This is a genomic window from Candidatus Thiodiazotropha sp. CDECU1 (genome assembly GCF_963455295.1).
In the GTDB taxonomy this organism is placed as follows: Bacteria; Pseudomonadota; Gammaproteobacteria; order Chromatiales; family Chromatiaceae; genus Thiodiazotropha.
Genome location: NZ_OY734020.1, coordinates 1,210,736 through 1,268,406, shown reverse-complemented (window position 1 = coordinate 1,268,406; position 57,671 = coordinate 1,210,736). Strand labels below are relative to the sequence as shown.

Genomic DNA, 57,671 nt, shown 5'->3' with positions numbered 1-57,671 from the left:
CCCATTTGTCGAGATGGGTCAGGTAGAGGGTCGTGCCGGCGATATCACTATTACTCAGCAACAAGCCCTGAAAGGTATTCGGCACCATGCGGATATCATCGGTGTCCGCATGGGGCGTATCCAGTTCGAAGCGACCGATACGCAGCTGGGTGTTGCCCAGTTCACCCTGTACATAGGCCTCCCCGAGGATGGAGTAACTGCCGTTTTCCGAGGAGAAGAAGTCACCGTTTTCATCGTCGAACAACTCACCGGTGGTGTAGAAGGTCGCCCCCGCGCTCAATCCCTTCCAGCTCGGACTGATATAACCCAGCTTACCGCCGATGGCGGAGCCGTCCGTTTCATCACCGGCATCATCCTCGGCATGGATAAAGCCCACCCTGAGGTTGCCGAAAACACCCTCTTCGGACTGCACTGGACTGACAAAAGCGAAAACGCATATTGCACCCAGCCATAGCCCAGCCATGCTATTTCTGTACCTGCTTGATAGCAAATATCTGCCAGTTTGCGACGCTGAACGACGATTTCTGATTGATGGCTTAACACCAACTTGAAGAGTGTGACCAGCCCTCGGCAAAGGAATAAAGTTTCTTATTGGCACACGATCGTAACCGATCACAGTCAGTCTTGAATTCTGCATATTTCATTACTCCAATACAGGATTAACATTAAGGCTGGCTGGCGTCTGCTGGCAGGCCGACACTTATCATAAAAGGGAGAAACCGCTCGCTGGTATACTATTCACCAGGTTCATACCTTTCTCATACCATGGTGGAGCAGCTACTCGACATTGTTGCAGCTGATAATATTACGAATGATTATCATTTGCAACACTAACCAGAGCTCTCCTCTGGTCGTTCGGGGTATCAATAAATGTTTCAGCTTACCTCTTCATATACTATATAACGGGTTATGACAGAACCGCCCTACCCCACCAATCCGGCAGTTCAGCGATTGAAGCGAGTTGACCGTCAGGTGTGATATCACCACTCAAATCTGAGTCCTGAAACTTCCCGGTGTGGACCAGTAATGCTCGCAGTCCGGCTTGCTGGGCTGCGGCCACATCACCGCGAATGTCATCGCCGATCATCACACTCTGCTCTGGCATACAGCCGATTATCTCAAGAGCACTATGGTAGAAGGTTGCGGAGGGCTTACCTAGAACCACGGGCTCAATCCCACAGGCATGCTGTAACGCATGGACAAAGGGAGCGACATCGAGCCGCAGGCCGTCAGGGGCGCGCCAGTAGCGTGTCATGCCAAGGGCGATTAAACGTGGCGGAGGTTGCTGCATCAGGAGGCGAAAGGCCTGATTGAGAGTGGCGAAATCCCATGCCTCTCCCAAGTCACCGATAATCACGGCGGCTACCGGTTGTTGGGTGTTACGGTACGCCAGGGTCAGATGGCTGAACTCGGCCTCGGTGGCGGCTGGAACAAAGAGAACCACAGGACCGTTCAGGTTTTGCGTAATCCATCGACAGGCAGCGACCGGTGGCGTAAGGATATGTTCCGCATCAGTGGTGAGTCCCAAACCCTCCAGCTTGGCCACCAAGGCATCTCGGGGTTTGGAGGTTGTATTGGTGAGAAAGCAGTGGGGGATCTCCTGCCGCCGAACCCAGGCCAGGGTTTCGGCACCTCCAGGGATGGCCCGGTCACCCACATAAAAGACACCATCAAGATCGAACAAAATGCCTGACATCAAATTCTGAAAAGAATGCTGTGATAATTTACCAGTATAGTTGAACAGACACCCTAAACCTCTACCTCAATAGTTCCGGCCTTAACATCCAATTGATCTGCCAGTGCGCATCGTTCATGCGCTCCAGGCAGACCACACTACCAGGCTGGTAGGCAGTGACAAGTCTACCTTCATCCTCGGCAACCAAATACGATACCAGTTGTGCCATGAACGGAAGATGGCCAACAACCAGGGTGTCTTTTTGCCCATTCTCACCCTGCAGGTCAAACGCTCTGGGATTGTCGTTTGGCTTAATACAGGTACTCGTTTCCAGCGCTATTCCATGGGCAATCTTATTGGACAGGCGCTGCGCTGTCTGAACAGCACGCAGCTTTCCACTGTGTATCACCCTGTCAGCTTGAATACCGGCCTGCTTGAGAAACGCGGCAAGCCGATCAATATCCTGCTTACCTTGTTCGGTTAGAGGTCGATCAGGATCAATCTCCTTTGTACATGCCTCAGCATGCTGTACGAGATAAAGTTTCATGTCAGGCCACCCCAAATTCATATACTGATGCACACAAGACTCACACCTGTAACTTGTACTGTTTCCTAAATCCAAATCATGACAACAATGCCACACTCTTGACCTGGGCATAAAGCTGCATTCCCTCGTGAATCCCCATACCCATGGCTGAGCGACGGGTGATGCGCGACAGCAGGGTCTGGTTATCCTCCAGTTGCAGCCGCACTAATACCTGGGTGCGGCTGATTTCCCGGGTATCGATAACCCGTACCGGAAGGATGTTGAGGATGCTGGTATCGGCGTGGGCGCGGATGGAGAGGCTCACATCCCGGGCCTGGATCTGTACCCGGGCATGCCGGCCCACCGGCAGATCCTCTCGGGGTACGGCGACCCGGTTGCCCTGCAGGGAGATCCAGGTCAGGTGGTAGCTGTGGTCATGGGAGCTGACATAGCCCTCCAGCAGTGCGGAGGCGTCGTCATAGCCGGCCAGGGGAAGGTCGAGCCGGGTCAATAGGGGTGCAGCCTCCCCCTGGGCCGCGACACGTCCCTGCTCCAACACCACCATATGGTCGGCCAACCTGGCCACCTCGTTGGGGTCGTGGGAGACATACAGGGAGGGGATGGCGAACTCGTCGTGGAGCCGTTCCAGATAGGGGAGGATTACCTGCTTGGCCGCATGGTCGAGGGCCGAGAGGGGCTCGTCCATCAGCAACAGACGCGGACTCGTGAGCAGGGCGCGGGCGATGGCGACCCGCTGGCGCTCACCACCGGATAACCGGGGGGTCGCCCTTTTTAAAAGGGCTGAAATACCGAGCAGCTCCACCACATCCTGAAAGGGAATCTGTCGCTCTGCTGCGGGGACCCGGCGCATACCGTATTCCATATTGTCCTGCACCGAGAGATGGGGAAAGAGACTCGCCTCCTGGAAAACGTAACCGATGGGACGGCGGTGAATTGGCAGGAAGTGGTCCGGGTCCTGCCATACCTCGCCATTGACCCTGATCAGTCCCTGTTGGGTACGTTCGAGACCGGCCACAGCACGCAGGACACTGGTCTTGCCCGAACCGGAGCTACCGAACAGGGCCGTGACACCCTGAGCCGGTGCGGTGAAGGCCACATCCAGCTCGAAATCACCCATGCGGTGCTTCAGCCTGACCTCGATACCGCTCAAGGTTGATGGCTCCGAGTGATGCGGCCGTTGACCAGGTAGAGGGTCATCAACACCAGGAAGGCGAAGGCAAGCATGCCGGCAGCCAGCAGGTGGGCCTGGCCATACTCCAGGGTCTCGACATGGTCGTAGATCGCCACCGACAACACCCGGGTCTCACCGGGGATATTGCCGCCGATCATCAGCACCACCCCGAATTCACCCACGGTGTGGGCGAAACAGAGCACCGCAGCGGTCAGAAATCCTGGTCGCGCCAGGGGAATCACCACGGTCATAAAGCGGTCCCAGGGTGAGGCTCGCAGGGTGGCGGCAACCTCTGCCGGGCGAGGTCCCAGAGACTCAAACGCATTCTGCAGCGGCTGCACCACAAAGGGCAGCGAGTAGAGCACAGAGGCGAAAACGAGTCCGCCGAAGGTAAAGGGCAAGGTGCCGATACCAAGGGCCTGGGTCAGCCGACCCACCGGCCCGTCCGGGGCAAGCATTATCAACAGATAGAAGCCGAGCACGGTGGGTGGCAATACCAGGGGCAGCGCGACCACCGCTGACAGGGCCTGCTTGTACCAGGCGTGAGTACGCGCCAACCACCAGGCGATGGGGGTGCCGATGATCAGCAGCACCAGGGTGGTGGTGCTGGCCAGCTTGAGGGTCAGCCAGACGGGTTGCCAGTCGAAATCCATGAAAATGCTCCGCATGTATGAGAGTTGTTTGTTTTACTCCACACCATAACCATATCGCTCGATCACTTCACGTGCGACATCGCTTTTGAGGAATTCGAGATAAGCGGTGGCCGCTGGATTTGCTTCACCCTTTTTCAACAACACCGCCGCCTGGGCGATGGGGCTGTAGTATTCCGCTGGAATCTCCCACAATGTACCCGCTTCCCCTTTCCACGTCTTGATCTGGGCCAAGGCGACAAAACCCAGCTCCGCATTGCCTGTGGCGGTGAACTGAAATGCCTGGGCAATGGATTCACCCCGTACCAGTTTGGCTGTGAGTGATGGCAGCACTCCCAGCTGATGCATCACCTGCTGGGCTGCCAGGCCATAGGGGGCGGTCTTGGGATTGGCCAGGGCAAGATGATCGAAATCACCCTGCCTGAGAAACCCCTCAGCATCATTGAAAAGACCCGGTTTTACACTCCACAACACCAGCTTGCCCTTGGCGTAGATAAATCGAGTACCGGGTACCGCCATACCCTCCTCCTCGGCCTTGATCGGCCGTTGGGTGTCCGCCGCCAGGAACAGTTCGAAGGGAGCGCCATGCTCGATCTGGGAATAGAGTTTGCCTGTGGAGCCGTAGCTGATACGGGTGGTATGACCGCTGACCCGTTCAAACAAGGGAGCGATCTCGCGGCTGGCATCGATGAAGTTGGCCGCGACGGCGATCAACACCTCTTCGGCCTCCACTCGGGGCTGGGCGAATACAATGCATGCGGCAATGATGTAGTAGTTTGTTACTTTCATGAAGCCTATCTTTATCATGAACACCATCATACAGTTAAGCTTAACAACGCTGCTAAACTCTAAGTGAAACTCATCTTATGCAATCGGAGTGCCATGAATGTTTAATTATAATTTCAATGGGTTGCACGGATCAGACAGGATGTTGTGTAGCGTGGATCACAACATTTGTCATTAGGCTCACAATGAGCTTCCCGGGGTTGTTATAGGCTTTATGAGACCAAATCCCATCCCCCGGCAGGGCCTTCAAGATTGAAGTTCGCTGGATGAAGTCAATTTACTCATACAAGGGTAGCCGTAGTGTGACCTCCAATCCCCCCTCCGGGTGATTTCTCGCTAAGGCATCACCGCCATGAATCTGCATGGCGCGTCTTGCGATGGCCAAACCAAGGCCGAAACCTCCACTATCTCGCTCTCGCGCATCGGCGGTGCGGGTGAAGGGATCGAACATGGACTCCAGTTGAGAGTCGTCGACACCGGGTCCAAAATCCCTCACTCGAATCAAGCAATCATTTTTCTCACTGGTCAACGAAACCTGGATGGCTTGGCCCGGTGGAGTATGGCGGATGGCATTCCTTACCACATTCTCCACCGCGGAGCGCAGCAGCACCGCGTCACCCTCCAGGGTCACCGCCTCGCTGCTGACACTCACCCCTTTCTGCTGCGCCTGGGCCTCGAACTCGGCATCGGTCACCACCTTCTCCAACAACCCATGGAGGTCCAGGCGTTGCCTTTCCAGCCCGGCCTGCCCCGACTCCAGGCGGGCCAGGGAGAGGAGCTCGGTGACCAGACGTTCCAGTTCGTCTGCCTCCTGTTCGATGCGGCCCAGGGCCTTTGTACGGTCCTCCTCCCTCTCCGCCAGCTCCAGGGCGACCCGCAGCCGCGCCAGGGGAGAACGCAGCTCGTGAGAGACATCCCGCACCAACTGACGCTGACTCTGCAGCAGGTCGTTGAGCCGCTCCGCCATCAGGTTGAAATCGCCCCCCAGGGCGCTGATCTCATCCCTCCCCTTGAGCTCGACCCGGCCGCTCAGATCCCCTTCGGCCATGCGTTGGGCCGCCTGCCTTAATGGGCGCACCTGTCGGGTCAACATCCTTGCAAGCAACAGGCTGACCAGGGCGAAGATAAGGATCGCCAACAGCCCGCGCGCCCATATCGGCATGCCATGAAGCCTGCCGAGATCGATAATCGTGAGCAGAAAGCGTTTTGGCGCCACCTCGGGCAATTCCACAACGAGCATCAGATGTCCCGGGCGAATGCGCTCTACCCCCGGACTGATCGCCCGCGGCAGTATCTGTTTGAGATGGGGAGGCAGCGGTCGGCGTCTCAGCGACTCGCCCCCCTCGTCGACCAGCACCAGCCGGTGCCGCTTGGGTTGACGATGCAGCCATCGATGCAGCGCCTTGTCACCCCCGTCCCGCCACAACACCGCCGCCGTCTCCGCCTGGGCCTGCATCACCGCCTCTACCTGTTCCACCACCTCGCCACCGTAGTGGCGCTGGATCAGAAAGAAGGAGAGGGCCAGCAGCAGGCTCGCCAGCCAGAAGGAGAGAAAGATACGCAGAAACAGGCTCACTCGCTCACCAGATATTGGTAGCCGGCGCCGCGCACCGTCTTGATACGCGGGGAACCGTCCGGCAGGGGGCCAAGCTTCTTGCGGATCTGGGCCATGTGGGTTTCGATGCGGCGATCGTAGGCCTGTAATGCCCGCCCCAGGCCCTGCTTGGCCAGGATCTCCTTGGAGACCAGATCACCGGCATGCTCAAGCAACAACACCAGCAGATTGAACTCGGCGCCGGTCAGTTCCACATCACGATCACCCACCCGCACCCGCCGGTTCTGCTTGTCGTAATCGAGATCGCCGACCCGCTGCTCTGTCTCCACTGTGGTTTGCTCTAGCTTGCGGCGAAACAGATTACGCAACCGCGCCACCAGCACCCGGGGGCTACAGGGTTTGGCCACATAATCATCTGCCCCCAGCTCCAACCCGAGCACGGTATCGGTATCATCACCCCGGGCGGTCAACATCAGCACCGGTACGGCACTCTCTGCCTGTATCTGCCGCAACACATCGAAGCCGTTCATGCCGGGTAGCATGACATCCAGCACGATCGCATCCCAATCATGGGCAACGGCGCGGGAAACCCCCTCCGGACCGCTATGCGCACTCTCCACGGCAAAACCCTCACCCACCAGATACTCGGTAAGCAATTCGCACAGGGCCACGTCGTCATCGATCAGCAGTATCTTTTTCATTGCACCATCTATTCTGACTTGTTTAACGCCTGGCTCCCAGCGTTTGAAAGGCCGGATTTGCACTTCTTTGCACTCGCTTGCATAACTTACCACTCCATTGACGCTTTAGCTCATATGCTTGCCGCACAGGTTATTCACCGGAGCTGAAGCATGAACTTCAAGAGACTCAAACCCACCCTTTTCAAACTTCATCGCTGGATAGGTATCGGACTGGCGCCGCTGTTTCTGCTGATTGCCCTGTCGGGTGCCGTGCTGGCGTTTAAACCGATAGTGCAGCAATCGGTACCGGACAGCTTGAATGCTGCCCCCGCAGCCCAAGTCATCAAACTCCTGGAGCGCATCGATCCCGAAGGCGATGAGGTGGATGCCATCTCCATCGACATGGCAACCAACCAGGCAGATGTACGTTCACAGGATCCGCAGATCGCAGGGCGATATGATTTGAGTAGTGGTGTATGCGCCTGTGGCAACGATGCACCAATCCGATTCAATCTCTTCGAATTCGCTGAGCATCTACACAAGGAGCTGTTGTTTGGCGCCGATATCCTGATTCAGATCGCCAGCTATCTGATGATACTGATGATGCTCATGGCACTGCTACTGCCATGGCCGCGTCTGCGCAATAACCTGATGGGTTGGCATCGAGGCGTCGGCTGGTTCTTGTTGCCGATGGTGCTGATATTACCCTTGACCGGGGTATTGATGAGCCTGCATGTGGGCATGCCTGAACTACCGAGTATGAGCCAGCCAGATAGCCGCCTGCCACTGGCCGACGTATTGAGTCGTGCACAACAAACCCAAGGGCTGGACAGCCTGAACATGGTACGACGCCTCCGAGGCGGCAGTGTGCTCGTCAGCACATATGACAAAGGGGATAAACAGCTACTGATTCTAACCGATCACTCCGTCACCCCCATAAATCCCCAGGAGAATCTTGTCAAAACCCTGCATGAGGGCACCTGGGCCGGCCCTCTGAGTGGCACCATCAATCTGTTGGGCGCTTCGGCATTGAGCCTGCTGATCCTGAGTGGGTCCATCTCCTGGCTGAGACGCCGGCGGCGCATGAGAGAGCGTGCATTGTTGACTCCTGCCTGAATGATTCAGGCACGGATAAATTCACACCCTAGGCATTAGGTCACTTTGTAATTCTTTGCCAAAGCTGACAGAACCTGACCCAACTTGATGCAAGGAAAACTTAAAATTTAAACAGCTGCCATGGTGCAGTATTCAGCAACAACATTGGAGACTAAAGATGAAACCCACATATCAACGGATTGCGATTATCAGCCTTTCCACCCTGCTTTTCACCAGCGCCGGTGCCGCCATGGCCTTTGGTGGTCCCAAAGGTCACGGTGGTTGCGATCGGGGTGGCAAACATGGACCGATGGCTGCCCTGACACAGCTTGACGACCTGAGCACAGAACAGAAGCAGGTTTTGAAGGATATTCGCAAGGCCACACGTGACGCCATGCGGGACTTACGCGATGCGATGCAGGATAACCGCACCGACCTGCGCGATGCGATGATTGACAATGCAGACATGGCCAGTATCCGTAGCCTGGCGGAAAAACAGGGTGACCAGGTTACCCGCATGATCGTGCTGCGTGCAGAGGTGCGCAACAAGATAAACAGCGTACTAACCGAGGAACAGCGTGAACAACTGCAGGATCTTCGCTGGTCAAAGAAGGGATTCGGTCCCGGCCGAAAAGGTTTCTGAGCCCATACCATAAACGGCAGGCCCGATCCGGGCCTGCTCGCTCTTTACTGGCAGGCGGGGTTATGCATCATTCAGCCGGGTAGGCCTGCTCCAACTGGCGATAGACTTCATCGCTGAAGCCCGAACTGCTGGCATCGAGGTTGGCTAGAATATCCGCCAGATGTTCGTTGTCCTCGCGCCCGTTCCAAAGCTTGATATAGCTACCCTCCTTGTAACCGTGATCCTGGCGGAAAAAGTTGAGCACATTCTTTCCCACATAGGTCTTGAAGAGCTCATCGAAACCCAGCTCGGCTGCCTGCATCACTGCGGCAAAATGGCTGATGTCGGCTGACTGGGTCTGGATACTGGCCATTGCCAGCTGTTCGATGGAGGTCCTGAAATCCACCGCTTCAGAGGGTTCACCCAATCCCTTCATAGCCAACTCAGCCGCCTCCTCGAGGGTGGTGTTATGCAGGATCAGGTCGCTCAGGGCAAAGTGCCAGATGTCGACGATCTCCAGGTGGACCTGTTGCATATCGGGTTTTTGGTGTTTCCACCACTTCCAGCCGTAGTGGTCGAGCATTTCAGCGCACTCGGTCCAGATCGCCCGATACCAGGGATAGCCCGCATCCCGCCAGTCGTCATTCACCTTACGGTTCATGGCATCCTGCAGTTCGAGCATGGTTAGGATTTTCTGTTTCATATTGATCTTCTTTTCGTTGAGCAGTTCGTCGAGCAGGATCACCGCCGTCTCCACATATAGGGGGCAGCGGGTTTTAAACAGATCCAGCGCTTTAGCCTGCCGGTACTCTTCGGGGACACTCAGATCCTTCTCCAGCAGCTCCCTGCAGCGGCTGCTGCCGTGGCGTTCGATAAAACGCTCCTGAAGCTGTCGGGTTGCCACATAGGTCGCCTCCTTGGCATCACTCTCCTCCATTCTCTCGGGACCCAGTTCCAGACCCAATACCAGCGCAGCGCCGGTGAGGGTACCACAAACATCCCCCATACGACCCACTCCGCCGCCAAGACCGGATGCGATACGCATAGCCAGCCCCTCATCGAGGGCGTAACGCTTGGCATAGGTTGTCAACACCGCCTGTGAGCAGTTGCAGCCATCACAGAAACGCTCGACGGCTGCCTGGGAGCTGGCCGCCCCCTGGCTGGGTCGATAGTGGTTTGATTGTTCCTCTGACATCATGCTGCTCGTGGTTGAAAGTGTGGTAACGCTGAACCAGATCTCAGCCAAGGTCAAGTCCAACCTGGCGAACACATTGGCATATCACAGGATCACCTCGATTTGGATGCTGGCTTGCGGCAGCAGGCTCAGTCCGGCAGGAGCAGCGTGCTGCCCCTGGTGTTACGTGACTCCAGGGCCTGGTGGGCCTGCGCTGCCTCCCTGAGCGGATATTCCTGGGCGATCTCAAGCTTGATCTCTCCCCCCAGGACCATATCGAAGAGTGCCCTTGAACTCTGCAGCAATTGCTCCCTGGTTCTGGTGTAGTCGAAGAGTGTAGGGCGGGTCAGATAGAGAGAGCCCATGGTGCTCAGCTGTGTGACATCGAAAGGCGGCACCTTACCCGAAGCCTGGCCGAAGGAGACCAGGGTGCCCAGGGGTGCGAGCACCGACAGTGAGGCCTCAAAGGTATCTTTTCCCACCGAGTCATAGACCACCGGTACACCTGCGCCAGTGGTGATTGCCTTGACTTGCTCCACGACATCCTGGTTACGGTAGTTAATGATATGGTGGCATCCGAGTGCGCGCACCACATCCGCTTTCTCCTCACTGCTGACTGTAGCGATGACTTCGGCACCGAGTGCCACCGCCCACTGACAGAGCAGCTGACCGACGCCGCCAGCCGCCGCGTGGACTAGAATGGTCTCCCCCGCCTGCACCGGGTAAGTCCGGCGGATCAGGTACTCGGCTGTCATACCCTTGAGCATCATGGCCGCGGCCTGTTTTTCACTGATACCCTCAGGCAGTTTGATCAAACGTTCCGCTGGGAAATTTCTAGACTCTGTATAGGCACCCAGGGGACCACCCGCATAGGCCACCCGATCCCCGGGTGAAAATCCCTCGACCCCCTCTCCCACTGACTCTATGGTACCGGCCGCCTCAAGGCCTGGGACAAAGGGCAGGCTCCCGCCAGGATAGAGACCGGTTCGATGATAGATATCGATGAAATTAAGCCCAACGGCACTATGTTTGATGCGCACCTCACCGGGAGTGGGCTCGACAAGTGGAAGCTCTTGCCACTGCAAAACTTCACTACCACCACAGTCGTGAACCATCAGCGCATGATTCATTGTGATCTCCTCACTTAGTCATTTCTTAGTTTAAAACAAAAACGAATTACTATTTAACAAGTAATGTTTATTGTGACCATCAAGCTACGCGCCTCCCATGCCTATGCATGCATTAGCAATAAAGTTTCTCACACACCATTTGCCATATCAGTAAAGAAATCAATAAGCAACTCTCATTTATATGGTGTTGAACTTGTGATGAGTGTCTATCTATACCGTAAAGTGAAGAGCTATGATACTGAACGCTATTGGATTGCACCTAATATTCAAAGGCGCTATTAACTGGCAATGCCAGATAACTGTTAATTTCAGGCTGGAATGTTGCAATGGAAATACTACCCAAGAGGATCTATGAGATCCTCAAAGATAAAGGCGTCTCTTCAATACTACATGCAAACAGTGTTGAAAATTCATCTCTTTTTCTTAGAAATCGATGCTTGATGTCACGCGAATATATCGAAAAACTTGGCGTACAAAAGACCACACCAAAATCGAGCCACAGCGGCAATAATTATAGTATCCGGAATGATATATTTGCCGATTCCATAGACATACATAAAAGTGCCAACAGCGCACATGAACATGGTCCTGTGCTTTTAGAACTTGATATTGAAATCATCAGAAACACATTTACAGGAAAGGTTTGGGTTACAAAAAGCAATCCCATGAAATGGGACAGTAATACCCACCATGAAAGAAAATGGTTTGTCTCAGCCAACGACTTGGCCCACAACTTCTCATACGGAAGCTTTGATCACATGGTGGTATTTCGCCATTGCGCAGGAAAATTACCACTTCTCAGTCATCTTAACAGGATTATACTCGATGACCCGAAACTACATACAGATCAACACCAGGTGGATTATTTCAGTATGGCATACGGTGCGCTAAAACTTGCGATGAGAGAAGGCGGTTTTGACGTTCCAATCGAAAAGAGAGCGTGCAACAAGGGCTGTGAATGTTTGAATAACTATAAAGAGGGGATTATAGACCCAGACAAAATGTTCAATCTGTAAGAGTGTGGGACCGGATTGGGATGCAACGACCTCTCCCTGCATCGATATACTTCACCCCCGGGCCACCCAGCACGGGTGACCAAAGCATACATCATCGATCACACGGCCGCACATTACTTACTCTTAAGGCAGGTGCCTTTTGTGCTGTAGCATTTCTGCGAAATCATCAGGTGATACAGACTTGCTAAAATACCATCCCTGCACAAAATCACAGCCTTCCTGTCTAAGAAACTCCAACTGCTCAGCCGACTCTACTCCCTCAGCCACAACCCTGACACCCAATCCCTTCGCCATACGTAAGGTTGCGATGATTAATTCGCGATCGCTTGGATCTTCTATAATATCTCGCACGAAAACACGATCGATCTTCAAAGTATCGAAATGGTAGTCTCTTAAATAACTGAGCGATGAATAGCCGGTGCCAAAATCATCCATCGAGATACTCACACCTAGTTCATGCAGTTTGGTTATGATTTGGGCCGCACCCACCTCATCACCAAGCAGCATGCCTTCGGTGATCTCCAGTTCGATTTGATTACCAGTAACACCCGCACGTTTCATGGCACGTCCAAGCAGATCGACGAAACCCACTTTTCTGAACTGACGGGGTGATACGTTCAAGGCCATGCGAAAGTCTTCATCGATCCAACGTTCCCAATGCTTCAGGTAGGTCAATGCAGTATCGATCACCCATTCACCGATTGTGATTATCATGCCAGTCTGTTCAGCAATTTCAATAAACTCGGTGGTAGATACCCGACCCAGGATTTCGTTATGCCACCTCAATAGGGCTTCAACACCAATAATCTTGTCGCTGGACAATTCAACCATCGGCTGAAACTCGATATATAACTCATTACGCTGAAGGGCCATGCGTAACTGCTCCTCCATCTGCAGACGATGGGCCACATGTCGATTCATCGATTCAGTAAAGTAATGAAAGGTATTTCCGCCCATTGCCTTCGAATGGTACATCGCCGTATCAGCATTGCGCAGCAACAGCAGCGGTTTATCTCCGTGGTCAGGGTAGATCGAGATACCCATGCTTGCGGTCAGCATTACCTGCCTATTCATGACCAAAAAAATCTCCTGGAAGGTCTCAAGGATTTTCTCGGCTACAGGACGTATCGCTTCTGCATCTGCATTTTCTTGGATCAGAACAACAAACTCATCACCCCCCAAGCGAGCAACAGTGTCCGAACTGCGAATAGTCTGTTCAAGTCGAGTCGCAGCCATTCTCAGAACCTGATCACCCACCTCGTGTCCAAGGGCATCGTTTATCTTTTTGAAATCGTCCAGATCCAGAAACAGCAGGGCTGTAGTTTCGCCTTTGCGTGCTGCCAGATTAATATTCTGTTGCAGACGATCCAACGCCAGAAAACGGTTTGGCAGACCGGTCAACGCGTCGTAATGTGCCTGGTAGAGCAGCTGCTCCTGCTGCAACCTTCGTTGGGTAATATCGGTAAACAGGGTGATCGAGCCCTTGTATCCCTGTTCTCTGCTTAAAATCGGTGATGCAGAGGCGAGCGTCCACAAATTTTTACCATCTATGCGGCGAAGCCTTCTCTCGCTGACATCGGTTTCACCATGATGTAATATCGATTCTATCTCCTGGTGACTCTCCGTATCCTCCGCAAACAGAAAATCCGACATCTTTCGGCCCAGCATTTCCTGTACGCTATAACCCAGCATCTCCGCCATAGATGAGTTGACGAATGTGGTGATGTTGTCGCTGTCGACAACCCAGACCCCCTCACTTGCCGTATCCACGATGAGCCGGTAACGCTCCTCACTGTGCCGCAACTCCTCCTCAGCCATCTTCTGATCAGTGATATCATGAGCGATGCCGATCACACTCACCACCCGGTCATGTTCATCCTTTTCGGGAATATACAGTACACTGTAGCTGCGTCTGCCTTCCCCCGTCTGCCATTCGGTCTCCAAACGGTTAGCAATCCCCTCGTCGAAGGTGCGCCTGATAATTGTTGTGAGCATGGCATTTTCCGGGTCACTACTGGGCCCGTTGGAAGTCAGTAACGTGCCAACAGCCTCTTCTGCACTCAGGTTGAAGGTTTTCAGAGACGTCTGATTTAGCAGAAGCACGCGTCCATCGCGGTCAAAACGCGCGATACAATCAGGGAGGTTATCGAACAGGGTATGAAACTGCAGTTCAGCCTCTTTGAGCTTTCCCTCGCTCTCTTTCAGATCACGAAGGATCAGCATGCTGGTCAAACCATCAGACAGGCGTAAACCGATTTCATTCAGCAGGCGCTCTTCACTGGCGCTCCATTTCCGTACCGAGGAACATTGATGGATACCGAACTGCCAGGGCTTGCCGATCTTCGGATAGATCACCATAGACATGAAGGACTTCACCTGAAACTGCGTCTCCACCTCTGGCGGGATGATCCGGATTGTTTCAGGACCAAATTGAATCGGACCATCGCTGGCAAGCATGTGTAGGAAGGAGTCTGCAACTTCAGGCGTCATCTCGATCTCGAGCCCCAGCGCCTGCGCCCCAGGGTAGGCTGGCCGGGTTCGCTCCATTGGCACCTGCCAGGTGGCGGCATCGGGATCACAGGGGTGGAGCAGAAAGGTACGGTCGCAGTTGAATATATCTAGAACCAAATCGAGCACATCGCTCATCATCTGTTTCAGATCCGACGCCTGCTGGATAGTGCGATTGATCCTGTCCATGTTCTTGAAAAAACAAAGATTCGACAGACGTTCGCCTTCGGAATCAGCCTTGTCTGTGATATCCCTGACATTTCCCATCAAACGCACAATATGACTCTCCACATCGCAAATAGGCGTTATTTGCGCCAGCAGGCTACGTCCACCAACGATGATAGGAATCCAGGAGGATAGGTTGTACGCATCGTTTTCCTGAAAATTTTCCCGGAGCTGCTGGAAAAATTGTTGCGAAGCCCCGTCTTTCCCGGCTACATCGCCAGCAGCCGAGGCCGATGGTTCACTGCACCGCTGCATCAACTGAAACCAGGCCGGATTGGCATCTAATAGATCGATACCGCCATGCGCAGTCACCTCGGCAGTAAAGGCTGGTTCTGTCTGATTACCTGGCAAATAATCCCACGGAAACTCCATTCCGTTATTGCCTATGATATTCACATGAGTCATATCTGCTGCCTGACATATTGGCATAGAAAACATGGTCCACGAGATCCATCTTGAGTGGACATTACCCTAAGGCCTGTTAACACTAATCCAATGCGCCCCGCAGGAAGTGCCCTTGGGGTGCACTCTGCTGGGACTGTTTTTGCGCCCAGCAAGGCAGAATGAGCGTGGTGTAGCCCGGCTACATGAGCGAATGATAACGCCGCTGGGCGCAAAAACAGCCCCAGCCCTTCATAATTTAACTATATGTCCGATCAATGGTTTATGAAAGAGGGCTAATATGTGATCTACCGGGTTTGATCATCTCTCGACCGGTAATCCCTCCAGCAGCCACTCCGGAAGCCCCCCTTCCAAACGGTACGCCGTCAATCCTTTCAGTCTCAGTTTGGCCACCGCATCAAAGGCCAATACACAATGGGGACCGCGACAGTAGGCGACGATTTCACGTTCTGGATCCAAACTGTCAAGATGTGCTTCAAGCTCGTTAATCGGGATGTTGATGGCTCCGGGCAGATGCCCCGATTGGTACTCCTCCCTGGGGCGAACATCCAGCACGGTTACCAGGCCCTGTTTCACACGCTCGAGCAGTTCACTGGCCGGTATGGGCTCCAGGCCGTCTTTGACCTTCAGATAGTCATCCACAAGACGGTCCACTTCCGCCAGGCGGTGTTCCGCCACTTCGCGCAATGCTGCGAGCAGGGATGAAACATCCATACCACTCAAGCGATAAATGACCTTGTGACCCTCCTTGCGGTTAACCACCAGGCCTGCCTGCCGCAACTGCTGCAGGTGTTGCGAAGTATTCGCCACCGTCAGTCCCGATACCTGCGCCAAGGCATCCACACTGCGTTCGCCCTGCGCCAGAAATTCCAACAATTCCAAACGGTAACCGTTACTCATCGCCTTAGCGACCCGGGCAAACTCATTGAACAGATCGTGTTTGAAATGCGTACTTGACATATTGGCCCCAATGAACTTCAATAATTCAAGAGATCTATTGAATTATGGATATTTAAAAAATTATAGCAGAAATGGCATTGGAGGATAGATGGTCATGAATTGGAACGACTGGGTCCTTGGCAACGAACTCCCCATCCGTTTGAGCTTCTTTTTCGGTATATTCGCCCTCATAGCCCTGTGGGAGGTCTTCTCACCCCGTCGTCAGCTGACTGATTCCAAAGGGGCTCGCTGGATTAACAATCTCGGCCTTATCGCACTCAACTCTGTGGTTCTGCGCCTACTCTTCCCAGCAGCTGCAGTGGGTATGGCGGTAGTTGCCCAGGAACAGGGTTGGGGAGTGCTCAACCACTACGCGCTACCACTTCCGCTGGCAGCGATCATGGCGGTGGTGGCAATGGATTTCGTCATCTACCTGCAGCATGTGATGGTCCATGCCGTTCCCCTGCTCTGGCGCTTGCACCGGGTCCACCATGCCGACCTTGATTACGATGTCACAACCGGTGCCCGCTTTCACACCATTGAGATCATCCTCTCCATGCTGATTAAAATGGCCACCATTACACTGCTGGGGCCGCCGGTGGTAGCAGTAGTGATTTTTGAGGTTTTGCTGAATGCCACCGCCATGTTCAATCACGGTAATATCTCGATACCGGAAAAGATCGACCGGGTGTTGCGCCTGTTTGTAGTCACACCCGACATGCACCGGGTTCACCATTCGATCCATGCCCCCTTGGCCAACTCCAACTTCGGTTTCAATCTACCCTGGTGGGATCGCCTGTTCGGTACCTATGTGGCGCAACCCCCCGAAGGACATGTGGCGATGGAGATCGGCGTGAATGAGTTTCGCGATCCACAAAAGGTGGATCGACTGCCGGGTATGCTGATGCTTCCGTTCGTACGCCAACCGGGTGAATACACCATCAACCGGCGCTGGTGAACAATATGAATATGCTCAATATATTGATCGACCCCCTAATCAGCACCTAGCGCAGCTATAATGGACCGCGCCAGGTCAAGGCACTTGGGAGCAAAGATGCCTCATCTCAAGCAGCTGTATCGGTTGCAATGCTCTGCCGTTCAAACTCCATATACTGTTTAGTCAGCTCAGCCATCACTCTATAGAAGGGTATTTCAGCCTGATCCAAGACTGCATCACAGAAAGAATTCACCCAACACAGGAGATGTTGTTCTAGAAACTTATGCTGCACTAGCTGACATTGTTCTGCACTCTCTCGGTCTTCCTGCAGCCACTTGTCGGCTTCCCACTCTGTCAGTTTCTGCATAAACTCAAGTTCAACACTGATATGATCAGGAAGACCGGTAAAGTTTTTCCCATATTCGAGACCGGTGGCCTGGATAAATTTTTTCACTTCGACAGTCTTTACACCCCATAGGCCACCCATTTCACCATCTGCCTCGTTAAAGATAGACTCATGGGCAGAGATATGTTGACCAGGACCGATGAACAGGCGGGCATACTCTATTGCCAACTCCTCAACCACCTCAGATTCACGGTCGTTATAGAACCGCTCACCTAATTCAACACCCAAGCCGGTGAAGGTACCCAACAAACTGTCACTCCTCATTCTCTTGATCAGGTCCTGACTGGGCTCGCGTCGAAAAACCGTACTCAATAGCCCATATATATCACTTCTTGATCTGGCACTATCAACCAAGTCTTTTCTGTCAATTCCCATATCAATCCTCCTGCTACAATCAACCATTCGTCGCGATTCAGCAGCCCCTCATTACGGGGCTGCCGATGCTTTCTATGAATCTATACCTTGGCGACTTTTACCACTGTATCCATCCACCGTTGTCCGCCACTAATCGGGTCGGAACTGTTCGGAATGATTGAATTGGGATGTATTCCATGCTTGTCCCACCACATATTCTTGGCATCCGGATCTGCGCTTGCACCCCCGGGTGTGGGAGAACTTTTACCCGATCCGTAGATACCTGAATGCTGACGTCCCAAGTGGTGTGAAATGGCGATGATACCGGGGATGATTCCCTCGGTAACATGGGCCGTGGTGGTTATCTCACCAAGCTCACTGGCCACCTTGATGCGGTCACCATCCTTGATGCCACGAGCAGCAGCAGTCTTGCTATTTATCCAAGCTGGATTGTCGTGCTTGATCTCAGTGAGCCACTTGCAATGCGATGTGCGAGAGTGGGTATGCACGGCCACCTTGTAGGTAGTCAAATGCAAATCATCCTTACCCATCTTCTGATGCTCGGGTATCGGCGTATAAGTTGGGAACGGCGGGAATCCCTTTGCCGCAAAGTTGTCTGAGTAGAAGTCGAGCAATCCGGACTTTACAAAAGATGTATTGGGTGGATAGGCCTTGCGTGGCGTTCCAGCAATATTCTGAGCAACATAGGCATCCTTAGCCCCCTCGACTCCCAGGAATCCTTTACTCCTGGCCTCGGCCTCGCTGACCCCCGCCTGCTTGTAATTCCAGTAGACACCTGTCTTCTCATCGAGAATCACACCATCGCCGGAGACATCAACCTTGGCTTCATAGAAACCAAAATTCGGCTTGGCGTTCTTATCGTGCCAGACACCCTGTTTCTTCATGTACTCGAAGCCACCGGCCTCCTTGACTCCCGGTGTCAATTCACAGGACTTACGCACATACTCCTCCTTGCTCGAATAGGCCAGTTCGATACCCAACCGCTTCGCCAATCCGGCGAAAATCTCACCCTGATCCCGCGCCTCACCCAGCGGCTTGATAAGGGGTTGTCGGATGTAGTACTCGGCAACTCCGGTCGGAGATACCATATCTTCAGTATCCCAGCGTTCCAGATAGGTGACATCCGGCAGGATAAGGTCGGCGTATTGTGAAGTCTCGTCATAAACGATATTTGAATTCACATAGAACGGAATCAAGCTCTCATCCTTCAAGATCGCTTCAGCCTCGTTGTTGTTTCCATTTATAAAGGCCTGATTGTTACAGCTCGACCAGTAAACCTTGGGTCTGCCATTTTGCCCATCCTTGATCATCGGAAGGTTTTGCTGGCTGCATTGGTGAGTTGGAAAAGCCGCTTCACCAGGAAAACCATTCACGATATCCAGACCTTTTTGTACTTTGGCCTTGGGTGAATGGGGTGCCTTCCAACCGGCGCCTACGCCCATTACCCGCCCACCTTTTCTATCCAGGTTATTGGTTATCGCCGACAGCAACATCGCAGCGCGCTCCTGATCCGCGCCGTGATAATGCATAACAGTGCCACGATAACCAATCAAACAAGCTGACTTGGCCTTGGCATAGCCGCGTGCAATCTGCCTGATCTTATCGGCCGGAACACCGCTTTCCTTTGCCGCAAACTCCGGCGTGAACTTTTCGACATGCTTTTTAATAGCCGCGATCTTTTCATCATCAGTGGCATGATAATCCGGCGATACACGCATATATTTAAGATGATCCCTGCGGAACAATTTTTCGTTCATTATTACGTTGACCATGGCAAGCATCACAAGACCGTCCTTGCCAACGTTGATGGGAATCCACTCGGTTGATTTGGCAGCCGTGTTGGAAAGACGCACATCAAAGGTGTAGAGGGGGACGTTGCGGTCAACCATTGCCCTAATCAGACGTTGCGAAGTTGGTATGTGGTTGGTATGGGTCTCGAACTGGTTTGAACCAAAATTCACCACGAAATCTGTATGATCGTAATCCCAGTTATCGTACATCCCGCCCCATAAGCTCTCCTGACCAACCCATTTTGGTCCTTCACAGACCGATGTATGGGTGCCAATGGTGTGCGAACCGAAGGCATCCATGAAATCGTGCATGATCGAGGACTGACTACCCTTGTGGCGGCCATACTGGTACATGAACAGTTCCGGTGTGCCGGCATCAAGCAGCGGTTTGAGCTTGGATGCCATAAGATCCAGTGCCTCATCCCAGGAGACTCTCTTCCACTTATGTTCACCACGCTTACCCACACGCAGCATTGGATAGAGAATACGATCCGGGAAATAGACATGATTGACGCCGGCCTGTCCCTTGGCGCAAAGCTTGCCAAGGGTACGAATGGAGTCAGGGTGACCCTCCAGTTTTACCACCCGTCCATCTTCAACATAGCCGATCATGGCATCACGGGTAACACACTGCCAACAGGCGGTAGGAATTGCCTGCAACTCCTTCTTGGTGGTTGGTGAGAAATCGCGGCCTCCTGCCTGCAGCTTGATCGATCCGGCCAATGCACCTTGACTGAAACCCAATCCTGCAGCCAATGCACTGCCGCCACCAGCTGCCAATTTGATAAAATTTCGACGATTTAACTTTTTCATATCAATTCCTCTCTAAAAACATGCCGCAAGGGACTAAACAATCTGATCCACAAAGTGGTCCAGTTTTCCCTTCTTCCGCTGTGTATAGAGGGTCTTTAAGATATTATCCGGATCAATATAGAACACATGCGGGTTGGTTCCCTCATCAGCAAGCAGCACATTATCGGGTGTCGCAAGATTGTGCTGTTTCACGAGTTGCGAAACCTGGCTGTTTGGATCGTTAAGATCGCCAAAGATACGCGCACGCCCTTGACAGGTATTGACACATGATGGCTCTACCCCATTGTCGACTCGATGTGCGCACATATCGCACTTGTCGGCTGCCTGCTTGGTTGGATCAGCACCAGCTTTGACAAAGGGATCAAATGAACGAACACCATACGGACAGGCATCAATACATTTGCCACAACCGATGCACTTCTCTTTATCTATCAGGATCAAGCCGTCCGGTCGTTTATAAGTAGCGCCAGTCCGATAACGTATTGTCTTCCCATCAGCAGTCTTGAACTTGACACGCTTGCCAGGGTATTCCGGACAGGCTTTCACACATGGCGGAACAGCATCCTTTTCATTTCCTTCGCAGTGATTACACATCAATGGCAGGAATGCCTTCTTAGTATTTGGATAGCTACCCATGGTCTTCTCTTGGATGACTGCCCTGAACCGGCCAAGCGATACCCTGTTCTCCGATTTACATGCCACCGTACAGGCCCTGCAGCCAATACACCGCCTGAGATCCATGACCATTGCCCAGCGAGGGGCTTTCGATTGCGCCGCCTCAAGCGAAACATTTGGTGTTGCCAGTGCTGCTGCACCAGCGGCTGCGGAACCGACGCCACCTAGAAACTTGCGGCGACTGATTTCCGGTTGTTTCTGATCACTCATACTGTTCTCTCCTCATCCTCCGCGTGTATTGGTAGCGTAATACTGCTAACGCCTCATTCAGTAGTCCTTGTTGCTTCAAGTAGTTCAATCGTGTCTTCGAAATTACCAAAGGCGCCATCAAGAATAGTGATTGCATATTTCTTGTTGTGAACGCCGTTACCGACACGCACTATATTCAACAGCTCTTTGCCCTTGCCCATCATCGACTCTGCCAGGGATAACTGCTCCTCAGTCAAGTTCGCTTCCAATTCTGCAAGCAGATCCAGTGCTTCAGTTTCAACCTCTTCTACATCAGCAACCTCACTGCCGAGCAACTCCTTCCAGTCGCTGAGCATTTGTATATGCTGATCTGTGTGACAGGCAGCGCAGGTATCACCGGATGCAGTTCTTACATCATGCCCCCTGCTCAATGTCTTCTTTAGATGACAAGCCATACAGTTGGTATTGACTTCATACATCAGATGCGGAGTACCTGAAATCTCCTCATCAACAGGCATTCCTGAAAGCAGCAGCTTTTGATATTTATGTTGATCAACGTGGCAGAGTTGGCAATCGTTGCGTACAAAATCGAGATGATCGGTTCTGTTCTTGTGTTCGATCACACTATGGCAATCAAAACAGTCCGCCTTGTCGGGCACATGCTTGTCATGCATCAGTGTCTTGTCTCCTGCAGTGGCCAGCAGGGTTTGACTTCTGTTGTGGCAGGTCAAGCATCCATTCGACACCACATTTCCGGTAACGACCTCTCCCCCGCCCTTCACCACCTCGAAATGGCAGCTCTCACAGGCCACATTCGCTTCCTGTATCGACTGATGTGTTATCGGTTTCTTGGTTGTTGCCTCATCACCGACCTGCAACTGGCTTTGCAAGGATGTTTCAGGGATCGCATGACAGATATCGCAACGGGACGCCCCCTGGTTGAAATCTATGGCTGGTCTGTTTACGAAGGTGATCTTCTGAATATCGCCACCTGTACAACACTCACTCATCTCAGCCTTATCAAGGGTGGGTTTTTCAAGCTTCAAATGGCACAGATAGCAGATCTCCGTGGGGACCTCAAAATGCTTGGCTTCTGATGTTTTAAAGTGGCAGGTATCACAAGTAATCGGGTAGCCATCGAGCGCCTGGTCACTGAAATGGACCTGGTGTTTGAAGCGAACCTTCTCTGTGTACTGTATTTCAATTTGGCCAAGCATTTCCCGATCGTGGCAACCTGCTTGCAGACAGGCGCCATCCGGGATCACCGGGCGTATGGGTAGTGGCGCATTCGGGTTATAGAGATAGGCAGCCAGATGTCGCAATCCCTCATATTTTGCCTTCAGAGAGTGTTTATCACCTGGTAGAAAGTGACAATCTACGCAATCTGCCTGCATCCCATCAGGGTTGTTGCTCTTGTGGTGGTAGTTCGATTTCCAGGCCTCATACTGTTCTGTCATGGTATGGCAACTACCGCCACAAAATGAGGATTGTGCGGTATAGTACTCAACACCACCCCAGGCAGTTAAAAAAAACAGAATTGCCGCAACAAAAAGAATTGCCGCCAATCGCCAGGTAATATTTATCCCGCCGCCACTGTTCATTGCCCAGTCTTCTCCAACTCCAAACTATGGCTAAGTTATTCGGTATGAGAAAAAATGCATTGCTGAACAAAAGGGCAAGAGTCGCGCCATATTTCTATCTACTTGAATTAACAAGATTAATATAATGCTGGTGAGATTAAGGCTAAAACTTGTTACCAGGCGGTAACAAAAACAGAAAAAAGGTAACCAGGAAAAACTAAACTATAAATTTCATACTGTTAGAGTAACTACTCGATATCATTCCGTTACCAATGGGTAACAGAGTGAAAATAGGTGACAGCAACTCACCATATTCTTATTTACCCTGCCGAAACAGTCACTACTATTTGTCATCAGAGCGGCAATAGCGCAACTACATTTATATCAAGATGACGATATCCAGATATATATAGTGGTTTTTTTGCTATCCTTTCCAGGATAGGGCTTTACAAATAGTGACAGTTATAGTCAACGAAAGCTTATGTCACCCACATAGAGTACAAGACACATACTTAATGAAAGTATGGTCGTGACATTTAATCCAAACCTGAATACTGAGTAGCAATCTTTCTTGAGGAACACCAGTGCGTCTGATCTGTTTATTAATGCTTATCTGGATCAATCCTGTTTTTGCCAGCGAAACAGAGCCGCCCATACGCTTTGGTTTAACCGCTGTGGTAGTCACTGAAAATCTCAGGTTTCTAGACCAGTGGAGCCAATATCTAGGTCAGAAGATGAATCGTAAGGTTGAATTTGTGCTGCGGAAATCTTATCAGGATGTGATGGATCTGTTGGATTCAGGTGGTATCGATTTTGCCTGGATATGCGGTTATCCATATGTCCAGATCAGAAAACCTGAATCGCTGCAACTGCTGACCGTACCGATCTACCGAGGCGCACCCCGTTATCACTCTTACATCATTGTTCACCATGACAGCCCAGACCAACACTTCAGCGACCTGAAGGGAAAAATATTTGCCTTCTCAGATCCTGATTCCAATTCAGGATTCCTCTATCCTCTTTCCTTAATGATAGAGAAAGGTGAGAAACCAGAAACATTTTTCCGCCATACTTTTTTTACTTTCAATCATGCTGAGACAGTTCAGGCTGTCTCCGAACAAGTTGCTGATGCCGGAGCCGTCGATTCCTATATATGGGAATATCTAGCCATCTTCAGACCCGACATCACTGAGAAAACCAGAATCATAAAAACTTCACCCAGCTTCGGCTTTCCACCTATTGTTTCCCGTGTAGGTGTAAACGACGCCACTGTCGGTCTGATGAAGAGTACCTTAGAGAGAATGGATGAGGATTCAGCCGGCAAGGCACTCCTGGAAAACCTGAAACTGGACGGCTTTGGTCACTTTTCTGATTCATTGTTCAACGATATCCGCGCTATGGTTTACAAAATCAAACGATCCGATCCTATCTATTCCATGTTACCAACTGACTAAGTATAGAGTTTCGATGCCGATATTCAGCCCAAAATCATGGCCATTGGCTATCAAGCTATCACTTACCATCACAACTGTTGTGGCGGCAGTAGGTTTTATGATCGGCGCAGTGATCGTGGTACAGGACCTGAAACGCTTTCAGGATGAATTAGGTGCCAAGGCCCTTCTGCTATCCGAATTTGTCGCCGTCACCACACCCAAGGTTATGCTGCGCAGTGACTACTGGCAGCTCTATCTTAGCTTGAAGAACATGGCATCCAGAAGATCAGACACAACAGGTGGTCATGAAGTAATCACTGCAATGATACTGGATGCAGATGGCAAGGTTCTGGCACATCTTCATCCCGCGGGTAATAAAATTGGCCTACCGTTTTCACCTGACAACAAGATTGAAGAGAGGCTGTTTAAACAAGCCATGAATACAAGGTCAACCATTGTGCTAAGCAGTGGGGGTTTTTCAAAGACAGGTTTTCAGGAAGGTGTCGTTCCAATCTTCTCTGATCAAAAATATATGGGTGTTGTTCGAGTTCGTTTGTCTGTCGCGCAATTATACGAAAAAGCAAAAGATACCGCGCTGATCGTTCTTGCACTTGTATTCTGCTTCGTTATTATCGGCAGCGTTTTGGGAACAATTGTGTCACGACGCATGGTCAAACCCCTTACCGCAGTCACCCAGGGACTGGAAGCGGTCGGTCGGGGTGAGATGACGGACTTCACACCTATTCCAATCAAGGAGAGGGACGAGATCGGCCGCCTCAGTGTCACCTTTAACCAAATCATGGTTGAATTGGCTGAAAAAAAGATGCTCGAAGAGGAGATCGCAATGAGTGAGAAACTGGTTGCGCTCGGACGTATAACAGCAGGTGTTGCACATGAAGTAAACAACCCCCTTGCTGGGCTTTTGAACTGTATCGATACGTTGCGCAAGCACCCAGACGATAAAAAACTGATTGACCGTTACCTACCGGTCATCGACCTAGGACTGCACAGAATCAAAGATATCGTTCACAGCCTGTTGGTAGGGCTTAAGATTGAAGAGAGTCATGAATCAATAAGCATTCAGGATATTGATAAACTTCATGATCTCATTCAGGCTGAGATTGGAGACAGGAGTATCGATGTGGTCTGGGATAATCGTGCCAACAAGGATCTCCATATTCCTGGAAAAATCGAACAGATCGTCTGCAACCTGCTGAAGAATGCAATAGAAATACTTCCACAGGGAGGAAATGTTGTTTTCTGCATGCATCAGAATGGGGCCCATCTGATCATCGAGGTCAGTGATAACGGTCCAGGAATACCGGCCAACATAAGGAATCAACTTTTTGATCCTTTTTTCACAACCAAGACAAACGGCACAGGGCTGGGGCTCTGGGTCGTGTATCGATTGGTGCAAAGTATGGAAGGTATAATTGAAGTGATGAGTGACGAGAATCAGGGTACAACATTCCACGTTTCCGTACCGATAATTGCAGTCAAGGCAGCCTGATGCAGGGTAAGCTTAACGATATGCAAGACAGGAGTGGTTTCAACGAATATCGCGTACTATTGGTTGAAGATGATGAAATCATGCGGCTGTCACTCGAAGACAGGTTGAACCTGGAACAGATTCCTGTATGTGCGGTGAGTAACATTGCCAGCGCCAGAAAAGCGCTTGAAGAAGGTGATATCGACCTTGTTGTCACGGACATTCGCCTATCCGATGGCACAGGCATTGAACTGTTTAGCGATATTACTCTCCAGTTTCCCGGCATTCCTGTAATCCTCATGACAGCCTACTGTGACGTATCGGATGCTGTTACCCTGGTCAAGGCCGGGGCACTTGATTATCTGGCCAAACCCTTTGATATCAATGACCTTATTGGCAAGATAGAACACCACCTCTCCTGTAGTGCCGACAGGCGATTGACTCACAATCACTCAGACGCCGAAAACAACTTCAAACCTGGTAGTGGATTCCTTGGCAAAAGTTCAGCCATGCGCAAAATTGAACGTCTGGTTGCCCGTCTTGGAGAGAGTGACAGTTCAGTCTTGCTCACGGGTGAATCCGGGGTTGGTAAAGAGGTGATAGCCACCCTGATACACCGCAATAGTCAACGTCGACATGGCCCTATGATCAAGGTCAACTGTGCTGCACTGTCATCCAGCCTGATTGAAAGTGAACTCTTCGGTCATGAAAAGGGGGCCTTCACCGGGGCAACACAACAACGTATCGGTCGCTTTGAACAGGCTCAAGGTGGGACAATCTTTCTCGATGAGATCGCCGAAGTATCACCCGACATACAGATCAAACTACTGCGCATTCTACAGGAACGTGAATTCGAGCGTGTCGGTGGCTCGGAAACAGTCACACTGGATGCCAGGATCATCGCCGCAACCCAGGTTGCTCTCGCTGAATCCATCAAGAGAAATGAATTCAGATCCGATCTCTACTGGCGCCTCAATGTCATTCACATAGACATCCCTCCACTGCGGGAACGCAGGGAAGATATTGTCTACCTCGCCAGGTTGTTCGCCTCTGAATTTGTCAAAAAATCGGGGAAAAGTATTAAAGGGCTTTCAAAAGAGGTGGAGTTACAGCTGCAATCCATGCCCTTTCCGGGAAATGTCCGTGAACTTAAAAATGCTATCGAAAGAGCGGTCACCTTGTGTGACGCACCCTGGATCAGCATCAATGACCTGCTGACCCAGGAAGACGATAACAAAAACATCAGCATGACAACCCTGAGGCACTCAATTGAAACAGCGGAACGCAAAGCAATCATCATGGCATTAACCGAAAATGACGGGAAAATGAGCCAGGCAGCGGATGCGCTCGGTATATCTCGCAAAAACCTTTGGGAGAAGATGAAGCGCCATGGAATCGAGAAATGAGCACAGTGGTGCGGCAAGCCGCACCCTACATATCATTTACGTTCATTTGCGGACTTCTTTTATCCAAGATAGTCAGCCAGCCCCGGATTATCCTTCACACCCACAAGTTTCGGTGTATTGATTTTCTTGATCTTCACCGTCTTCTGATCCCGCAGGTATTTCGCCACGGTGTCCCAGATCGGCTCACCGGGTGACTTGGAGCCGACGGTTGCCCAACCTGCGACCACGTAGTTCTTGTCCGCTTCGATCTTGGTGCCGTCGTCCAGGGTCATGTTGGAGATACGCTTGCCGAAGCCGGCGCCAGGTTCGCAGACGTAGTCGAGGCCGCCGACCCGCACCATGTCGCCCCCCTGCTGGTAATAGGGGTCCTTATTGAAGAGGTTGTCGCAGACATCCTCGAGTATCGCCTTGATATCGCTGCCCTTCATCTCCCGGCGATAGGTCTCGGGATAGGTGATACAGGTCTGGTCCATGACATTGTCCATGGTGATGGTCTGCCCCGGCATTACTGTAGTACCCCAGCGGAAACCCGGGGAGAGGGAGATCTGGGCATCGTTGACCGTGGTCAGGGCATCGCAGATGACCTGATCGAAGGTACCGTTGAAGTTGCCGCGGCGATAGAGGGTCTCCTCGGTGACCGCCAGCTTCTCCTCCAGTTTCTCCTTGTGGGGTGCACGCACCTCATCGATATAGGCCTGCATCTCCTTGTCCGCCGGCAGCAGGTTGGAAAAGATCGGCAGCAGACGATAGCGGAAATCCCGCACCTTGCCGCCCTTCACATCCAGGTCCATGACCCCGAGAAACTTACCGTTGGAACCGGCGTTGGTCACCAGGGTCTTGCCGCCGGCATTCTTCACCACTGTGGGGGCGGGCATCCCGTCATGGGTATGTCCGCCGAAGATGACATCGATACCTGAGATCCGGGAGGCCATCTTCAGATCCACGTCCATACCGTTGTGAGAGAGGACCACCACCAGGTCGGGTTTCTCATTTTCACGCACCGTATCCACCACGCCCTGCATCAATTCATCCTGGATGCCGAAGGTCCAGTCGGGAATGAAACGTTGCGGATTGGCAATCGGGGTATAGGGAAAGGCCTGACCGATCACCGCCACTCTGGCGCCGCCAACCTGCTTCATCGTATAGGGCTTGAAGGCATTCCCCTCATCCTCGTCGAAGCCCTCGAAATCGGGAAATTTGTAGTCGAACAGCGCCTCTTCGCGGACCATGACATTCTGCGCCACGAAATCACCCTTGAAGTCGGTGATATTGGAGATCACCTCTTCGTCAAGGTAGGTGAACTCCCAGTGACCGGTCATGATATCGACACCGAGCCGGTTGCAGGCACCGACCATGTCTTTACCACGGGTCCAGTAGGCAGTGCCTGAACCCTGCCAGGTATCCCCACCATCCAGCAACAGGCTGTTACCCGGACCTCTATCGTCGCGAATCCGCTGCACCAGGGTCTTCAGGTGGGCAAAACCGCCGACCCTGCCGAACTTGCCCGCGGCGGTATCGAAGTCGAGATAACTGAAGGCATGGGCCTCAATGCTGCCTGGCGTAATGCCGAAATGGTCGAGCAGTCGCTTTCCCACCAGATGGGGTGCCTTATTCAAGGCATAGCCGATACCCAGGTTGACGTTCGGCTCACGGAAGTAGATCGGATTCAACTGGGCGTGGGTATCGGTGATATGCAGCAGAGACAGATTGCCGAACTTCGGCACCTCATACAGGTCGGCCGGCTGCTTGGCGGCTGCAAAGACGGAAGAAGGCATCATACCGGCTGCGCCAGCCAGGCCCATCAGGCGAAGAAATTCGCGTCTCGAAATAGTCATTCTCTGATCCTCCGGTTATTGGATGCTGGAACATATCGACCACCGCATAGCACTCGGCAGGGTTCTCAGACTTTTTTGTAATATCACGATCGTTAAGTGGAATCCGACAAGGTTATCACAGCAGCAATCCGGGACTCCGAAAGCACAACTAAAAAACCAGCTGAATCGCCGGAAGGCGCCTGTTATCCACTACCTCCCAGCCATCCAGCCGGTCGATCCCCATTAACTTGCTCCGGACATGAAATGGGGCAGGTACTATTATGTAACTCTTTGTAGCAGCATTAAAATCCCAACATACGCGAGTGTTGGTTATGGTTTTCCTTAATCCTTTTCCAGGGTAAGCATCATACGCATCAGATGGGACAGGGAATCGGCCTGCATCTTCTCCATGACCCTGGAGCGGTGGGCCTCGACAGTGGAGAGGGTAATGCCCAACTGTTCGGAGATATTCTTGTTGCGCATACCGCTGATCACCAGATCGAGGACCTCCTTCTCCCGCGGCGTGAGCAGATTCAGGTGCTCTCGAATCTCTGACAGACGTGAGGCCTCTCCACGCCGCTCCGCATCCATCTCGATGGCGCGATGCACACTGTCGAGCAGGATCTGATCACGAAAGGGCTTTTCGATAAAATCCACTGCCCCGGCCTGTACCGCACGCACCGCCATAGGCACATCCCCATGCCCGGTAATGATGATCACAGGGGGATGAATCGGCTGCTCGGCAAGCTTCTCCTGCATATCGAGTCCGCTCATACCCGGCATACGTATATCCACCACCAGGCAACCCGGCAGAGAATCATCAAATTGTTCCAGGTAGTCACCAGCCGAAGCGTAGCAGACAACAGGCAAGCCAACCGATTCGAATAGTAATTTCAGGGCACCGCGCACCTCTTCATCATCGTCAACGACGAATACTGTCGGTTTTGACTGCTCCACTAGCTCGCCTCCGTAAATGGCAGATAGAAGTTAAACTCGGCGCCCTCCTCGTAGGCCGGATTGAGTGAGAGTTTACCACCGTGCGCCTCAATGATCCCGTAACTGATGGATAGGCCTAAGCCCATGCCTTGCGATTTTCCGGTAACGAAAGGATCAAACAGGGTATTGGCCAGTTCCGGCTTCACCCCGGGTCCGTTGTCACGCACGATCACTGCTATCGATTTGTTGCCCTTGCTCTGGGTACCGATATAGAGCTTACGCTCACCGTTATGCTTTTCGGAGAGGGACTCGATGGCGTTCCGCGCCAGGTTCAGAATCACCTGCTCAATCTGTATCGGTTGCAGTAGAATCGAGGGCAAGGGTTCATGCAGGTCGAGCTCCAGTTTTACTTCTTCCCTTCTGACGTCTGGCCAGATCAATACCGCAACCGCATTCACCAGATCGTTTATATCACCTTTGGTACGCTCCAAGGGCTCCTTGCGAACAAGCCGTCGCAGTTGCCGAATGATCTCTCCGGCGCGATCCGCTTGAGAGGTGATGCGCTCCATCACGTCGACACAGACATCGATATTTGAACTATCCGTTTCCAGGAGTCGGATGCTCGCCTGGGCATTTGTGGAGATCGCTGTCAGCGGCTGGTTGAGCTCATGCGCGATGCCCGAGGCCATCTCACCCAAGGTACTCAGGCGCCCCGCCCTGGCCAGTTCTATTTGATGCTGACGCGCCTCTTCCTCGGCCCGTTTCCGGCGGGTTATATCACGAAATACCACCACACTCCCCACTGTTTTGCCGCTGTCATCCCATATGGGGGTACTGCTGTACTCCACCGGAAAACTAGTACCATCCTTGTGCCAGAAGACATCGTCGGAGACATAGCGTGCCTGGTTCTCACGGAAGGTCTGGTAGACCGGACACTCATCAGCCTTGTGCGGTGAGCCGTCCGCATGGGTATGGTGGAGAATCTCATGCTGATTTCGGCCGATGACATCGAATGCCTTCCAGCCAGTGATGCGTTCCGCCGCACGATTGAAAAACGTGGATCGGCCGTGCAGATCTACACCGTATATACCATCCGCCACCGAATCCAGTATCAGTTCGTGCTGCATCTCGAGGCGCTCTTTTGCCTTCTTGATCGCCTGGTTGAGACGCATTACCCAGAGGGTCATGACGATCATGAACAGCAGCATCATCAATCCAACCAGAAACCAGTACCAATAGCGGCTGATCGCATCCGAAAAGGTAAACTTGCCAAGATACTGGTAGGGCGGCAGCTTGAGAGTCATGAAAAGATCGTGTACCGGTTGGTAATCGAGGGGTATGGTCCAACCGGCATAGTTACCGGCAAGGGCAGCGGCATGGTCATGGTGCATATTCAACAGCGCCACCACCACCTTCTGCGCCAAGCTGTCAGGGGTGTGGGCCACTTTACTGAATGGCCACTCAGGATAGAGGCGGGTACTCAGGGCGAACGGAAACTCAGCCACGGTTTGTGGATTGACGATACGAAAATCATCCAGATCGATGGTGCCGGCGGTTGCCATACGCTCCAGGATGTCGGTACGCACAGTCCCGAAATCGACCTCCCCATTGAGCACCGCCATCACCACCCGGTCGTGTATACCACCAAACCGTAGTGCCTTCAGATCACTGTAGGGATCTATCCCTTTCTCCACCATCTCCCGCATCGCCATCTGAAAGCCACCCAAAGAGGTGGTATCGACCGCCATCATAGTGTGGCCGCGTAGATCCTCGAGGGTATTGATCTCCGGATGATCCTTGCGGGTGAAGATGACACCACCAAAAATCTTGTACGGCACATCATTGCGCCGATTATAGAGTGTGGCGATCCGGGAGACACGATAACTGACTTCAAGATTGACATAGATACCGGGATTGACCAGCACAAAATCGATCTCCCCTTTCTCCACTGCCGGATTGACCTCATCGAATTTCAAAGGCTGGATAACAAACTTGTGGGTGGGTATGTGGTAGCTGAGAAAGTGGGCGGTGGGGCTCCACATTCTCAATGTGGCCTTATCACCACGATGACTCAGCACACCGATTCGTACCACTTCCTCTTCGGCCTGCAGCGGCGCGATGTAGAGTGACAGAAGAACCAGAATAAACAGCCATAATTTGTGGTTTAACTGAAGTGTTGCCATGCAGTGAGGGTATGTGAATTCCATATTGCTGACAAGGGAGAGTTATTAGCGCAAGTCAGATGGCGTAGAGAGCGGCTATCTCCTCTTTCCATAGCGTATCGTCGATCGTCTCCAAGACCATTGGTATATCTTCGAATCTTGGATCGTGCATGATATAGCGAAACACCTCCCAACCCAGCTTACCCTGACCCAAACTATGGTGACGATCGACCCTGGCACCCAGGTCCGGCTTACTGTCGTTGAGGTGCATGGCGCGTAAATATTGGAAACCCACAACCCGTTCGAATTCGGCGAATGTCGTATCACAGGCCGATTCAGTTCTTAGGTCGTATCCGGCTACAAAGGTATGACAGGTATCGAGACAGACACCGACCCGGCTCTTATCCTCGACTGCATCGATGATCGCCGCCAGGTGTTCGAATCTATACCCCAGGGTACTCCCCTGACCTGCTGTATTTTCGATCACCGCAGTTATACCCTGGGTCTGACTCAGTACCAGGTTAATCGATTCGGCAACCCGTTGCAGGCTCTCCTCCTCACTGATTTTCCTCAGTGTCGCGCCTGGATGAAAGTTGAGCAGTGACAGGCCAAGCTGTTCACAACGCTGCATCTCATCCAGGAAGGCCGTTCTCGATTTTTCCAGACCCTCCTCTTCGGGATGTCCCAGGTTGATAAGGTAGCTGTCATGGGGCAGTACATGCTCGGCAGCGATAGCCGCTCGATCGAGATTCTCCCTAAAGGCCAGGATTGATTTGTCAGTCAAGGGTTTGGCATGCCACTGGCGCTGATTCTTGGTAAACAGGGCAAATGCCTTGGCACCGATCTCCTGCGCATTTAACGGTGCATTTTGCACACCACCGGAAGCACTGACATGGGCACCAATATATTTCATTGTGATATACCTTTTTCACTAAAACGGACGACAGATCATGGTGCGGCAAGCCGCACCCTACGCCTCGCTTGCCTATGGGGTGCGGCTTGCTGCACCGTATAACCTGATCAAAACTGCTCTGCCAGCAGCAGCTTCATGGCGAGGATGCAAAAGATTACTGCTGCGACACGATGCATGGTGCGCTGCGCCACATCGGAGCGCTTGATCCATGGACTGATGATCCCCGCCAGTTCGGCAATAGCGCCAAAAACCAACAGTGTAGCCAGAATAAAAACAAAGCCAAAACTTATCATTTGCAGCACTATTGGACCGGCGCCAGGTAGCGTGAACTGAGGTAGCAGGGCGAGAAAAAAGAGTGAGACCTTGGGATTGGTTACATTCATAATAATTCCCCGCCGATAGATCGACCAGGGCGAAAGCTTTACCTGATCCTGCAGCGGTAATCGACTGTTGGATCGCTGAATGAAACGCCAGGCCAAGTAGAACAGATATGCGGCACCAACTATTTTCAGCAGATTGAACGCCATTTCGGATGTCTGAAACAGCGCAGCCACACCAAGTGAAACCGCAGCAGTGTGTACCAGCAGTCCGGTGCAAAAACCCAGGGTCGCATACCATCCCGTCACTCTTCCGTGGAGTGCTGAATGGGTTAGAACAAACAGATTATCAGGCCCGGGAACAAGTGCCAGAACAACCGCCGTGGCAAACAATGCTAGTAGGTTTTGCAGCATCATAGATCAATATGAAGGTTTGACACTTTGCAGATACAGACGCCTGGCCTCAACCCCTATATCCGGCTGATTGAAAAATATCCCATCCACACCTCGCTCAAAAAGTTGCATGGCCTGGCTTTTCAACCTCTCCCGCCATGCGCTATTTCGTGATTGGGTAGAGGAGACTGTTTCACACAATGGATAGGCATGCACCTGCATGTCACACTTGCGCGCATAGTCAACAATAGAGGAATCTACCAGCATAGTATTTGATATCAGGTTATCGATCCACATGGCAATCCCGGTTGCATAGTGTTGAGCCATCCAATCGATTGCATCTGGTAGTGAGAGTGCCTGATAACCTCGCTGAGTCAATCCCTCTACAATCTCGGGGAGTTCAGCATAATATTTCTCGAGATCGTCTCTTCGATTGCGATGGTAGATAAAATCATAGGGTATGGAGAAATTACCTTCAGGGAGTATCAACTCCCCTGCTATATTTCCCAGCAGTTGGATCAACGGAAGCTCAACCCCATAATCGGGCATGATCTGATCATGCAGTTCTATCAGGTTGGCAACCTCAAAAGATTGAATAAAGATACGCTCGGGTGATGTAAACGACTCTTGCTGCAGCACTTCAATCAACATCCGGCCAATCGATTTCCGGATAGGCGTTCCGTCAAGATAGTGCCCATCCATTGCATAGTAGGTCGGTAACTTTGTCTCCACATAGATACCGACCTTCAAGCCACTCTTATTCTCCTCATCCCTGACTAATGCGAGGATCTCTTCAAGGGTGGGAATTGGCAACGGTCCTGGGTCTGAATCTGCCAACCGGTAACTATCGGCTTGATTACAAACACAGGCCAGGCGTTTTATCTCCGCAAGTTCGAAGTCTTCACAAAACCACCCTTGTCGCTGCATCCCGTCAACCAGCTTGGTGGTATAACGATCGGCATACTCAGGATGCTGCGCAATATCGGTGGAGCAGCCCAACTCATTGTCATGGCGTGCAATAAGCCGACCATCCCGGGTCAAAACCAGATCGGGCTCGATGAAATCAGCATCCATCCCGATCGCCAACCGATAGGATGCCAGGGTATGTTCCGGAAGATATCCGCATGCGCCACGGTGGCCGATGACCAGTGGTCTAAGTTCCTCTTCTGTTGCTAACCGCTTCATTGAAAATGTTTCTTTGCAGCTCGTAGTGAAAAAGGTGCTGGGCGCTGAGGTGACATTTGGTTAACTCATCACAACCAGTGCGCATCTTTTATGACATTAGGTTATATTTGATCGTTTATAAATGGATTGAGGAATTCAGGATTGCAAACATGGTGAAAAACCCACTCGCAGGTGCAAGCTATTTACTCAGGGGACTCGGTTTGCTGAACAAACCCGGTCTGCGCCCTTTTGTATTGATTCCGCTGACCATCAATATCATCGTCTTCAGCTTACTGATCTGGCTTGGTATCGATCAATTCGAACAGCTGATGGACCGTTTCCTTCCCGATGACGAGAGCTGGCTCGCCTGGCTGCGCTGGTTGTTGTGGCCACTGTTTGCCATCACCCTGCTATTGATTATCTTCTATACCTTTACCGTTATTGCCAACCTCATCGCCTCTCCCTTCAATGGGCTTCTGGCGGAAAAGGTGGAACTCTACCTGGGAGGCGAGCTTCCGCATCAGCCAACCGGGGCGAAACAGATGGTCAAGGATGTGGTGCCTTCGCTGCTGTCGGAACTGCGCAAACTGCTCTATTTTCTCCTGCGTGCCATCCCCCTGTTGATACTTTTCCTGATACCCGGCATCAATATCCTGGCACCCTTTCTTTGGATGGCCTTCAGCGCCTGGTTTCTCGCCGTGGAGTATGGCGACTACCCGATGGCCAATCACAAGCTGGCCTTTAAACAGCAGCACACCCGCTTGAAACAGGCCCGTTTCTCATCCCTCACCTTCGGTGGCGGCTTGACCTTGATGATGATGATACCCATCCTCAACTTCGTTGCCATGCCGGCTGCCGTCGCCGGCGCCACCCTCTTCTGGCACGAACGCCTGCGGCATATCAAGAGTTGACTCCGTGTAGGGTGCGGCTTGCCGCACCGATAGCCGATGTAATTGTTTGTATAGGCTATTGGCATCGTTAGGGTAACGGTGTGGCAAGCCGCACCCTACACTCTTAAATCGTATTTGCGTATATTCGCTTTCATTTGCGGACTTAATTTCATTTTTCAGCTTGCGAGGAAGCCTCTGATGCGTTCAACCCCCTGCTGAAGGCGCTCCAGGTCGGTGGTGTAGGCGAAGCGCAGGTGGGATTTTGGCTGATTGAAGCCGAAATCCAGTCCGGGAGTGACCGCCACACCCGCCTCATGCAGCAGCCGCTGGGCAAAAGCCTGGCTGTCGTCACACATATCACCACAACCCGCATAGAGATAGAAGGCTCCCTGGGGCGTTACCGGTATGGAGAATCCCAGCTGGCGCAAGGCCGGCAGCAGAAAGTCACGCCGTGCCCGGAAGGCTTGGCGACGTTGCTCCAGAATCTCCATCACTGCCGGCGAGAAGGCGCTCAAAGCGGCATGTTGAGAGAGGGTCGGTGCCGAGAGGAAGATGTTCTGGGCCAGGCGATCGATAGCATCGATGAAGCTGTCGGGGGCAACCAACCAGCCGAGTCGCCAACCGGTCATGCCGAAAAATTTTGAAAAGCTGTTGATGACGAACAGGTTGTCGGCAAACCGAAGCGCCGTACCCCCCACTTCGTCATAGACCAATCCCTGGTAGATCTCATCGACGATCAATACTCCCCCCAAACGTTCCACCGTGGCGTGCAGCTTTCGCATCGCTTCATCGCCGATCAAGGTACCGGTCGGATTGGAGGGTGATGCCACCAACACCGCCTTGGTATCCTCACGCCAGGCCTGCTCCACCATCTCTGCTGTCAACTGGTAACCTGTCTCCGGACCCACATTCAGGGCCACAGGTATCCCATCCACCAACTCCACGAAGTGACGGTTGCAGGGATAGCCGGGATCGGCAAGCAATACCGACTCACCCGGATTGATCAGCACGCTCATGATCAGTTGCAGGGCACCGGAAGATCCGGGCGTGACCACCACCCGCTGCGGATCGATATCGGTGGCATAGTGATCCCGGTAGTGATCGGCGATCGCCTGGCGCAGGGCCGGCAGGCCTCTTGCGGGGGTATAGTGGACATCCCCCGTCGCCAGTGCAGCCTGACCCGCGGCGACGACCGGCGCCGGTGTATCGAAATCGGGCTCACCGATCTCCATATGGATGATGCTGCGACCGTCTGCCTCCATGCGCCGGGCCTGGGCCAACAGATCCATTACGTAGAAGGGGGCGATGCGTTGCATGCGCCGGGCAATGGCGCTCATGGGTCAGATCTGCCATGCAGGGCCCGCAGCAAGCCAAGATCGACAAATCTATGCCCATCCGCCTCACCGGATCTCACCAGAAAGGGCTGGTCGGGCTCACCGAACTGATCCACCACCAGGCTAGCCCCGCTAAAATCATCCTCAGCGGTATAACCGTTGGTGGTTACCAGAATCGAGTCGATGGCGGCATGGCTGGCGGATTGCACCCCATTGTGGGAGTCTTCGAGGGCGAGACAGGCACCCGCCTGCAGACCCATGCGCTGCATCGCCCAGAGATAGATGTCAGGTGCCGGTTTTTTTGCCGCCACAATATCCCCCGCCGCAATCACCTCGAACCAGCTCTCCGCGTCGGGGTCAAGACTGTGCTGCAGCAGGGCGCTGACATTGGCCGGTGTGGTGGTGGTGGCAATCGCCAGGCGCAGCCCCGCCTGCCGCGCTTCATGCAGCAGGCGCTTCACACCGCTGCGCATCGGTATCAAGCCTTGTGACAACATGCGGGTGTAGTGCTGCGTCTTACTGGCATGCAGTGCAGCTATAAATCCATCGAGATCATCCTGTCTTGGGTAATCTTGATTGTAGTGATCCAGATAGTGGCGGATTCGCTCTTTGCCACCGGTGACGGCCAGCAGTTTGCCATATAGCGCAACCGACCACTGCCAGTCCAATCCCGCCTCTTCAAAGGCCCTGTTGAAGGCCACCCGGTGCCCGTCACGCTCGGTATCGGCGAGGGTACCATCCACATCAAATATCAATGCCTCTAATTCAGCCATTACTCCACCCTAAAAAACCAAAAAACTAAGGTATTCTCCAGCCGGGACGCTAGTCTAACTGCGCCAGTCAAACAATAAACGGTCGTTCTGAACCATTTGTCGGCGATGGCGTACAAGCTTACCTACAGGAGAATGGCGTGCAAAGTGGTCTGAAAAGGTAAAATCCACGCAATTCCTGCCCTGAGGCAAGCATTATGTCTATATTGACCTTTATTTTCAGGCGATATGGACCAATCTTATAGATGGGAAGATGATTAACAATGCGGAGCCCAATTTGTTGTTTCGTTCTTTCCTTTCTGGTATAGATATGCGCCTTCACTGAAGAGGTACCATGAATGGCCCAGAAGAAAGCCGATACACAGGGGGCGAAATCCTTCGGAATCGAGCCCTATAAGTCCGCCAAGGGCGAAGAGTATATGAGTGATCCACAGGAGGCTCATTTCCGCTCCATCCTGGACGCATGGAAATCCAACCTGATGCAAGAGGTCGACCGTACCGTGCACCATATGCAGGATGAGGCCGCCAATTTTCCCGATCCCAACGATCGGGCGACCCAGGAATCGGAATTCAGCCTGGAGCTGCGCACCCGTGACCGAGAGCGCAAATTGATCAAAAAGATCGATGAGGCCCTGGAGAAGCTCGACAACCATGATTATGGTTTTTGTGAGTCCTGTGGTGTGGAGATCGGGATCAGGCGACTGGAGGCCCGTCCCACGGCAACCCAGTGTATCGATTGTAAGACCCTGGATGAGATTCGCGAAAAACAGATGGGGTAACCGCCTCCTCATTGTGTCTCACGAAAAACCGGCCACAGCCGGTTTTTCTGTTTTTGATGACTGCTCCACCTGCGTGAAACCTTTATCAAATAGTGGCAAAGATGCCCGATCTAGCAGAAAATAGCGGCTATCGGGGTCGTTTTGCCCCCTCTCCCACTGGCGAACTCCATTTCGGCTCCCTGGTCGCGGCACTGGGTAGCTACCTGGATGCCCGCAGTCAAAACGGGGAGTGGTATGTGCGCATGGAAGACCTGGATCGAACCCGGGAGGTAAAAGGTTCCGCCAAATCGATCCTGTTATCGCTGGAGAGCATGGGCTTCTGCTGGGACGGTGAGATCGTCTATCAGAGCCAGCGTACCGAGGCCTATGCGGAAGCGGTCGACTGGCTGATTCAGGCGCAACACGCCTATCCTTGCGGTTGTTCCCGCAAGATGATCGAAAAGCAAGCCAAGTATGGCGAGGAGGGTGCAATCTACCCCGGTATCTGCCGAAATGGTGTACCAAAAGGGAGAACAGGAAGAAGCGTACGGGTCTTTACCACCGATGAGAAGATCGCTATCGAGGATAGTGTCCAGGGCAGCATCAGCCAGCAGATCAACCGGGAGATAGGCGATTTCGTGATTCGGCGTGCCGATGGCTTTCATGCCTATCAACTCGCTGTGGTGATCGATGACGCCTGGCAGGGTATTACAGCTGTCATTCGGGGCGCCGACCTGCTCAGCTCCACCCCAAGACAGCACTATCTGCAACAGCTGCTGCGGCTCCCCAGTCCCATTTACGCCCACCTCCCAGTGGCGGTGGATGAGCAGGGTCGAAAACTGAGTAAGCAGTTCAAGGATGCCCCGGTAAATCCCAAACAGCCCATAGATGCCCTCTTACACGCCTACGCTTTTCTCAATCAAGCGTTGCCGCCACAGCGCCCCGAGAGCCTTGAGGGGTTCTGGGAATGGGCAATCTCGCACTGGTCTTTGAGCCAAATTCCCGCACAACTTCAGATTCCGGCCACCTCGCGCAGGAATTTGAACAACTTACGATAAGCCACTGGAGGACGCTCCGTTTCGCGCTCCCGTCGTGCGGCCTGAAGCAACTGTCGCAGCCTTTGACGATCCGCAGCAGGATAACGTTGCATAAACTCCCCGAACGCCTCACTCTCCTCATCCAGCAACCTCTCCCGCCACCGCTCCAGGGCATGGAACCGGTTGACATCGGCCTGGTGCTGATTATCCAAATCACCTATCACCTGCCTGATCGAATCAAGATCCTCATTGCGCAGCAGCTTTCCCAAGCGCCGGTAGTGCCGACGCAGGGCATTCAGTGACTTGATCCGTTTGCTCTCCTGCAGCGCCTCTTGCAGGACACTACTCAGTTGCATCCGCGTCAACAGCGCGGGTGAGAGAGTCGTGAGACGCTCGCCGAGATCCTGCAGGGCAAGCATCTCGCGTTTAATCTCACTCTTACTGGGTCCCTCGAACCCCTCTTCCTGCTCGTCTAGTTTATCGATTGGATAGTCTCCACAATCAATTGCGGCGTTCGCTTGCCGCGAAACTCATTTACATCCAGCCGGTAGGTCATCTGTACCCGAAGCTCGGGATCGGCCAAGGGTGGCTGATTGAAGGCGATGGCATCGATTGTCCAGGCACAATTGGCGGATGACAACTCCAATTTGAGATGATGCTCGCCCACCACACGTTGCTGCTGGAGAGAAAAGCAGCCCTCGAACAGCGGCTCTGGGAATCCCTGTCCCCAGGGCCCACCGTTGCGCAGGATTTCCGCCATCTCCAGGTTCATCTCGTCCGGAGACAGCTCCCCATCGGTGAACACTACCCCTTGCAGCATCTCCGGGCTCAACTGATCTGCTATCTGCTGCTCAAATAGCTGTTTGAATCGGGGATAGTCCGCCTCAGCAAGGGTCAGCCCGGCAGCCATCGCATGCCCGCCAAAACGGGTGATCATAGCGGGATTGCGGGTGGCGATATCTGCCAGCAAGTCACGCATATGCAACCCGGTGATGGAGCGCGCTGAACCCTTGATTACCCCCGCATCCCCTCTTGCAAAAGCGATCACCGGGCGATGGTACTGGGCCTTGATACGGGATGCCAGGATACCCACCACTCCCTGGTGCCAAGCCTCATCATAGAGACAGAGCCCTGCCGGCAGCCCACCATCGGCACTCAGCTGTAACTGCTGCAGCAGATCATCTGCCTGGATTTTCATGCTCTGCTCAATCCCCCGCCGTTCCTGGTTGAGCCGATCAAGCTCCATTGCCATCTGCCGGGCCGCACTCGACGAGTCGCTAAGCAGGCATTCGATACCGAGTCCCATATCATCCAGGCGTCCTGCAGCATTCAGACGGGGGCCTAATGCGAAACCGATATCCGAGGCTATGATATTGGACAAGGATCGTTTGGCGACTTCCGCCAGCGCGCGTATACCGGGGCGACAAGCCCCGGCCCGGATGCGTCTCAAACCCTGGGCCACCAGCACCCGGTTGTTGTAGTCGAGGGGCACCAGATCACAGATGGTGCCGAGTGCAACCAGGTCGAGCCATTGTGCTGGATTGGGCTCTTTCAGTCCCTGCTGTTCAAACCAGCCGACACCCTTCAGCTTTCGGGCCAGGGCCGCCATCAGATAGAAGATCACTCCGACCCCCGCAAGATGCTTGCTGGGAAATTGATCATCGGGCTGATTCGGGTTGACGATGGCAGCTGCGGCAGGCAGTTGCTCAGGAGGCAGATGGTGGTCGGTGATAATTACGGGAATCCCCAGCTCATTCGCCCTCGCCACACCCGACAGGCTGGAGATTCCGTTATCCACGGTGATAATCAGCCCCGGTTCTCTGCTGGCCGCCATATCAACCAGTTCCGGGGTCAGTCCATAACCGAAATCGAATCGGTTCGGCACCAGATAAGAGAACTCTTTTGCACCAAAGGCGTCCAGGGCCAACATCGCCAGGGCAGTACTCGTAGCCCCATCTGCGTCGTAATCCCCAACGATCAGGATCGATTTCTCAAGTCTAAGGGCATCATGCAGCAAATCTGCTGCATGGGTGATCCCTTTCATCCGGCTCACTGGTGCCATGTGGGCAAGCTCGAGCTCGAGTTCCCTATCCCTTAACAACCCCCTGGCGCTGTAAATCCGCTTCATGAGCGGATGGGTGGACGCCGACAACAGACTTGGTTCAGCCGGAAGCGGACGCTGCAGGATCTTCACAATATCAATTTCCCCTGGAAACTTATGCTTGTTGCCCCCATCTAATGGGATGGCTCATTATACAGCCCAAGTAGTCTAAAAAATGAAGCATAGTCAGATGCTGTTGAAAAAGATGTTGCTGATAAAACCATCAATCAAGTCATCGTTGAATGGTCTGTTGATCATTCTTCTGCTGCTCTCGTCCCCCGTCGATGCCGAGGTGGCCGCCATACTCTCAAGCAATAGCACCGGTGTGGATCAGCCGGTTCGGCTGACCCTGCAGATGGAGGGTGATCAAGAGATGACGCCGGACCTGGGCCAATTGGAGCAGCTGTTCGAGATCATCGGTCGCTCAACTCAACAGAGTATTTCAATCATCAATGGCAAGATGTCAGCCAAACGCTCACTGACTCTGACCTTGTTGCCCAAGCAGACAGGTACCATCGAGATTCCACCCATCCGCATCGGTAACGAGTCGACCCAGGCACTTGTACTGGAAGTTGCGGAGCAACCCCAACACCAAATAGAGGCGGAAAAAGAGCAGGTGCTTGTGGAACTGAGCCTGAACAAATCCCGGGCCTATATCGAGGAGGAGGTCATCCTCACACTCAAGCTCTATCAGGCCCCAGGCATACACGGTGAATCCCTGGATATGCCCCAGGCCTCGATGCCCGACACCCAGTTGAAGCTGCTCCATGAGGAGCGTTATTCCAGCGAGCGGGATGGGATACAGTTCAATGTGATTGAGCGCAAATATGCAGTATTTGCCTACCAGAGCGGCCGGCTTGAGATCGGCGGGGTTAAATATCGCGGTCGCAGTGGTGGCAACAGACTCTTTTCGTTCCTAAACGACCCCTTTAGCACACCACAGCAAGAGGTGCGCATCTTCACCAGCAAATCGAACCAGGTTGTGCTTGAGATTATACCGATACCCGAATCCTATAGCGGTGATCGTTGGTTGCCGGCGAAAAACCTTCAGATTGTGGAGAGCGGACTCATACAACAGAGCCCAATCCTCGCTGGTAAGCCCCTGGTCAGGCGTATCATGGTGTTAGCAGACGGCTTGTCTTCGGCCCAGCTACCGACCATTGAGCAGACCCTGCCGGAGGGTATCAAAAGCTACCAGGAGCGACCTGAGTTGAAAGAGACGCCGACCAGAACCGGTATCAGCAGCAGCCGCCAAAACAGCATGACACTGATCGCAACCGAACCAGGTCAATACGATCTGCCGGCGGTTGAAATCCCATGGTGGAATACCGAAACCGGGCGCCAGGAGACAGCCCGTCTAGACGCGGTCAGCATAGATGTCATGCCTAATCCCGGCGCCACTCCCGGATTGCAACAGCAACAACCACAATTGCCCCAGTTATCCACCCAACAGGTGGGTCAGGACGAAACCAATACGACGCTCGCAACCGACAATCAATCCGCTACGGCCCCTGTCAGCCAAGAGGTGCATTGGCTGGTTTGGCTGTTTGGCATCGCCTGGATCCTGACCCTGTTCGCCTGGTGGCACACACGGCGTAACAGACCTGCGCAGCAGCCACGACCCATCCCCACTGCGGAACAGGAAAAGGTCGATCCCAGCAGGCAGGCTATCGCAGAGGCACTGCTGGAACTGGAGCAGGCCTATGCCGAGAAAGACGCCGTATCCGCAAGATCCGCCTGGCTGGCATGGGCACAACTGCAGTGGCCGGAAACTCCGCCGCACAATTTGACCCGCTTGGCCAGCCGTTGTGATGAAGCGGTTTCCGAGGCGGTTCACAGCCTGGAACGCGCCCTCTACAGCCCCATGGATGAAAGCGGATGGACGGAGTATGCGATACGCGAGTTGGTTGAACAGATGCAACAGGAAAGGCCTTCCCACAAGCAATCTGATGGACTGGTTCCGTTGAATCCCTAGGGTTTAATATCCATCGGGTACTTGAGTGAGAACGGAGTGCCTAATCCTCGTCCCAGCCACCATAATCGAAGGTGATCTCATCATGGGGCTGGATATCCTGCACGGCGTAGAGATCAAAGCCGTCGAACTCGGCATTGCCTTCATCCTGATGGTTGAGATAGCGCAACAGATTCCGGCCGCTACGCCCCTCCGGTTCCTTGCCATCCTCGAACACCCAAAGCACATAGGTACCGTCCCGCTTCACGACAGGGCCTTGATAGGTTCCAATAAAATCCCCTTTGTTGATAGCTATTTTTGCAAATAGGCCGTTACCATGGATCGAGGACGGTGCGCGATAAACTATATTACCTAGACGTATTTTTCTTTCTATGCTCATGCTTTATATCGTTTTTATTACTCGATTGGGGTTGTACGACAGGGCATCCATCACCATACACAGCCATGATGGATCGTAACTCCTTGAGCACCATCTGGCGGGCTATCTCATCCAGATCCTTCAACTCAGGCAGAACCACCCCCTGGCTTAACAATCGCATATCCTCCCGTACCGATTTACAGCCCTTTTCGCAAATGGCTTCGATGTACGGCTCTATCAATCTGCTTCCCATGAACCCCAGCTCACATAGACTTGCTTCAAATCTGAGTTAGTATATGCCCTGACAGGCTTTATATACCGTACCGGGAACCATACTGCTATTCAAATTTCTAATAGGTTCCAATAGGATTCAATCCTGAACTTTTTGTTTACTGACTGAAGGACATAATATGCCCTGGAACTATCGAATTTTAGTACTTCTGCCCCTATTGATATTTCATACAGCTCATGCCGAATGGGGGGAAGGCTGGGACCCCATAGACCCCCCCGTAGCCACAACCGCACCTGATGGCAAGATAGAGGTGATCGAATTCTTCTGGTACGGATGCCCCCATTGCTATCAGATGGAGCCTCAGCTCGAGGCTTGGCTGGAGAACAAGCCGGAAAATGTATCCTTTGTCCGGGTACCTGCACCATTGAACAATAAATGGACAGTCCACGCCCAATTCTACTACGCTGCTGAAATCCTGGGACTCACTGAAAAGCTTCACGAGCCTCTATTCGAGGCAATGCATGTCAAGAAACGTAAGCTCTACGACAAAGATTCGCTTATCGACTTCGCAGTGGAACAGGGGGTAGATAAACAGAAATTTGTCGATGCCTTAAACTCATTCGGGGTCTATGTGAAGGTGCAAAATGCGAGAAAACTGGGCCAGCGCTATCAATTGGACGGCGTCCCGGCAATGGGTATCAACGGCAAATATAAAACCAGTGGCAGCCTTGCCGGCAGTTATAACAAAATGTTTGAGATTGTTTCCCGGTTGGTTGCGGAAGAGTCCAAAGTCACCCCTTAGAGGGCATTGGCACTAACCAGCCAGGCGCCCTTTTTCTCCAAGTAGCGCCTGAATTGTTCGTTAAAGTCTTCGACTACCGAGCCATTCACACAAGGCAGAGAGGAGAGCCTCTCTGCCCATTCGGCCACAGGCCCCGGATAGTCAATTCTCACCAATGGATTCATTCCAGCTAGCAGGTCGAGTCGCATGAAGAGTGGGGCAAAGGCCGCATCAACCAGGGAAAAGTGGGCTGGTCCGCCAAATAACCCCTGTTCCAGGGGGGGTAGCAAGTGCAGCAGACCGGCCTCCAGGTGCCTCTTTCTCTCATCCATCGTCTCCACGTCAGGCGCCATCGCCATCCCATGTTGCGCTACCAGCAGACTGGAACCTAACTCAATCCAGGCCTTATGTTGCGCCCGTTTCAGGTTATCTTGTGGCTGCAAGCTGGGTAAAAAGCTCTCGTCAAGAAATTCCAGAATGACGGCCGATTCAAACAATACCTCACCATCCACCAACATCAGCGGCACCTTCCCCATAGGTGAAAGCTGGTGAAACCAGGCTGGTGGTTGTTCCAGATCGATATACTCGATCTGATACTGAATCTGCTTCTTCTCGAGCAGTATTACGGATCGCTGTACGTAGGGGCACAATAGAAAGCTGACCAGTTTGATTATCACTTGGCTGTTAATCTCACTTTTTTTTATATTACAATAAGTTAAATAAATTATTATCAGAACAAATCTAAAATCCCCAGTCGCTAACACCTAAAGTACTTAAGGTATTTTACAATCTGGTACAAATTCTGTATTTTGTTGTCAAATCAGCCGTCTACGTAGTTTATGGATGTTCATAAAGATGCAGCATCACTGGATGTGAAGCACCACCCCGAGAAACATGCGCTCGTTACTATCCTTGGATAGAGGATAGGGTTAAAGGACTTCCAACTGGATTGATCTGTGGCAATTGAGTTGACGCCCCTAGTGCCGATTATATCGATATGCAGATGGATAAACCTCTCTATTAGTAGATCAGATGAGAAAAGTGACTATCCTCTACCCTTATGAGTAATAGATAAAGCCACGGTAGTACTATCAATATGGCAACAACCAATCCAACAGGTTTGAGGGTCCCCGAGCAGAAGAGACCATCTGGGAATCCCATTTTTCTCGATGACAAGAAGCTTGCCAAATGGGCCAGTGAATTGCCGGTAGCCAATGTTGGTGAAACGGCACGCAAACTATTTCAGACCCTGCGGGAGTTCAACAGATCCCAGGTAGAGAGCAATCAGCGAATCCGCAGTACCGAGCAGCTAAGAGAGTCTTTGAGCTATGTCAGCGCAAACCTGAACAAGCACTATCTGGGGGTACGCTTTCCCTTGAGTGACAAGGCACACAAGATCGCCAACCTCAACCGGGAACTGCACAGTGGCATGGCGACCGCATATAAAGCCGCCATCATCGATCTGTTGATGGAGAGTAACGGCTCACCCAACCAGGATCAAATGACCCTGGCGATCCATCGCTGCATCAGCTATCTGTCGCGGGTGATCCTGCTCTCTGTAGTGGTCTATGATGCATACCCGAAGCGAACCTGGCATGATCTCCACATACTGCATCGCTTAGCCAGTCGCTATGCTCTCGGGTCATACACCATTGAAGACGATCTTGAACCCATCGCCACCCGATCAAGCATCGATGAAGTGTATCGCCGCTGTCTGCTGTTTTCCCTATCGTCCCCCTATAAGATGCGTCAAAAGGAGAATATTCAGATTTTCGATGCACTGCTCGAATGGAGTCGCTATACACTGATCTACACCTATGACGACGCGCCCGAAGACAATACCATCACAATTCGTCAGGATACCGACCTGGCTCCCAGCCATGAGTCCAGGATTGAGAATATCGATAGCAAATATCTGCTGATAATGGACGTATCCCCGCTGCTGACAGGTTTGCGGGATTTGTTTATCGATACTTCCGATAGCTCTATTTCCCTGTCAGGCGCCGATGATTTTAACAAGAGCTTGATACGTCAACTTATTATGCTCTGGTCCAAGGCTCAGAAAAGGGCCTTTGTCAGAACCAAACTTAATTTTGAACTACGCATCGCCGTCGGACTACGCTCCGTCTACAAATTGATCACCCTGGGAGATGAGCAGGAATCGACTGATGATCAAGCAAAAGATGATGGCACATGGATCGAAACCCAATTTGCTCACGGCAATGAACTTAAGGTCTCTGAGCATTTCTCTCTGATGCCTATGGACGTAGCGTCCTACAATCCTCGACGTGGAGATTTCGAGGAGTTCGGACCCAATTCAACCGATTTCAGCAGCTTTGAAACACCTCCCGAAAGTGGTATCAAGATTTGGGAAGATCAGGATAAAAGCCAGTTGGACAGCGCTACGAACCTATTTCACACCATCAACGAAAGTGCTGGCGGATACTGTCTGGATTGGCGAGGCAAAAAGATACCAAAGATACAGGTGGGTGAGCTGATCGGTGTACAATCCGCCATGTCAGCCTCTCAGTTCGGTGTCGGGATAGTAAGATGGATGCGCAGTTCCGATAACGATTCCATGAAAGTCGGTATCCAGATGATTGCCCCCAATGCACTCGCTATTATCGCAGCGGGCGATGAACAGAAAGCCCACAACAAAGAAGAGTGCCTGCTACTCCCTGAGGTAGGTACATCTGGTCAACCAACCAGCTTTATCTGTTCAGCACAAACCTTCGAGTTGGGCAAGGTACTGTTGATAAACGACGGCGAAAACAGTCAAGAGATCAAGCTAACCAGATTATTGGAATCAAGTGGCTCGATATCCCAGTATCAATTCATCTACCTGGATGATAGTTCAACTGAGGACGAAAACGAAAATGAGGACGACAACGACTCAGACTTTGAGAGTTTGTGGTCAACCCTGACATAAGTTTTATTGTTGAGAAAGAGTTCAGTGCAAAGACTTTTTTAAAAACCGGCTTTCTGATACCAATGTTTTGCTTGATCCAGATCCTTCTCCACGCCACGACCCTCTTCATACATCATGGCTAGGGTAGTTTGAGAGCCGGCCAATCCCTGCTCTGCCGCTTTTTTGAACCAATCGAAAGCCTTACTCGGGTTCTGCTCAATGCACTCCCCTTCGAGATACATAAAGCCGAGGCCGTGCTGAGCCATCGGATGACCCGCTTCAGCCGCCGCTTTCATGAATTTATAAGCCATTAACTCATTCACAACCATGCCAAGACCGCCTTGGGCCATGATCGCCATCCGATATTGTGCCTCAGCATGGCCTTCCTCAGCCAACGGGGATAGAAGCGTGGCGGCTCGGGAGAAGTTTTTTCCTTCAAATGCGGCTATACCGCTACTCAGATCAAACTCCATCTCGTTCATAGAATCACTCATTGGCTTTGTCTCGTCTTGGTTACCCTGGAAATCATCACTATTTGGATGAGAAAACCTTGGATTATCACACTTTGATACTCAATCGAATTAAAATTTTATATCATTCACAGAACAATTAACTCCCTTTAGGATCTCATGGGATATGTTGGATTTCCTGCAGAACCTCATCACAATACACAAAATCCCAAATTAATGTAGTGTGCCATGCAGACCCAGATCAGCCATCAGATACTGTCCACGGAATCGGGACGCGAAGCGGAATCAATTCTGCGCAACTGTGTACATTGCGGATTCTGCACTGCCACCTGCCCGACCTACCAGATACTGAGTGACGAATTAGACAGCCCACGGGGCCGAATCTACCAGATAAAACAACTGCTTGAGGGTGCACAAGCCTCCTCCAGTGTACAACAACACCTCGACCGCTGCCTGCTTTGCCGTAGTTGTGAAACCACTTGTCCATCAGGTGTTGAGTATGGCCGCCTATTGGAGATCGGGCGCAGCCATCTGGTGGATCACTATCACAGACCATTGGGGGAGAGATTAAAGCGCTGGCTGTTACGCAAGCTGATACCGAACAAAACCTATTTCGCTGCTTTGTTGCGGGTTGGCCAGGCGCTGAAACCCCTGCTTCCGCTAAAACTTGGCCATAACATCCCATCCAGAAACAAGATGCCTGCTGCTGCCTGGCCAACAGGGGACCACCCACGAAAAATGTTGATCCTGGATGGGTGTGTACAACCATCTCTGGCGCCATCAATCAATCTCGCGACAGCGCAGGTATTGGATCGTGTGGGTATCAGCCTCATTCGCACTCCATCGGCGGGTTGCTGTGGCGCTGTTGAGCACCACCTCGATGATGCGGCTGCAGCTAAAAATACCGCCCGGCGCAATATCGACCATTGGTGGCCTCATCTTCAGGCGGGTGCCGAGGCCCTAATCGTCACCGCTAGCGGGTGTGCTCAGATGATCAAAGATTATGGCCACTTGCTGGCAGACGATCCAGAATATGCTGAAGCGGCACAACAGCTGGCGGCACATACTCTTGATATCGCTGAAGTTATCGATAGAGAGGAGCTGGAACCGCTGAAAAGATCCGTTAACAAGCAAACCAGAATCGCCTTTCACTCCTCCTGTACCCTGCAACACGGCCAAGGCCTGGCAGGCTGCGTCGAAGGCATCCTGGATCGCCTGGGTTATCAGCTAACCCTGGTGCAGGACCCCCATCTCTGCTGTGGATCGGCAGGCACTTACTCCCTGTTGCAACCCGGGCTTGCTGATGAATTAGGCCGGCGTAAGAGTCAGTCACTAACGGCGGATCGACCCGATATCATTGCCACAGCCAACATCGGCTGTCTAACCCATCTACAAAAACACTCGACCCTTCCTGTTATCCATTGGATTGAACTTTTAAACAGCGACAATTTTACACCTTAAGATGATGCTGAAATCCATCCCATAAATGCCGAGTAACTGCTACTATTTTGCTAGAGTCCATTAACAGACAGCCCCAATAACAAGTTAGACATAATCAGTTATCTCAATAATATGTGTTTACGGTCCTATAGCCTCTTGATCATATTCTGGTATAGCGGCATCTCCCTGGCAGGTGCTACCGCTATTCAACAGGATGAATCCCAGCTACGACAACAAAGAACTCTTTTTATCGCTGCTGAAGAGGCACTGAAAAAACAGGAGATGCCAACCTATTTACAGCTTAGGGAGAAACTTCTCGACTATCCGCTACTCCCCTATCTTGACTATCAGGAAACCCTGGCGACACTCGAAGAGCAATCTATTCAAAGCATTACCAATAGACTCAAATGGCTGCAGGGTACACCACTCACGCACAAGTTGAGGAGACACTGGCTGGCACTGTTGGCGAAAGAGGAACTATGGGCCAGTTATCTCGAATTTTCCCGCGAGGGGGGCAATACAGAACAGCAATGCAACCGCCTGCAGGCAATGATAGAGACAGGTAACGAGAATGAGGCATTTAGAGCCGTTGAGCCAATCTGGCTGACTGGTCGTTCGCAACCAAGGGCTTGCGACCCTGTCTTCAAGGCCTGGAAAGCCGCCGGGAATCTCACTACAGCGCTGGTTTGGAAACGAATCAATCTGGCCATGTCCGCAGGTCAAACACGCCTTGCCCGCTATCTCAAACGCCATCTCGCAGCGTCAGATGCAGACATGGTTGATCGCTGGTTGAAACTCTATCACCACCCGGCGCAGGTGGTGACACTGCTCAAAAATAACCATTCGATGCGCGACGAGATGGTCACCCAAGCGATCCGCAGGCTAGCCTGGAGAGACCTTGACGCCGCCTTCATCGCATGGGAGAAATTCCATAATCAGGCCATTTTTTCCGACTACCAACAACGCAAAATAGTCTATGCCTTGGCAAGCCGGCTGGCGCGAGACCCGGATAAAAAGATAAACCAACGGCTCATTACACTGCTCCCCAGCCACCTACATCTGGATACGAAACTATCGGAAAAGCGGCTCCAGGCGGCTCTCCAGGAAAACGACTGGCAGTGGGCATTACAGACTATTGAAGCCCTATCCCCGGAGGAGCAAAAACAGGAGCAGTGGCGTTACTGGCACTCCCGGGCACTCATTGAACTGGGTCGAAAGCTGGAGGGTAGGAAACTGTTACAGACTCTCGCAAAGGAGCGCAGCTATTATGGTTTCCTGGCTGCGCAGCGTCTTGGCGATAAACCAAACCTGGCTCATATGGCGTTGCAGGCTGATCAACAGCTTGTGGAAACATTGGCAAAGCGCCCCGGACTCAAACGTGCCCTTGAACTGATAAAGCTGGATCGCCCCCTGCTGGCTCGCCAGGAGTGGAATCTCGCACTTGTAGGCGCCGGGCAGGAGGAACTTAAAGCGGCCGCACGTCTTGCCCAACAATGGGAATGGCCATCTCAAAGTATCTTGACCCTCGCCCGCTTGCGGCAATGGAATGACCTGGAATTGAGATTCCCGCTGGCCCACAAACAAGCAATCACCGATCAGGCCAAGGATCACGGTATCGATATTGCCTGGATATACGCCATCCTACGCCAGGAGAGCGCCTTCATGAGCGATGCCAAGTCATCTGCGGGTGCTCGTGGGCTGATGCAATTGATGCCGAAAACAGCAAAACAGGTTGCGAAAGAACTGAAACAGTCACCCGTCAAGCTCGATGATCTCTATCAACCAGAGGTGAATATCAAACTGGGCGCAGGCTATCTGAATAAGGTCTACCGCCAACTGCAAGAGAGTCCTGTGCTTGCCACAGCAGCCTATAATGCAGGTCCGCATAGAGTACGCAGCTGGCTACCCGAGCAGTCTCAAGCGAGCGATATCTGGATAGAGACCATACCCTTCAGAGAGACCAGAGAGTATCTCAAACGTGTGCTTGCCTATACCGTGATCTACAGCTACCGTTTAGGCGATTTGCCGATAACCCTTCCAGTCGAGTGGTTGAGGCCCATCAAGGCGCCTAAACCAGTACTTAATAATAAAGGATCTGCATCAGACGTCTGATTCAAGAGACAGGGGTGATTCCCCCTCTACATCATCGGTTTGCTTTTTACGCGAACCCCGGGAATGCAGTTTATCCTTAACCCGTCCGATCAGATTCGTATCAGTGATGATCTCATAGAAGTAGTCTTCTAAATTATCTTTGTTTTCCACAACCCTACCTGCATTCCAAATCTTTATTGCACCCTGGCGCACAACCAACCAATGAGAACTTCCCCGCCGGTCGACAAATCGTCCGGCATGATAGTAGTGTGACTCCCCGGAACGGCTATGAATCTTCAACTTGTGCAACACCATTTCGGTCTTAAGTTTTAAGAATGCGGCCTCGGTCAACTCGATACCATTGATGTTGAACCGAAGACGATTGGGAGTCTTTACGTTGCTATTCTGGTTAGATTCCTGCAAGACCTCTACGCGATGACGCTTACTTCTTCGCCAACTCGTGTCATGACGCAATTCCGCAGAGCAAGAAGAGAGCCTGTCTGCCTCGTTGATAGCAGGAGAGATCATGATCTTCTGTTGCTCATCATAGAGATATGCAGGCGTATCATTTGTGAAGGCGATGCCTAGCCCAAGCTCCAACTTTGGTAGGTTATGTGCTCTATTTTGACTATTTTGTGCCTCCATGACCGAAAGGATTTTACGTGCCAGGCCACAGGCGTTAGCTACCGTCAATGCCTGAGTCATGGCACCGCCTGTCTCCATGACTGTCAGGATCAGTGCATCACCTTCCACAAACACCTTTTGTGCACCAAAACGTTCCAATAATTTTGTGATCGGTCCGAAAAAGTTCATGCTGAAATGGGTTGCAGGATTGAGCTTTTTCTCCATCAATTGACGGGTAATCTCAGTGGATCCTCTGATATCAGCCTTCAATATGACATGTGCCTTGACCTGCTCCTGGCTGTCAGGGTCACGACCAAGGCGGAATTCGTAAAGACTGCCATTGTCACGGGAAAGTTTGACACTCTCAGCATCCTGTAAAACCCGTAACCGGCTCATCTGCTGGTAGGTGTAATAGGCCAACTTGAGGTCACGTCGAAATATAAGGAAATCCTTCACGTAGCGAATCGCATAGTCCTGCAGTTTATTCGCCGGCATGCGACGGATGTAACTTAGCACAACATCCAATGCCTTGAGCGCCTCATTCCCCTTATCGGGCATGGACGCCAGACGTTTTACCAGAGCCCGACGGGGTAGATCACCGCAAAGAAAACGATAGATATCTTTGATCGACACCTGTTCATTCAGCTGTCGATAGAGCCTTGGTGTGCGATAGGCGGCAATGGCACGTGACACCAAGCCGGCTCTATCAAGCCTTTTCAATAGCTGCGACTGAAGCTCTCTGCGGTAATTATCGCAATCAGGATTTTTCCAAGATGACTTATGATCGACATTCTTGGAACGTGAAAACCAACCACCACTCTCTTCAGAAGGACGCTGCAATAAGAGGTCAATATTTCTGGGTACATCCATCCAGCAGACTTTGATCTGTTTGAATTCCGATTCTGATAGACTCCTCTCCAATATTCGCTGTCCATCAAGAAATTCTGAAAATCCACTATGCAGTTCACGGTTACGTATCTGGAAACCATGACCATCTGCCACACCATCGCCATGCATATCATGTCTAACCGGTACCTGTGCCCAACTAGGAAGATAGTCACCATAGGTACTGGTAACAATCCTATTGGTGATATCGAAGTGGTCGTCATGATCTCGATCCACACACAACAGGGGATAGTGATTCATGATGTACTCTTCACTGGAAAGGTTGGGCAGATGCAGCAAGGGGTTGAACAGAAGCTGCTTGGAGAGGGACCAGGAACTTCCCACCACAGATTTTCTCAGCTTACGCAACTCCTTCGACTCTAGGCGCTGCACTATCTTGAAGAGTCTGCGCAGGGTGAGATAGCGAATACCCGGCTCCAGTCGCGCCAAGGTTACGATCCGCTCATGCAGTTCCAAGGCACGTCCACTGCTTGAGCCGATCGGCAGATTACCATCCTGGTCGAGTTTATTGCGTAACTCTGCAACCACTGCAACTGGTGATTCCAGCAACAGTTTCAGGATCACCAAGTGAAGCAATTGCAAAAGATCCTTAACCGCTGCATCTTGGTGAACTTGCTCCAGGGCACCTTGCATCATGCTCCGATAGATCGACTTGAAGTTCTCCACATCGCTTCCCGAAGGCGGGGCATCAATTTGTACCCAACCATGCTTGGTTAACTCTTCATAGACGATCTTTTTGACGAAATTGGACAGGGTGGAGCGAAACTGATGACTTAATGCGACATCGATGTGATGGTTATCTATACCTATCTGGAAAAGATCCAGCTGACAATCTGGCGCGGCGCCGTTTCGTAGCGGCGCCAGGAACTCTCCAACATCTGGTTGAATATGCAATAGTCTGCTGACCTTTGTAACCATATAAAGTGACCATCAACATAGTGACCATCAGCGTCGTCACCTTCTCCAAACTGTAATAAGGTTCCGGTTTAAACTACTGATTGATTTGCAAAAAGTCGTTTGTAACTCAGGATGTTACACTATTTGAGTCTAGATGATGATCTGACACAGTTAAACTATTTAGGGTAATCCCCGATCACAAAGATCAAGATTTGTGATCGAATTAAAAGAAATTAGGACAGAATTGAGAAATAACCCGCCTACCTGTCCAACATGGCGGATAGCAGTTGATCTTCCAGTTCGATACGTACTGCCAACTCCTCACCAAGTTGGGAGAGATCTTCCGCCAAATGATCTAACACCAGCTGATGATCGGAAAGATCATATTTATCATTGAAATTCACCGCCACTTCGCTCGCTTTGACAAATTCAGGGTAGATTTTTTCCGCTACCTTGATGACACCGCTACGACGCTCACTGCCATTGCTGATTCGCCCGAAAACCTCGAAATGACCAAAAGCCGTGTAATCCACCAGTACTTGACAGAATGATTGAAGCTGCTCGTCCAGTGATGTAGAACGGTGATAGGGCTCGAGCCCCGCAACCTCACAGAACAGAACCAGCATCTCTTGCCTTTCAGTCATCAGCTTATCAATCAGATCTCGTGTGACTGTTCTACGCTCCTCGCCGCTCCCACCTTGAGAACTCATCAGGACCCTCCTGCAAACCTTACTTCTAATTATCGATCGATATGACGATCGGGACTTTACCTGACAAATTCTATAGCTCCACGAAGCAAATGTCATTTAACACCGGATTAAATCGAGAAGAGTCGGAAAATACACCCTTATTCGGCTATTATTAGCAATCACCACGCCCCCAATTAACTGGCGCATATTGGAACTTGCCTATCATGCATCGAATTAGACGCAGCACCTTCAGTCCATGGATTTGGCTGATTCCACTGTTTTGTATTATGCAACTGGAGGTTCACGCTTTAACATCTCCATCCAATATCATGAGTAAGGCCATGATTGCCATGATGGACACCATGGGCGAACTTGCACATCGATTCAAAGGCGATACGGATTGGGATTTTGAAATAAACTCATCCCCATCCAGCCGCTGGTACGGTTCACCCCGGAGCGCACCAGGCAGAGGATATCCGGGATATATGCCACCGCAACAGGGGCTCTACTCCCCCTATACCTACTACCCGCCTGGATATGACGGTCCGCCAATGCAAGGCCCTCCTCCAGGACCCCCAAATCCAAATAGCTATAAATCTGTCGTAGACGGCATTTGGATCGGCCGGGGCGGTGAAATCGTCTTGGTCATGTATGGCCATTTCCGGATCTATGCCAATGCGGAAGTCTATCGTGATGGCCGCTACCATATCCAGGGCAACAAGCTACTCATGTTCGACCCGGAAACAGAGTTGGTCCAGGAGTATGACTATCTACTCGACAATGGCAAAATGATAATGCGCAGTGAATCAGGGGCCTACCTATATTTCAAACAACTGCCGATACCGATACCCCCCTACACCCTGATCCGCGGCATAAACTCACCCAAGTAGCAATTTCGTACCAACCAAGATCAAAAACAACGCAAATACAACCTTCAATTCCCGCTCGGGAAGTCGATGCGCCAATGCCGCACCGGCAGGTGCGAACAGGCTGCTGGTGATGATTATAATGAGTACCACCGGCCAATAGACATAGCCACTGCTGAAGGGGGGTAAACCCTCGACTCCCCAGCCAACCACAACAAAGCTGATTGCCCCCGATAAGGCAATCGGAAGACCGCATGCGCAGGATGTTGCGACCGCCCGTTTCATTTCGACACCAGTGGCATGCAGGAAAGGCACGGTCATGGAGCCACCACCGATTCCCACAATGGCGGATATGCCGCCAATCAGCGTGGCAACCGATAGCATAATCCAAGTGGTCACATGCAACCTGCTGCCTCGAGCCTTCCCCCTGCGAAACATACGCAGACCGACGATAATGGCGAACATCCCAAACAGGGTTTGGAGTAGATCGCCACTCAACATCCCGGCAACGATACTGCCTAGCCAGGCACCGATGAGCAGGCCTGGCGTCAGTTTCCAGAAATCGCGCCAGTCCACGGCGCCCCGCTTATGGTGCGCGCGCGTCGAAGAGATAGAGGTAATCACGATTGTGGCCAAAGATGACCCCACTGCAATGTGGGCGACATGGGCTGGTGAGACATCAATCAATGGCAATCCCCAAATCAGGGCAGGCACAATCACCAACCCTCCACCGACGCCAAACAGACCGGCCACCAGGCCAACCAGGGAGCCCAGTAACAAAAACAGTAACAATGATTCAGGCGTGATCGCTAAAAACAGAGAATTCATGGGGTAGAAAAAGGCATTACTTCAGATCTGGGAGTGTACACCAGGAGAGGGATTTGCATCCAAACTTGTCCGAAAACCGGGACTTTTGTTCGCTACATTGACCCTGAGCATGCCTGCATACATCTCTTTTTGGATAGGCAAGTATATGTATTAATTGAAAATTATTCCGCAGGAAGAGGTCACCCCTGGGTTTCATGGGGCTGCCCGCTGAGAGGTTGAACATATCTGAGATCAGGCTCACAAAAACTGCATTGCGCTGAGTTAAAGCAAGCCAATCGGTGCTGAGAATCCATTGCTATATTAGAAATATTTGATATACTACTACGCATCATCTGACAAGCAGTAACAATTGATGATTAAGCAGTACCTTTTTGTAGCACTTTTTCTCTTTATCGGCATAAGTTCAGCCGATCCCTCATTGACAACCCATGACTGGGCCGATCTCTCTGACATGGCTCGTGAGAGACACTCGCCAATCCTGGTAGTATTTAATGCTGATACCTGCAGCTACTGTCAACGGCTGAAACAAGAAGTGATTGAACCACTTGCCCAAAATAGCGATAAAACCCAGCCCCTGATCCGTGAATTTGATATCCATTCGAGTGGCAAGATCATCGATTTCAACGGCGACTCCATCCGTAGCCGGCAGTTTAAGAAACGTTACAATATCTATGCCGTTCCTACCCTGATGATTCTCGATCCGGATGGAAAGCCCCTGACAGATCCTATTGTGGGGTATAATTCTCAGGATG

At 52.0% G+C, this 57,671-nt stretch carries 50 protein-coding genes (2 of these 50 running past the window's edge); 17 read left to right on the top strand and 33 right to left on the bottom strand.

Translation table 11 applies throughout. The annotated features are described in order from the left end of the window. From R2K28_RS05810 to R2K28_RS05775, 8 genes are all read right to left on the bottom strand, one after another. Positions 1-463 carry the 5' end (the start) of an OprD family outer membrane porin gene (locus R2K28_RS05810; RefSeq protein WP_316368421.1) on the bottom strand. 599 nt of this gene lie to the left of the window's left edge, so the window shows 463 of its 1,062 coding nt (coding positions 1-463); its start codon is at positions 461-463; the stop codon falls past the left edge of the window. A gap of 444 nt (positions 464-907) precedes the next feature. Further along, a complete protein-coding gene (locus R2K28_RS05805; RefSeq protein WP_316368420.1) occupies positions 908-1,696 on the bottom strand; it encodes a TIGR01458 family HAD-type hydrolase in 789 nt (262 codons plus the stop codon). Positions 1,697-1,757: 61 nt separating this feature from the next. After that, a complete protein-coding gene (gene sixA, locus R2K28_RS05800; RefSeq protein WP_316368419.1) occupies positions 1,758-2,222 on the bottom strand; it encodes a phosphohistidine phosphatase SixA in 465 nt (154 codons plus the stop codon). A gap of 76 nt (positions 2,223-2,298) precedes the next feature. Continuing rightward, positions 2,299-3,372, bottom strand: coding sequence for a molybdenum ABC transporter ATP-binding protein (gene modC / locus R2K28_RS05795; protein ID WP_316368418.1), 1,074 nt, complete (start codon positions 3,370-3,372; stop codon positions 2,299-2,301). Beyond that, positions 3,369-4,046: a molybdate ABC transporter permease subunit gene (gene modB, locus R2K28_RS05790; RefSeq protein ID WP_316368417.1), complete on the bottom strand. Its 678-nt coding sequence runs from the start codon at positions 4,044-4,046 to the stop codon at positions 3,369-3,371. The genes modC and modB overlap by 4 nt, the downstream gene beginning before the upstream one ends. A gap of 33 nt (positions 4,047-4,079) precedes the next feature. Next, positions 4,080-4,832, bottom strand: a complete 753-nt coding sequence (modA, locus tag R2K28_RS05785; protein WP_316368416.1) for a molybdate ABC transporter substrate-binding protein — start codon at positions 4,830-4,832, stop codon at positions 4,080-4,082. A gap of 274 nt (positions 4,833-5,106) precedes the next feature. Continuing rightward, positions 5,107-6,405, bottom strand: coding sequence for an ATP-binding protein (locus tag R2K28_RS05780; protein ID WP_316368415.1), 1,299 nt, complete (start codon positions 6,403-6,405; stop codon positions 5,107-5,109). Further along, on the bottom strand, positions 6,402-7,085 hold the full coding sequence (locus tag R2K28_RS05775) for a response regulator transcription factor (RefSeq protein WP_316368414.1): 684 nt from the start codon (positions 7,083-7,085) through the stop codon (positions 6,402-6,404). The genes R2K28_RS05780 and R2K28_RS05775 overlap by 4 nt, the downstream gene beginning before the upstream one ends. A gap of 150 nt (positions 7,086-7,235) precedes the next feature. Here R2K28_RS05775 and R2K28_RS05770 point away from each other — a divergent pair, with 150 nt between their 5' ends. Both R2K28_RS05770 and R2K28_RS05765 read left to right on the top strand, forming a co-directional pair. Beyond that, positions 7,236-8,180 (top strand): PepSY-associated TM helix domain-containing protein, encoded by a 945-nt coding sequence (locus tag R2K28_RS05770; RefSeq protein WP_316368413.1) that lies wholly within the window; start codon positions 7,236-7,238, stop codon positions 8,178-8,180. A gap of 157 nt (positions 8,181-8,337) precedes the next feature. After that, on the top strand, positions 8,338-8,802 hold the full coding sequence (locus tag R2K28_RS05765; protein WP_316368412.1) for a Spy/CpxP family protein refolding chaperone: 465 nt from the start codon (positions 8,338-8,340) through the stop codon (positions 8,800-8,802). A 67-nt stretch (positions 8,803-8,869) separates the two neighbouring features. On the opposite strand, the gene R2K28_RS05760 is transcribed toward R2K28_RS05765, so the two are convergent. Continuing rightward, positions 8,870-10,027 (bottom strand): C-GCAxxG-C-C family (seleno)protein, encoded by a 1,158-nt coding sequence (locus tag R2K28_RS05760; RefSeq protein ID WP_316368411.1) that lies wholly within the window; start codon positions 10,025-10,027, stop codon positions 8,870-8,872. A gap of 77 nt (positions 10,028-10,104) precedes the next feature. Next, positions 10,105-11,085, bottom strand: coding sequence for a quinone oxidoreductase family protein (locus R2K28_RS05755; RefSeq protein ID WP_316368410.1), 981 nt, complete (start codon positions 11,083-11,085; stop codon positions 10,105-10,107). A 326-nt stretch (positions 11,086-11,411) separates the two neighbouring features. On the opposite strand from R2K28_RS05755, the gene R2K28_RS05750 reads away from it, so the two are divergent. Then, positions 11,412-12,101 (top strand): hypothetical protein, encoded by a 690-nt coding sequence (locus R2K28_RS05750; protein WP_316368409.1) that lies wholly within the window; start codon positions 11,412-11,414, stop codon positions 12,099-12,101. 123 nt (positions 12,102-12,224) lie between these two features. On the opposite strand, the gene R2K28_RS05745 is transcribed toward R2K28_RS05750, so the two are convergent. Beyond that, entirely contained in the window at positions 12,225-15,185 is a 2,961-nt protein-coding gene (locus tag R2K28_RS05745) for a putative bifunctional diguanylate cyclase/phosphodiesterase (RefSeq protein WP_316368408.1), read from the bottom strand. Positions 15,186-15,536: 351 nt separating this feature from the next. Beyond that, positions 15,537-16,196: an ArsR/SmtB family transcription factor gene (locus R2K28_RS05740; RefSeq protein WP_316368407.1), complete on the bottom strand. Its 660-nt coding sequence runs from the start codon at positions 16,194-16,196 to the stop codon at positions 15,537-15,539. Between the two features lie 94 nt (positions 16,197-16,290). On the opposite strand from R2K28_RS05740, the gene R2K28_RS05735 reads away from it, so the two are divergent. Then, positions 16,291-17,133 (top strand): sterol desaturase family protein, encoded by an 843-nt coding sequence (locus R2K28_RS05735; protein ID WP_316368406.1) that lies wholly within the window; start codon positions 16,291-16,293, stop codon positions 17,131-17,133. A 106-nt stretch (positions 17,134-17,239) separates the two neighbouring features. On the opposite strand, the gene R2K28_RS05730 is transcribed toward R2K28_RS05735, so the two are convergent. The 4 genes from R2K28_RS05730 to R2K28_RS05715 form a co-directional block, all read right to left on the bottom strand. Next, positions 17,240-17,893, bottom strand: a complete 654-nt coding sequence (locus R2K28_RS05730; RefSeq protein WP_316368405.1) for a TorD/DmsD family molecular chaperone — start codon at positions 17,891-17,893, stop codon at positions 17,240-17,242. 80 nt (positions 17,894-17,973) lie between these two features. Then, positions 17,974-20,496, bottom strand: coding sequence for a molybdopterin-containing oxidoreductase family protein (locus R2K28_RS05725; protein WP_316368404.1), 2,523 nt, complete (start codon positions 20,494-20,496; stop codon positions 17,974-17,976). A gap of 33 nt (positions 20,497-20,529) precedes the next feature. Beyond that, positions 20,530-21,381 (bottom strand): 4Fe-4S dicluster domain-containing protein, encoded by an 852-nt coding sequence (locus R2K28_RS05720; RefSeq protein ID WP_316368403.1) that lies wholly within the window; start codon positions 21,379-21,381, stop codon positions 20,530-20,532. A 53-nt stretch (positions 21,382-21,434) separates the two neighbouring features. Next, complete coding sequence (locus R2K28_RS05715; protein ID WP_316368402.1) at positions 21,435-22,961, bottom strand: NapC/NirT family cytochrome c; 1,527 nt, start codon at positions 22,959-22,961, stop codon at positions 21,435-21,437. 563 nt (positions 22,962-23,524) lie between these two features. Between R2K28_RS05715 and R2K28_RS05710 the strand changes: the two genes are divergently transcribed. From R2K28_RS05710 to R2K28_RS05700, 3 genes are read left to right on the top strand one after another with little or no spacing between them, the layout of a single operon-like run. Further along, positions 23,525-24,394: a substrate-binding domain-containing protein gene (locus R2K28_RS05710; protein ID WP_316368401.1), complete on the top strand. Its 870-nt coding sequence runs from the start codon at positions 23,525-23,527 to the stop codon at positions 24,392-24,394. A 13-nt stretch (positions 24,395-24,407) separates the two neighbouring features. Next, positions 24,408-25,883, top strand: coding sequence for a HAMP domain-containing sensor histidine kinase (locus R2K28_RS05705; protein ID WP_316368400.1), 1,476 nt, complete (start codon positions 24,408-24,410; stop codon positions 25,881-25,883). Continuing rightward, positions 25,883-27,268 carry a sigma-54-dependent transcriptional regulator gene (locus R2K28_RS05700; RefSeq protein WP_316368399.1) on the top strand — a complete coding sequence of 462 codons (1,386 nt, stop codon included), beginning with the start codon at positions 25,883-25,885 and terminating at the stop codon, positions 27,266-27,268. The genes R2K28_RS05705 and R2K28_RS05700 overlap by 1 nt, the downstream gene beginning before the upstream one ends. A 59-nt stretch (positions 27,269-27,327) precedes the next feature. Here R2K28_RS05700 and soxB read toward each other — a convergent pair whose 3' ends face one another. From soxB to R2K28_RS05670, 6 genes are all read right to left on the bottom strand, one after another. Then, the gene (soxB, locus tag R2K28_RS05695; protein ID WP_316368398.1) at positions 27,328-29,103 is read right to left on the bottom strand and encodes a thiosulfohydrolase SoxB; all 1,776 of its coding nucleotides are present in this window, start codon (positions 29,101-29,103) and stop codon (positions 27,328-27,330) included. A 321-nt stretch (positions 29,104-29,424) separates the two neighbouring features. Continuing rightward, positions 29,425-30,039 carry a response regulator transcription factor gene (locus R2K28_RS05690; protein ID WP_316368397.1) on the bottom strand — a complete coding sequence of 205 codons (615 nt, stop codon included), beginning with the start codon at positions 30,037-30,039 and terminating at the stop codon, positions 29,425-29,427. Continuing rightward, positions 30,039-32,201: a PhnD/SsuA/transferrin family substrate-binding protein gene (locus R2K28_RS05685; RefSeq protein WP_316368396.1), complete on the bottom strand. Its 2,163-nt coding sequence runs from the start codon at positions 32,199-32,201 to the stop codon at positions 30,039-30,041. The genes R2K28_RS05690 and R2K28_RS05685 overlap by 1 nt, the downstream gene beginning before the upstream one ends. Before the next feature lie 55 nt (positions 32,202-32,256). Continuing rightward, on the bottom strand, positions 32,257-33,093 hold the full coding sequence (gene nfo, locus R2K28_RS05680; protein ID WP_316368395.1) for a deoxyribonuclease IV: 837 nt from the start codon (positions 33,091-33,093) through the stop codon (positions 32,257-32,259). A gap of 107 nt (positions 33,094-33,200) precedes the next feature. Beyond that, the gene (locus R2K28_RS05675) at positions 33,201-33,827 is read right to left on the bottom strand and encodes a LysE family translocator (protein ID WP_316368394.1); all 627 of its coding nucleotides are present in this window, start codon (positions 33,825-33,827) and stop codon (positions 33,201-33,203) included. A 3-nt stretch (positions 33,828-33,830) separates the two neighbouring features. After that, the gene (locus R2K28_RS05670; RefSeq protein WP_316368393.1) at positions 33,831-34,988 is read right to left on the bottom strand and encodes a glycerophosphodiester phosphodiesterase family protein; all 1,158 of its coding nucleotides are present in this window, start codon (positions 34,986-34,988) and stop codon (positions 33,831-33,833) included. Positions 34,989-35,137: 149 nt separating this feature from the next. Between R2K28_RS05670 and cysZ the strand changes: the two genes are divergently transcribed. After that, positions 35,138-35,878, top strand: a complete 741-nt coding sequence (gene cysZ, locus R2K28_RS05665) for a sulfate transporter CysZ (protein ID WP_316368392.1) — start codon at positions 35,138-35,140, stop codon at positions 35,876-35,878. 155 nt (positions 35,879-36,033) lie between these two features. Here the strand turns inward: cysZ and R2K28_RS05660 are convergent, their stop codons facing one another. Next, positions 36,034-37,194, bottom strand: a complete 1,161-nt coding sequence (locus R2K28_RS05660; protein ID WP_316368391.1) for a pyridoxal phosphate-dependent aminotransferase — start codon at positions 37,192-37,194, stop codon at positions 36,034-36,036. After that, positions 37,191-37,964 carry an HAD family hydrolase gene (locus R2K28_RS05655; RefSeq protein WP_316368390.1) on the bottom strand — a complete coding sequence of 258 codons (774 nt, stop codon included), beginning with the start codon at positions 37,962-37,964 and terminating at the stop codon, positions 37,191-37,193. The genes R2K28_RS05660 and R2K28_RS05655 overlap by 4 nt, the downstream gene beginning before the upstream one ends. A gap of 335 nt (positions 37,965-38,299) precedes the next feature. Here R2K28_RS05655 and dksA point away from each other — a divergent pair, with 335 nt between their 5' ends. Together dksA and gluQRS are read left to right on the top strand one after the other, a co-directional pair. Beyond that, entirely contained in the window at positions 38,300-38,740 is a 441-nt protein-coding gene (dksA, locus tag R2K28_RS05650) for an RNA polymerase-binding protein DksA (protein WP_316368389.1), read from the top strand. A 101-nt stretch (positions 38,741-38,841) separates the two neighbouring features. Continuing rightward, a complete protein-coding gene (gene gluQRS / locus R2K28_RS05645) occupies positions 38,842-39,777 on the top strand; it encodes a tRNA glutamyl-Q(34) synthetase GluQRS (protein WP_316368388.1) in 936 nt (311 codons plus the stop codon). Here the strand turns inward: gluQRS and yjgA are convergent. Beyond that, the gene (gene yjgA, locus R2K28_RS05640) at positions 39,732-40,175 is read right to left on the bottom strand and encodes a ribosome biogenesis factor YjgA (protein WP_116447718.1); all 444 of its coding nucleotides are present in this window, start codon (positions 40,173-40,175) and stop codon (positions 39,732-39,734) included. The two genes, gluQRS and yjgA, sit on opposite strands and share 46 nt — an antisense overlap. 53 nt (positions 40,176-40,228) lie before the next feature. After that, the gene (gene recJ / locus R2K28_RS05635; protein ID WP_316368387.1) at positions 40,229-41,950 is read right to left on the bottom strand and encodes a single-stranded-DNA-specific exonuclease RecJ; all 1,722 of its coding nucleotides are present in this window, start codon (positions 41,948-41,950) and stop codon (positions 40,229-40,231) included. Positions 41,951-42,032: 82 nt separating this feature from the next. On the opposite strand from recJ, the gene R2K28_RS05630 reads away from it, so the two are divergent. After that, positions 42,033-43,832: a BatD family protein gene (locus tag R2K28_RS05630; RefSeq protein WP_316368386.1), complete on the top strand. Its 1,800-nt coding sequence runs from the start codon at positions 42,033-42,035 to the stop codon at positions 43,830-43,832. A 40-nt stretch (positions 43,833-43,872) separates the two neighbouring features. Here the strand turns inward: R2K28_RS05630 and R2K28_RS05625 are convergent, their stop codons facing one another. After that, positions 43,873-44,208: an SET domain-containing protein gene (locus tag R2K28_RS05625; protein WP_316368385.1), complete on the bottom strand. Its 336-nt coding sequence runs from the start codon at positions 44,206-44,208 to the stop codon at positions 43,873-43,875. Then, positions 44,177-44,440: a hypothetical protein gene (locus R2K28_RS05620; protein ID WP_316368384.1), complete on the bottom strand. Its 264-nt coding sequence runs from the start codon at positions 44,438-44,440 to the stop codon at positions 44,177-44,179. The genes R2K28_RS05625 and R2K28_RS05620 overlap by 32 nt, the downstream gene beginning before the upstream one ends. A gap of 157 nt (positions 44,441-44,597) precedes the next feature. On the opposite strand from R2K28_RS05620, the gene R2K28_RS05615 reads away from it, so the two are divergent. Beyond that, positions 44,598-45,221, top strand: a complete 624-nt coding sequence (locus R2K28_RS05615; protein ID WP_316368383.1) for a thiol:disulfide interchange protein DsbA/DsbL — start codon at positions 44,598-44,600, stop codon at positions 45,219-45,221. On the opposite strand, the gene R2K28_RS05610 is transcribed toward R2K28_RS05615, so the two are convergent. After that, a complete protein-coding gene (locus R2K28_RS05610; protein WP_316368382.1) occupies positions 45,218-45,877 on the bottom strand; it encodes a glutathione S-transferase family protein in 660 nt (219 codons plus the stop codon). The two genes, R2K28_RS05615 and R2K28_RS05610, sit on opposite strands and share 4 nt — an antisense overlap. Positions 45,878-46,296: 419 nt before the next feature. On the opposite strand from R2K28_RS05610, the gene R2K28_RS05605 reads away from it, so the two are divergent. Then, positions 46,297-48,129, top strand: coding sequence for a hypothetical protein (locus tag R2K28_RS05605; RefSeq protein ID WP_316368381.1), 1,833 nt, complete (start codon positions 46,297-46,299; stop codon positions 48,127-48,129). 38 nt (positions 48,130-48,167) lie between these two features. Here the strand turns inward: R2K28_RS05605 and R2K28_RS05600 are convergent, their stop codons facing one another. Beyond that, entirely contained in the window at positions 48,168-48,602 is a 435-nt protein-coding gene (locus tag R2K28_RS05600; protein ID WP_116448397.1) for a tetratricopeptide repeat protein, read from the bottom strand. Between the two features lie 204 nt (positions 48,603-48,806). Between R2K28_RS05600 and glcF the strand changes: the two genes are divergently transcribed. Both glcF and R2K28_RS05590 read left to right on the top strand, forming a co-directional pair. Next, the gene (gene glcF, locus R2K28_RS05595) at positions 48,807-50,039 is read left to right on the top strand and encodes a glycolate oxidase subunit GlcF (RefSeq protein ID WP_316368380.1); all 1,233 of its coding nucleotides are present in this window, start codon (positions 48,807-48,809) and stop codon (positions 50,037-50,039) included. A gap of 135 nt (positions 50,040-50,174) precedes the next feature. Then, positions 50,175-52,130 carry a transglycosylase SLT domain-containing protein gene (locus tag R2K28_RS05590; RefSeq protein WP_316368379.1) on the top strand — a complete coding sequence of 652 codons (1,956 nt, stop codon included), beginning with the start codon at positions 50,175-50,177 and terminating at the stop codon, positions 52,128-52,130. Here R2K28_RS05590 and R2K28_RS05585 read toward each other — a convergent pair. Together R2K28_RS05585 and R2K28_RS05580 are read right to left on the bottom strand one after the other, a co-directional pair. Further along, positions 52,119-54,533, bottom strand: a complete 2,415-nt coding sequence (locus tag R2K28_RS05585; RefSeq protein ID WP_316368378.1) for a hypothetical protein — start codon at positions 54,531-54,533, stop codon at positions 52,119-52,121. The two genes, R2K28_RS05590 and R2K28_RS05585, sit on opposite strands and share 12 nt — an antisense overlap. A 263-nt stretch (positions 54,534-54,796) precedes the next feature. Continuing rightward, complete coding sequence (locus R2K28_RS05580; RefSeq protein ID WP_116447802.1) at positions 54,797-55,246, bottom strand: Rsd/AlgQ family anti-sigma factor; 450 nt, start codon at positions 55,244-55,246, stop codon at positions 54,797-54,799. 320 nt (positions 55,247-55,566) lie between these two features. Here R2K28_RS05580 and R2K28_RS05575 point away from each other — a divergent pair, with 320 nt between their 5' ends. Then, entirely contained in the window at positions 55,567-56,115 is a 549-nt protein-coding gene (locus R2K28_RS05575; protein ID WP_316368377.1) for a hypothetical protein, read from the top strand. Here R2K28_RS05575 and R2K28_RS05570 read toward each other — a convergent pair. Beyond that, positions 56,104-56,919 (bottom strand): sulfite exporter TauE/SafE family protein, encoded by an 816-nt coding sequence (locus R2K28_RS05570; RefSeq protein ID WP_316368376.1) that lies wholly within the window; start codon positions 56,917-56,919, stop codon positions 56,104-56,106. The genes R2K28_RS05575 and R2K28_RS05570 overlap by 12 nt on opposite strands. Before the next feature lie 352 nt (positions 56,920-57,271). On the opposite strand from R2K28_RS05570, the gene R2K28_RS05565 reads away from it, so the two are divergent. After that, positions 57,272-57,671 carry the 5' portion of a thioredoxin family protein gene (locus R2K28_RS05565; RefSeq protein WP_316368375.1) on the top strand. 56 nt of this gene lie beyond the right edge of the window, so 400 of the gene's 456 nt are visible here — the first part of the coding sequence; its start codon is at positions 57,272-57,274; its stop codon lies off the right edge, out of view.

What these genes read in the sequence shown, in the direction of transcription:
- R2K28_RS05670 (WP_316368393.1), bottom strand. Translation starts at nt 34,988, where the DNA reads ATGAAGCGGTTAGCAACAGAAGAGGAACTTAGACCACTGGTCATCGGC.
- R2K28_RS05740 (WP_316368407.1), bottom strand. Translation starts at nt 16,196, where the DNA reads ATGTCAAGTACGCATTTCAAACACGATCTGTTCAATGAGTTTGCCCGG.
- R2K28_RS05655 (WP_316368390.1), bottom strand. Translation starts at nt 37,964, where the DNA reads ATGGCTGAATTAGAGGCATTGATATTTGATGTGGATGGTACCCTCGCC.
- R2K28_RS05685 (WP_316368396.1), bottom strand. Translation starts at nt 32,201, where the DNA reads ATGGCAACACTTCAGTTAAACCACAAATTATGGCTGTTTATTCTGGTT.
- soxB (WP_316368398.1), bottom strand. Translation starts at nt 29,103, where the DNA reads ATGACTATTTCGAGACGCGAATTTCTTCGCCTGATGGGCCTGGCTGGC.
- sixA (WP_316368419.1), bottom strand. Translation starts at nt 2,222, where the DNA reads ATGAAACTTTATCTCGTACAGCATGCTGAGGCATGTACAAAGGAGATT.
- R2K28_RS05620 (WP_316368384.1), bottom strand. Translation starts at nt 44,440, where the DNA reads ATGGGAAGCAGATTGATAGAGCCGTACATCGAAGCCATTTGCGAAAAG.
- R2K28_RS05630 (WP_316368386.1), top strand. Translation starts at nt 42,033, where the DNA reads ATGAAGCATAGTCAGATGCTGTTGAAAAAGATGTTGCTGATAAAACCA.
- R2K28_RS05575 (WP_316368377.1), top strand. Translation starts at nt 55,567, where the DNA reads ATGATTGCCATGATGGACACCATGGGCGAACTTGCACATCGATTCAAA.
- R2K28_RS05600 (WP_116448397.1), bottom strand. Translation starts at nt 48,602, where the DNA reads ATGAGTGATTCTATGAACGAGATGGAGTTTGATCTGAGTAGCGGTATA.
- glcF (WP_316368380.1), top strand. Translation starts at nt 48,807, where the DNA reads ATGCAGACCCAGATCAGCCATCAGATACTGTCCACGGAATCGGGACGC.
- R2K28_RS05770 (WP_316368413.1), top strand. Translation starts at nt 7,236, where the DNA reads ATGAACTTCAAGAGACTCAAACCCACCCTTTTCAAACTTCATCGCTGG.
- R2K28_RS05625 (WP_316368385.1), bottom strand. Translation starts at nt 44,208, where the DNA reads ATGAGCATAGAAAGAAAAATACGTCTAGGTAATATAGTTTATCGCGCA.
- R2K28_RS05580 (WP_116447802.1), bottom strand. Translation starts at nt 55,246, where the DNA reads ATGAGTTCTCAAGGTGGGAGCGGCGAGGAGCGTAGAACAGTCACACGA.
- dksA (WP_316368389.1), top strand. Translation starts at nt 38,300, where the DNA reads ATGGCCCAGAAGAAAGCCGATACACAGGGGGCGAAATCCTTCGGAATC.
- R2K28_RS05725 (WP_316368404.1), bottom strand. Translation starts at nt 20,496, where the DNA reads ATGAAAAAGTTAAATCGTCGAAATTTTATCAAATTGGCAGCTGGTGGC.
- R2K28_RS05705 (WP_316368400.1), top strand. Translation starts at nt 24,408, where the DNA reads ATGCCGATATTCAGCCCAAAATCATGGCCATTGGCTATCAAGCTATCA.
- R2K28_RS05715 (WP_316368402.1), bottom strand. Translation starts at nt 22,961, where the DNA reads ATGAACAGTGGCGGCGGGATAAATATTACCTGGCGATTGGCGGCAATT.
- yjgA (WP_116447718.1), bottom strand. Translation starts at nt 40,175, where the DNA reads ATGCTTGCCCTGCAGGATCTCGGCGAGCGTCTCACGACTCTCTCACCC.
- cysZ (WP_316368392.1), top strand. Translation starts at nt 35,138, where the DNA reads ATGGTGAAAAACCCACTCGCAGGTGCAAGCTATTTACTCAGGGGACTC.
- gluQRS (WP_316368388.1), top strand. Translation starts at nt 38,842, where the DNA reads ATGCCCGATCTAGCAGAAAATAGCGGCTATCGGGGTCGTTTTGCCCCC.
- R2K28_RS05750 (WP_316368409.1), top strand. Translation starts at nt 11,412, where the DNA reads ATGGAAATACTACCCAAGAGGATCTATGAGATCCTCAAAGATAAAGGC.
- R2K28_RS05570 (WP_316368376.1), bottom strand. Translation starts at nt 56,919, where the DNA reads ATGAATTCTCTGTTTTTAGCGATCACGCCTGAATCATTGTTACTGTTT.
- R2K28_RS05735 (WP_316368406.1), top strand. Translation starts at nt 16,291, where the DNA reads ATGAATTGGAACGACTGGGTCCTTGGCAACGAACTCCCCATCCGTTTG.
- nfo (WP_316368395.1), bottom strand. Translation starts at nt 33,093, where the DNA reads ATGAAATATATTGGTGCCCATGTCAGTGCTTCCGGTGGTGTGCAAAAT.
- R2K28_RS05775 (WP_316368414.1), bottom strand. Translation starts at nt 7,085, where the DNA reads ATGAAAAAGATACTGCTGATCGATGACGACGTGGCCCTGTGCGAATTG.
- R2K28_RS05675 (WP_316368394.1), bottom strand. Translation starts at nt 33,827, where the DNA reads ATGATGCTGCAAAACCTACTAGCATTGTTTGCCACGGCGGTTGTTCTG.
- R2K28_RS05720 (WP_316368403.1), bottom strand. Translation starts at nt 21,381, where the DNA reads ATGAGTGATCAGAAACAACCGGAAATCAGTCGCCGCAAGTTTCTAGGT.
- R2K28_RS05605 (WP_316368381.1), top strand. Translation starts at nt 46,297, where the DNA reads ATGGCAACAACCAATCCAACAGGTTTGAGGGTCCCCGAGCAGAAGAGA.
- R2K28_RS05765 (WP_316368412.1), top strand. Translation starts at nt 8,338, where the DNA reads ATGAAACCCACATATCAACGGATTGCGATTATCAGCCTTTCCACCCTG.
- R2K28_RS05660 (WP_316368391.1), bottom strand. Translation starts at nt 37,194, where the DNA reads ATGAGCGCCATTGCCCGGCGCATGCAACGCATCGCCCCCTTCTACGTA.
- R2K28_RS05615 (WP_316368383.1), top strand. Translation starts at nt 44,598, where the DNA reads ATGCCCTGGAACTATCGAATTTTAGTACTTCTGCCCCTATTGATATTT.
- R2K28_RS05755 (WP_316368410.1), bottom strand. Translation starts at nt 11,085, where the DNA reads ATGAATCATGCGCTGATGGTTCACGACTGTGGTGGTAGTGAAGTTTTG.
- R2K28_RS05805 (WP_316368420.1), bottom strand. Translation starts at nt 1,696, where the DNA reads ATGTCAGGCATTTTGTTCGATCTTGATGGTGTCTTTTATGTGGGTGAC.
- modA (WP_316368416.1), bottom strand. Translation starts at nt 4,832, where the DNA reads ATGAAAGTAACAAACTACTACATCATTGCCGCATGCATTGTATTCGCC.
- R2K28_RS05700 (WP_316368399.1), top strand. Translation starts at nt 25,883, where the DNA reads ATGCAGGGTAAGCTTAACGATATGCAAGACAGGAGTGGTTTCAACGAA.
- R2K28_RS05730 (WP_316368405.1), bottom strand. Translation starts at nt 17,893, where the DNA reads ATGGGAATTGACAGAAAAGACTTGGTTGATAGTGCCAGATCAAGAAGT.
- modB (WP_316368417.1), bottom strand. Translation starts at nt 4,046, where the DNA reads ATGGATTTCGACTGGCAACCCGTCTGGCTGACCCTCAAGCTGGCCAGC.